This window comes from Flavobacterium sp. (genome assembly GCF_050696275.1).
In the GTDB taxonomy this organism is placed as follows: Bacteria; Bacteroidota; Bacteroidia; order Flavobacteriales; family Flavobacteriaceae; genus Flavobacterium.
Genome location: NZ_JBOGUT010000020.1, coordinates 1 through 57671 on the forward strand (window position 1 = coordinate 1; position 57671 = coordinate 57671).

Annotated in this window: 54 protein-coding genes (1 of these 54 running past the window's edge); 19 read left to right on the top strand and 35 right to left on the bottom strand. The window is 35.5% G+C overall.

The annotated features are described in order from the left end of the window. The first annotated feature begins 170 nt into the window (after nt 1-170). Complete coding sequence (locus ACRDEC_RS10990) at nt 171-668, top strand: M91 family zinc metallopeptidase (protein WP_431498390.1); 498 nt, start codon at nt 171-173, stop codon at nt 666-668. A 17-nt stretch (nt 669-685) separates the two neighbouring features. Beyond that, nucleotides 686-1180, top strand: coding sequence for a hypothetical protein (locus tag ACRDEC_RS10995; protein WP_431498391.1), 495 nt, complete (start codon nt 686-688; stop codon nt 1178-1180). Nucleotides 1181-1854: 674 nt separating this feature from the next. Here the strand turns inward: ACRDEC_RS10995 and ACRDEC_RS11000 are convergent. After that, nucleotides 1855-4245: a TonB-dependent receptor domain-containing protein gene (locus ACRDEC_RS11000; RefSeq protein ID WP_431498392.1), complete on the bottom strand. Its 2391-nt coding sequence runs from the start codon at nt 4243-4245 to the stop codon at nt 1855-1857. 152 nt (nt 4246-4397) lie between these two features. Next, complete coding sequence (locus ACRDEC_RS11005; protein WP_431498393.1) at nt 4398-5549, bottom strand: helix-turn-helix domain-containing protein; 1152 nt, start codon at nt 5547-5549, stop codon at nt 4398-4400. A gap of 110 nt (nt 5550-5659) precedes the next feature. Between ACRDEC_RS11005 and ACRDEC_RS11010 the strand changes: the two genes are divergently transcribed. Next, nucleotides 5660-6400, top strand: coding sequence for a class I SAM-dependent methyltransferase (locus ACRDEC_RS11010; RefSeq protein ID WP_431498394.1), 741 nt, complete (start codon nt 5660-5662; stop codon nt 6398-6400). A gap of 26 nt (nt 6401-6426) precedes the next feature. Here the strand turns inward: ACRDEC_RS11010 and nhaA are convergent, their stop codons facing one another. The 8 genes from nhaA to ACRDEC_RS11050 form a co-directional block, all read right to left on the bottom strand. Then, complete coding sequence (gene nhaA, locus ACRDEC_RS11015; protein ID WP_431498395.1) at nt 6427-7602, bottom strand: Na+/H+ antiporter NhaA; 1176 nt, start codon at nt 7600-7602, stop codon at nt 6427-6429. A gap of 57 nt (nt 7603-7659) precedes the next feature. Beyond that, complete coding sequence (locus ACRDEC_RS11020) at nt 7660-8955, bottom strand: DUF389 domain-containing protein (RefSeq protein WP_431498396.1); 1296 nt, start codon at nt 8953-8955, stop codon at nt 7660-7662. Nucleotides 8956-9114: 159 nt separating this feature from the next. Beyond that, a complete protein-coding gene (locus tag ACRDEC_RS11025) occupies nt 9115-10878 on the bottom strand; it encodes a flavin monoamine oxidase family protein (protein WP_431498397.1) in 1764 nt (587 codons plus the stop codon). Next, entirely contained in the window at nt 10871-12079 is a 1209-nt protein-coding gene (locus ACRDEC_RS11030) for an FAD-dependent oxidoreductase (protein ID WP_431498398.1), read from the bottom strand. Before ACRDEC_RS11030 ends, ACRDEC_RS11025 begins: the two co-directional genes overlap by 8 nt. Nucleotides 12080-12316: 237 nt before the next feature. After that, nucleotides 12317-12727, bottom strand: a complete 411-nt coding sequence (locus tag ACRDEC_RS11035) for a hypothetical protein (protein WP_431498399.1) — start codon at nt 12725-12727, stop codon at nt 12317-12319. A gap of 399 nt (nt 12728-13126) precedes the next feature. Next, nucleotides 13127-13573 carry a DinB family protein gene (locus ACRDEC_RS11040; RefSeq protein ID WP_431498400.1) on the bottom strand — a complete coding sequence of 149 codons (447 nt, stop codon included), beginning with the start codon at nt 13571-13573 and terminating at the stop codon, nt 13127-13129. Between the two features lie 11 nt (nt 13574-13584). Beyond that, on the bottom strand, nt 13585-13911 hold the full coding sequence (locus ACRDEC_RS11045; protein WP_431498401.1) for an ArsR/SmtB family transcription factor: 327 nt from the start codon (nt 13909-13911) through the stop codon (nt 13585-13587). Continuing rightward, a complete protein-coding gene (locus tag ACRDEC_RS11050) occupies nt 13911-14342 on the bottom strand; it encodes an SRPBCC family protein (RefSeq protein WP_431498402.1) in 432 nt (143 codons plus the stop codon). The genes ACRDEC_RS11045 and ACRDEC_RS11050 overlap by 1 nt, the downstream gene beginning before the upstream one ends. 299 nt (nt 14343-14641) lie before the next feature. On the opposite strand from ACRDEC_RS11050, the gene ruvX reads away from it, so the two are divergent. Together ruvX and ACRDEC_RS11060 are read left to right on the top strand one after the other, a co-directional pair. Beyond that, the gene (ruvX, locus tag ACRDEC_RS11055; RefSeq protein WP_431498468.1) at nt 14642-15058 is read left to right on the top strand and encodes a Holliday junction resolvase RuvX; all 417 of its coding nucleotides are present in this window, start codon (nt 14642-14644) and stop codon (nt 15056-15058) included. 105 nt (nt 15059-15163) lie between these two features. Further along, complete coding sequence (locus ACRDEC_RS11060) at nt 15164-16672, top strand: malate:quinone oxidoreductase (protein ID WP_431498403.1); 1509 nt, start codon at nt 15164-15166, stop codon at nt 16670-16672. Between the two features lie 46 nt (nt 16673-16718). Here the strand turns inward: ACRDEC_RS11060 and ACRDEC_RS11065 are convergent, their stop codons facing one another. After that, nucleotides 16719-18935, bottom strand: a complete 2217-nt coding sequence (locus tag ACRDEC_RS11065) for an FUSC family membrane protein (protein ID WP_431498404.1) — start codon at nt 18933-18935, stop codon at nt 16719-16721. 178 nt (nt 18936-19113) lie between these two features. Here ACRDEC_RS11065 and def point away from each other — a divergent pair, with 178 nt between their 5' ends. From def to ACRDEC_RS11090, 5 genes are all read left to right on the top strand, one after another. After that, nucleotides 19114-19698 (top strand): peptide deformylase, encoded by a 585-nt coding sequence (def, locus tag ACRDEC_RS11070; RefSeq protein ID WP_431498405.1) that lies wholly within the window; start codon nt 19114-19116, stop codon nt 19696-19698. A gap of 59 nt (nt 19699-19757) precedes the next feature. Further along, nucleotides 19758-20297, top strand: coding sequence for a DUF5606 family protein (locus ACRDEC_RS11075; protein ID WP_431498406.1), 540 nt, complete (start codon nt 19758-19760; stop codon nt 20295-20297). A gap of 114 nt (nt 20298-20411) precedes the next feature. Next, nucleotides 20412-21185 (top strand): nucleoside triphosphate pyrophosphohydrolase, encoded by a 774-nt coding sequence (gene mazG, locus ACRDEC_RS11080; protein ID WP_431498407.1) that lies wholly within the window; start codon nt 20412-20414, stop codon nt 21183-21185. 184 nt (nt 21186-21369) lie between these two features. After that, entirely contained in the window at nt 21370-21675 is a 306-nt protein-coding gene (locus tag ACRDEC_RS11085; protein ID WP_431498408.1) for an antibiotic biosynthesis monooxygenase family protein, read from the top strand. Between the two features lie 31 nt (nt 21676-21706). Further along, nucleotides 21707-22351 (top strand): hypothetical protein, encoded by a 645-nt coding sequence (locus ACRDEC_RS11090; RefSeq protein ID WP_431498409.1) that lies wholly within the window; start codon nt 21707-21709, stop codon nt 22349-22351. Between the two features lie 31 nt (nt 22352-22382). Here ACRDEC_RS11090 and ACRDEC_RS11095 read toward each other — a convergent pair whose 3' ends face one another. The 8 genes from ACRDEC_RS11095 to ACRDEC_RS11130 all read right to left on the bottom strand — a co-directional run bounded on the left by ACRDEC_RS11095 (nt 22383) and on the right by ACRDEC_RS11130 (nt 33576). Continuing rightward, nucleotides 22383-24251, bottom strand: a complete 1869-nt coding sequence (locus ACRDEC_RS11095) for a DUF349 domain-containing protein (RefSeq protein WP_431498410.1) — start codon at nt 24249-24251, stop codon at nt 22383-22385. Nucleotides 24252-24522: 271 nt separating this feature from the next. Further along, nucleotides 24523-25260, bottom strand: coding sequence for a shikimate dehydrogenase family protein (locus ACRDEC_RS11100; RefSeq protein WP_431498411.1), 738 nt, complete (start codon nt 25258-25260; stop codon nt 24523-24525). Nucleotides 25261-25266: 6 nt separating this feature from the next. Beyond that, a complete protein-coding gene (locus tag ACRDEC_RS11105; protein ID WP_431498412.1) occupies nt 25267-26661 on the bottom strand; it encodes a tetratricopeptide repeat protein in 1395 nt (464 codons plus the stop codon). 283 nt (nt 26662-26944) lie between these two features. Further along, nucleotides 26945-28132 (bottom strand): aspartate aminotransferase family protein, encoded by a 1188-nt coding sequence (locus ACRDEC_RS11110; RefSeq protein WP_431498413.1) that lies wholly within the window; start codon nt 28130-28132, stop codon nt 26945-26947. Between the two features lie 45 nt (nt 28133-28177). Then, nucleotides 28178-29836, bottom strand: a complete 1659-nt coding sequence (locus tag ACRDEC_RS11115; RefSeq protein ID WP_431498414.1) for an OstA-like protein — start codon at nt 29834-29836, stop codon at nt 28178-28180. Nucleotides 29837-29915: 79 nt separating this feature from the next. Then, nucleotides 29916-31736, bottom strand: a complete 1821-nt coding sequence (locus tag ACRDEC_RS11120) for a chloride channel protein (protein ID WP_431498415.1) — start codon at nt 31734-31736, stop codon at nt 29916-29918. Nucleotides 31737-31821: 85 nt separating this feature from the next. Then, nucleotides 31822-33093: an adenylosuccinate synthase gene (locus ACRDEC_RS11125; protein ID WP_431498416.1), complete on the bottom strand. Its 1272-nt coding sequence runs from the start codon at nt 33091-33093 to the stop codon at nt 31822-31824. A gap of 30 nt (nt 33094-33123) precedes the next feature. Next, nucleotides 33124-33576, bottom strand: coding sequence for a Fur family transcriptional regulator (locus ACRDEC_RS11130; RefSeq protein WP_431498417.1), 453 nt, complete (start codon nt 33574-33576; stop codon nt 33124-33126). Nucleotides 33577-34254: 678 nt separating this feature from the next. Between ACRDEC_RS11130 and ACRDEC_RS11135 the strand changes: the two genes are divergently transcribed. Continuing rightward, a complete protein-coding gene (locus ACRDEC_RS11135) occupies nt 34255-34932 on the top strand; it encodes a hypothetical protein (protein WP_431498418.1) in 678 nt (225 codons plus the stop codon). Between the two features lie 74 nt (nt 34933-35006). Here the strand turns inward: ACRDEC_RS11135 and ACRDEC_RS11140 are convergent, their stop codons facing one another. The 7 genes from ACRDEC_RS11140 to ACRDEC_RS11170 all read right to left on the bottom strand — a co-directional run bounded on the left by ACRDEC_RS11140 (nt 35007) and on the right by ACRDEC_RS11170 (nt 43501). Then, nucleotides 35007-37226, bottom strand: coding sequence for a RelA/SpoT family protein (locus ACRDEC_RS11140; RefSeq protein WP_431498419.1), 2220 nt, complete (start codon nt 37224-37226; stop codon nt 35007-35009). Between the two features lie 73 nt (nt 37227-37299). Continuing rightward, nucleotides 37300-38088, bottom strand: coding sequence for a TrmH family RNA methyltransferase (locus ACRDEC_RS11145; RefSeq protein WP_431498420.1), 789 nt, complete (start codon nt 38086-38088; stop codon nt 37300-37302). 32 nt (nt 38089-38120) lie between these two features. Beyond that, nucleotides 38121-39452: a DUF58 domain-containing protein gene (locus tag ACRDEC_RS11150; protein ID WP_431498421.1), complete on the bottom strand. Its 1332-nt coding sequence runs from the start codon at nt 39450-39452 to the stop codon at nt 38121-38123. A gap of 19 nt (nt 39453-39471) precedes the next feature. Continuing rightward, complete coding sequence (locus ACRDEC_RS11155) at nt 39472-40479, bottom strand: AAA family ATPase (protein WP_431498422.1); 1008 nt, start codon at nt 40477-40479, stop codon at nt 39472-39474. Between the two features lie 40 nt (nt 40480-40519). Next, on the bottom strand, nt 40520-41725 hold the full coding sequence (locus ACRDEC_RS11160) for a DUF4350 domain-containing protein (protein WP_431498423.1): 1206 nt from the start codon (nt 41723-41725) through the stop codon (nt 40520-40522). Then, entirely contained in the window at nt 41725-42537 is an 813-nt protein-coding gene (locus tag ACRDEC_RS11165; RefSeq protein WP_431498424.1) for a DUF4129 domain-containing protein, read from the bottom strand. The genes ACRDEC_RS11160 and ACRDEC_RS11165 overlap by 1 nt, the downstream gene beginning before the upstream one ends. A gap of 1 nt (nt 42538) precedes the next feature. After that, nucleotides 42539-43501, bottom strand: coding sequence for a stage II sporulation protein M (locus tag ACRDEC_RS11170; protein ID WP_431498425.1), 963 nt, complete (start codon nt 43499-43501; stop codon nt 42539-42541). A 20-nt stretch (nt 43502-43521) separates the two neighbouring features. Here ACRDEC_RS11170 and ACRDEC_RS11175 point away from each other — a divergent pair, with 20 nt between their 5' ends. Both ACRDEC_RS11175 and ACRDEC_RS11180 read left to right on the top strand, forming a co-directional pair. Beyond that, on the top strand, nt 43522-44265 hold the full coding sequence (locus ACRDEC_RS11175; RefSeq protein WP_431498426.1) for an RDD family protein: 744 nt from the start codon (nt 43522-43524) through the stop codon (nt 44263-44265). A 41-nt stretch (nt 44266-44306) separates the two neighbouring features. Then, nucleotides 44307-44909 carry a trimeric intracellular cation channel family protein gene (locus ACRDEC_RS11180; protein WP_431498427.1) on the top strand — a complete coding sequence of 201 codons (603 nt, stop codon included), beginning with the start codon at nt 44307-44309 and terminating at the stop codon, nt 44907-44909. 1 nt (nt 44910) lies between these two features. Here ACRDEC_RS11180 and ACRDEC_RS11185 read toward each other — a convergent pair whose 3' ends face one another. Then, a complete protein-coding gene (locus ACRDEC_RS11185; protein ID WP_431498428.1) occupies nt 44911-46701 on the bottom strand; it encodes a gliding motility-associated C-terminal domain-containing protein in 1791 nt (596 codons plus the stop codon). 10 nt (nt 46702-46711) lie between these two features. On the opposite strand from ACRDEC_RS11185, the gene ACRDEC_RS11190 reads away from it, so the two are divergent. The 3 genes from ACRDEC_RS11190 to ACRDEC_RS11200 are packed head-to-tail and all read left to right on the top strand — an operon-like array spanning nt 46712 to nt 50157. Beyond that, a complete protein-coding gene (locus ACRDEC_RS11190; protein WP_431498429.1) occupies nt 46712-47788 on the top strand; it encodes a GNAT family N-acetyltransferase in 1077 nt (358 codons plus the stop codon). Continuing rightward, on the top strand, nt 47785-48882 hold the full coding sequence (locus ACRDEC_RS11195) for a DegT/DnrJ/EryC1/StrS family aminotransferase (protein WP_431498430.1): 1098 nt from the start codon (nt 47785-47787) through the stop codon (nt 48880-48882). The genes ACRDEC_RS11190 and ACRDEC_RS11195 overlap by 4 nt, the downstream gene beginning before the upstream one ends. Then, nucleotides 48883-50157, top strand: coding sequence for an O-antigen translocase (locus tag ACRDEC_RS11200; protein ID WP_431498431.1), 1275 nt, complete (start codon nt 48883-48885; stop codon nt 50155-50157). Nucleotides 50158-50201: 44 nt separating this feature from the next. On the opposite strand, the gene ACRDEC_RS11205 is transcribed toward ACRDEC_RS11200, so the two are convergent. Then, the gene (locus ACRDEC_RS11205; protein WP_431498432.1) at nt 50202-51341 is read right to left on the bottom strand and encodes a glycosyltransferase family protein; all 1140 of its coding nucleotides are present in this window, start codon (nt 51339-51341) and stop codon (nt 50202-50204) included. Nucleotides 51342-51375: 34 nt separating this feature from the next. On the opposite strand from ACRDEC_RS11205, the gene ACRDEC_RS11210 reads away from it, so the two are divergent. Together ACRDEC_RS11210 and ACRDEC_RS11215 are read left to right on the top strand one after the other, a co-directional pair. Then, the gene (locus ACRDEC_RS11210) at nt 51376-52482 is read left to right on the top strand and encodes a glycosyltransferase (protein ID WP_431498433.1); all 1107 of its coding nucleotides are present in this window, start codon (nt 51376-51378) and stop codon (nt 52480-52482) included. A 4-nt stretch (nt 52483-52486) separates the two neighbouring features. Beyond that, nucleotides 52487-52879, top strand: coding sequence for a sugar 3,4-ketoisomerase (locus tag ACRDEC_RS11215; protein WP_431498434.1), 393 nt, complete (start codon nt 52487-52489; stop codon nt 52877-52879). Here the strand turns inward: ACRDEC_RS11215 and ACRDEC_RS11220 are convergent. The 6 genes from ACRDEC_RS11220 to ACRDEC_RS11245 form a co-directional block, all read right to left on the bottom strand. Then, nucleotides 52876-53820: a glycosyltransferase family 2 protein gene (locus ACRDEC_RS11220; protein ID WP_431498435.1), complete on the bottom strand. Its 945-nt coding sequence runs from the start codon at nt 53818-53820 to the stop codon at nt 52876-52878. The two genes, ACRDEC_RS11215 and ACRDEC_RS11220, sit on opposite strands and share 4 nt — an antisense overlap. Next, nucleotides 53821-54711, bottom strand: coding sequence for a glycosyltransferase family 2 protein (locus ACRDEC_RS11225; protein WP_431498436.1), 891 nt, complete (start codon nt 54709-54711; stop codon nt 53821-53823). 32 nt (nt 54712-54743) lie between these two features. Beyond that, on the bottom strand, nt 54744-55217 hold the full coding sequence (gene rlmH / locus ACRDEC_RS11230) for a 23S rRNA (pseudouridine(1915)-N(3))-methyltransferase RlmH (protein WP_431498437.1): 474 nt from the start codon (nt 55215-55217) through the stop codon (nt 54744-54746). Between the two features lie 65 nt (nt 55218-55282). Further along, on the bottom strand, nt 55283-55645 hold the full coding sequence (locus ACRDEC_RS11235) for a DUF4180 domain-containing protein (protein WP_431498438.1): 363 nt from the start codon (nt 55643-55645) through the stop codon (nt 55283-55285). Between the two features lie 2 nt (nt 55646-55647). Further along, complete coding sequence (locus ACRDEC_RS11240) at nt 55648-56154, bottom strand: GNAT family N-acetyltransferase (RefSeq protein ID WP_431498439.1); 507 nt, start codon at nt 56152-56154, stop codon at nt 55648-55650. Nucleotides 56155-56237: 83 nt separating this feature from the next. After that, on the bottom strand, nt 56238-56522 hold the full coding sequence (locus ACRDEC_RS11245) for a hypothetical protein (RefSeq protein ID WP_431498440.1): 285 nt from the start codon (nt 56520-56522) through the stop codon (nt 56238-56240). 128 nt (nt 56523-56650) lie between these two features. On the opposite strand from ACRDEC_RS11245, the gene ACRDEC_RS11250 reads away from it, so the two are divergent. Beyond that, on the top strand, nt 56651-57409 hold the full coding sequence (locus ACRDEC_RS11250) for an oxygenase MpaB family protein (RefSeq protein WP_431498441.1): 759 nt from the start codon (nt 56651-56653) through the stop codon (nt 57407-57409). A 49-nt stretch (nt 57410-57458) separates the two neighbouring features. Here ACRDEC_RS11250 and ACRDEC_RS11255 read toward each other — a convergent pair whose 3' ends face one another. After that, nucleotides 57459-57671, bottom strand: partial view of a nuclear transport factor 2 family protein gene (locus ACRDEC_RS11255; protein ID WP_431498442.1) — the 3' portion only. It continues 282 nt past the right edge of the window; only the last 213 of its 495 coding nucleotides appear in the window; its start codon lies beyond the right edge, outside the window — the gene reads right to left on this strand; its stop codon occupies nt 57459-57461.

Consider the following 57671-nt stretch of genomic DNA (forward strand, 5'->3'; position numbering starts at 1 on the left):
ACCTCTGCTTTCCTTTGAAAAAGGTAACCATTTTTTATCAAAGACAAAGTAAAGGCGGATTTGCAATCCGTGCCCACAAAGAAAAGTAACAAGCTACAACCGTAAAAAGTTGTAGTTTTGTTTTTTATAGGAAGCACATTAAAAGTTATAAGATTAGTAGTATAGTTGGAATGTGCACGGATTCCAAATCCGCGCTAACGGGTGGGAAAGCTAATGAAGGTAAAAAACTTACTGAAGGGACAAAATTGGTAGGTGATTTAATAAAATCTGACAAAAGAGTTACCATTGAGGCTGTAGATGGTCATGAAAACATTACCCATAAAACAAAAGACGGTAACAGTAAAGTTATTGTAGACCTATCAAATCCAGCTGACGGTTCAAAAGGAAATTCAGTCCAAAATGCTGATGGAAGTTACGGAAGACCTGCTGAAATTGGACTTGGACATGAATTAATCCATGCTGATATGAATGCAACAGGAAATACAGATAGCACCCCTGTTAAAGTAATAAAACCAGACATTCCAAACTCAGTTGCCTTTCCGAATGCAATTCCTCAAGGAGCTGTTGGAACTACAACTCAAGAAGAAATAAATGTTAGGGACAGGGAAAATAAAATTAGAAAAGAGCAAGGTGTAGAACCTAGAGCTGAACTTAAAAAAGCTAATTAATTTTTGAAAATATAAATATGAAAAATAAAATTGCATCTATAATATTTGGGCTTTTTCTTTTGTCTTGTACAGGACAAAAAAAAGCGGTCAATAACGCAATGGGTGATGAAAAGCTAGCCATCATAAGTAATCCTGAATACACAAAATATATTCTCGGTAAAACTTATGAAATGTGGAAACCTGAAGAATCAGATTTAAAAAAAGTAAATGAAATTTTATCTAAGGCAATAAGTGATAACCAATTTTATTTCTTAAAAACAAAAGAGATTTCAGAAATCAAGAAGAACTACAGACAATATTTATGTTACATAAACGAAAAAGGAGAAAAGATAATTTATGTAAATTCAATGTGTGAGTTGTTTACGGATTACGATAAAAATAACAAACCAGTAATATTTGATTGGAAACATGAAATGACCAAAACTGCCGATGGTGGAAGCTGTTATTGGAATATTAAAATAAATATAACTACTAATACATATTATGATTTAATGATTAATGGGATTTCATAATAATTTCAGATTCCCAGATTCGGTTTGTGCTCCCGATAGCTATCGGGAGTGAGGCACACCACCCCGACAGCGCGGATTTGCAATCCGTGCCCACAAAGAAAAGTAACAAGCTACAACCGTAAAAAGTTGTAGTTTTGTTTTTTATAGGAAGCACATTAAAAGTTATAAGATTAGTAGTATAGTTGGAATGTGCACGGATTCCAAATCCGCCATCGGGATAAATTATTTCGGCAATAGCCAAAAGTGAAAAGCAGGCTTTAATTTAACAGATATCAGGTTTATTGTTGAAGAACTGAAGAAAGAAGTCAAAGTTGCATAGAAATCGTATAAATTATTTCCAGCACTACGTCAGAAAAAAATTTCGCGTTTGTGGTATTTTTTTCAATTCTATTTTTTTACCACAGAAGTTGTGGTATTTTTTTTAAAACAAAAATTTTACCACAACTTCTGTGGTAAAATTTTCTGTTTATTTTTTTTAACACAGATTTCCCCTAGTTGTGCAGTCTCCCGACTTTGAGTTATAATTAAAAGCTACAACAATCACATTGTGGCTTTTGTTTTATATAGTCTGATAGGCGGATTTACTTCGTCTATTCACTATGCCCAAGCATAAATCCTCACTATCTCGATTACTAAAGGCTTGAACGAGTTTGTCATTTTTTCGGTGCCTTCCCTTAGGATTTTCCCGCTCTCTTTTTCTCCTCTTCATTTCCAAGTTCGCGTTGTTTTACATTAATCTTATTATTTCCAAAAGTGTATGTTACGGCTACCCTAAAAAACCGGCTGCTTTCGTTTTCACTGTAAACCTGCCTGATGCCGTGAACAACCGAAGTATAATCTTTTAGGAATGCCGTATTGAAAACATCATTGATAAGCAAGGTCATCTGCAGGCTTTTCTTGAACAGCTGCTGTTTTACCGCTATATCCAGCCCGGATACATAACCAACAGAATACAAACCGCTTTTGTTGGGAGAATTGTACGTATAATCCAGTTGCAGCTTTGTTCCTTCCCCTAAAGAAAAAGTGTTGCTTGTGGAAAAATAAAACTGAAACCCATTAACAGGTACTGCATCAATATCGGTTGTGAAATTGGTTTTGGATCCTAAAAGATATACCGAATTCTCGCTTTCCCACCAATTGGTGATTTCAGCCGCATAATTTTCACCTATCCCATATGAATATCCGTTGTAATAATTTCCCCGGCTGATAATTTGTGTATTTGTGGCCGGATTGGAAGTAAATAATACGCCGTAACCGTCAGTAGTGGCATTGAAGAAAATATTGGATCTTAGTTTTTTCTTATAGGTGTACGTAAAATTAAAGTTGTCATGAAAGGAAGGTTTCAGAAAAGGATTGCCTTCCGAATAACTGTTACTGTTGATATACGAACGGAACGGATTCAGCATGCCAAAACCAGGCTTGTTTATTCTTTTTCCGTAACTGAAATTAAAATTATGATTTTCGTTTTCTTGATAAGAAACATACACGGTAGGAAATAGTTTTAAGTAGTTGTTTTTCGTTTGCTGGCTTAACGTCTGGGAATACCCGCTGGTTTGTGTGTTTTCCAATCGCAGTCCTAATTGCATCTCCCATTTCTCCTTCCATTTTTTATTTCCGTTGATATAAACGGCCTGATTGTTTTCCCTGTAAGCAAACTCATTCGACTGGTTTGGGTCTAATTCAGGAGTCCCGGTAATGGTGTTGAAATAACGCACCGCGCTTTTACTGTTTGTAAAGCTGGCCTTAAAACCATAAGACAGCTCAAAAAAAGGCAAAGGATGTTCCATATCAGCTTTTATACTTGTATTTTTTATGTTTTGGCCGGATAGATTTCTGGCAGATTGGGTTATATTCTGGAATGTCCCATCCGAAGCGTATGCCGTTGCGACAAAACCTTTATCAAACCCGGAATCAAAGGCAAGATGATCGATGTCTATTGCTATTTTTTTGCCTGAATCCAATTGGGATAACACATGGGCATTATATGTCTGGCTGTTGGTATGCTTGTCGTTGAGTCCTTTATTGACTATTATTCTATCAATAGTATTTGTCGTATTATGAATAGCAATAGCTGTGTTAGATTGGCTATCGGGATTTCCATTGTCATTCAAATATTGCAAACCGACAGTGGTTTTATCTGAAATAGTATAATCGAATGTAACACGGCCGGAGAGATTGTCTTTTCTTATTTTTGAATCGTCTTTTAATTCCCAAAGCCCGTTCGGATAATAAATATTAAGTGTCTCGGTTTCTCTGCTGCTTCCCAAGCGTCCGTTTTCGGTCCATGAAAACCGGATTTTGTTTTTACTGTAATTAAAACTGTTTCTCAGGGTATAAAAGGCATGAGTGTTTTGGTCATAAGATACTGTTGTTGTGTTTTTCCAGGCATCCCGAAGGCCTTTTTTCAAGATAATATTGATTAACCCTCCACTACCTCCAGCATCATATTTTGCCGGTGGATTGGTGATGACTTCAATATTTTTGATATCGCTTGCTGCCAAAGATCTTAAAAAATTATGGAGTTCTTCTCCTGATAATTCAATCAAACGACCATCTATCATGACACGGGTGATGCCTTTTCCCAATAGGCTGATGGCATTGTTTTGTACCATTACCCCCGGAGCAGTTGCCAAAGCACTTAAAGCATCGCCTCCGGCATTGGTAAGATTGTTTTCTACATGATAGATAAGACGGTCTGTTTTCTGTTCTATTATTTTTTTAGACGTGATAATGGTAACTTCACCAAGGTTTGTAATGGGTTCGCTTAAGAGTATCAGGCCTATGTCAGTATCTTTTTCCATCAGGATGTTTTTTTCCCAAACCGCAAAACCTGTAGCGCTAATCTTGATTTTGTAAGTATTGCCCGGAATGAGCATGGCAAAGGTTCCGTCTGTTGCAGTTACTGTTGTTCCAGCTGCTATTCCTTGTTGGGTTAAGAGTTCTATGCTGGCTTCGGCTAAAAGCCCTGAATTGGAAATTACTTTTCCTTTTAACTGAAAAGTGGTCGATTGTGAAAAACACCATAACGGCAGTAGTAAAAAAATAAACAAGGTTGCTTTATTCATGATTTCTAAATATTTGGATTGCTTTTATTAATTCGAAGCAAAGGTGCTTTAGGAAATCTGAAAGGGCGACCGACAAAAAAAAGTCGAACTCATTTAGGCTGGTAGAATGAGTCCGACTTTTTTAGGCTACCGTTCGATTTTTTGCAAAATACTCATAATGAGCTGTTTCTAAATTCTGTTGGCGTGAGTGTGGTGTATTTTTTAAAAGAAGTATTGAAAGAAGATTTAGAGTTAAAACCTACTTCGTATAAGATTTCGAGAATAGTCAGATGACTTTTGGTCTTGTCTTTTAATATTTTCATTGCTTTTTGGATGCGGAATTCATTTACAAAATCAAAGAAATGCTGGTTCATATGATGATTGATCAAAACAGACAAATCACGAACCGGCATATCAATCCGGTTGGCCAGTTCCTGTATGGTCAGTGAAGGGTCAAGATAGGGCTGCTGCTCTGCCATATAGGCTTTAAGTGCTGCGATTTGAGAAACGGTAACTTCATCCGGAAGGCTTTGAGTCTTGTCAGTAGTGGCTTCTGCTTGCGGCTTATGAATATCTTTGGCTAATTCGAGTTTGGAATCAATTCCCCTGAAAAGCTCTGGGTTATTTAAAGCCTTCAGTACAAACCAGCAAGTAATAATCAGGACGGCGATTCCTATCCCGATATTAATCCAGAAGAACAGGTTATTGTAATCCGTAAATCGCAGCAAATCCCTGAGAATGACAATAGAATGGGCTATCAGGAAAACCGTTGTCATCTGGAACAGCCATTGGTAAGAGGATCTGTTCGGATTGGTATAATTCTCAAGATAGAGCACTTTGTATTTTTTCAGGAGGATAAAAACGCTAATAATATAAAACGCATATTGTGTTTCCCCAAGAATATGAGAAAAATACATTTCGGGCGTATGCTGCAGGTGTTCAAAAAAGTGCTGTTTTCCAATAGTACTGGCAAGATAGAGTCTTGGAGTTAATACTACATTCAATAAAAGAAAAGGAACAGCATGAAGCAGGTGAATTGCTTTCAGTCGGAAATCGGTATAGCAGACGGCCAGTACATAAAGATAAAAAATCGGCATGGCTAACAAGAACAATGACATTCTGAAGGTTTCCAAATTCAGGGAATTGTCAAGGAAGCTGTTACTAAAGAATCCCATGACATCAATGGCATTCAGGATAAGAAAACAGGCAAATAAGCGGTTGGCTAATTTGTTTGTTGTTTTCACCGTCAGCAAAAAGAGGGCAAGGAGCAAGGAGATAGAAACAGCTATTGAAGCGATAGTATTAAAAAAAGGAATCTCATCCATTTGCTATTAGTATTTCCGCAAATATAATATTATAAATTTGGATAAAAAGCTTGATTTTTGAAGCTTTTGTATTTTGGCGGAATATTGTAAATTAGAAAAAAAATCAAGTTATGAAAGATTACTTTTCAGCCAATTCTTCCGAATATTCCAAATTCCGTCCCAGTTACCCAAACGATATGATTCAGGAGATTGTCGCCTTGGTAAATACTAAAGATAAGGCATTAGATGTGGCTACAGGAAACGGTCAGGTGGCCGCTGTACTTGCTGATTTTTTTCAAACGGTTTATGCGACGGATATCAGTGAAAATCAATTACTGCAGGCACCACAGATTCAAAATGTCATATATAAAAAAATGCAGGCGGAATATACTGATTTTGATGCCAATCAATTTGATCTGATCACGGTGGCACAGGCTATTCATTGGTTTGATTTTGAAGATTTTTACAAAGAAACCTATCGTATTTTAAAGCCTGATGGCATTTTTGCGGTTTTAGGCTACGGCTTTTTTTCTGCTAACGGGGATTCCGATGGAATACTTTGGCACTTGTACGAAGATATCCTTGGAACGTATTGGTATCCGGAACGGCAATACCTGACAGACAGGTATCAGGGAATTCCATTTCCATTTAATGAAATTGCCAATAAGAGTTTTACACAATCCTACACTTGGACCTTTGAACAGTTAATCGGCTATCTCGAAACGTGGTCAGCTACTGCAAATTACAAAGCACAGAATAAGGAAAATCCTATTGCTTTGGTCTATGATGATTTGAAAATCTCCTGGGAGAAAGGGGGTAAAACAGTCACCTTCCCAATGTTTCTGAGAGCCGGAAAGCTGAAAAGAGAATAGGAGAGAGCTGTTATAAGTATCAGGATTTAATTTTCCGCTTTTTTAGCATTCATCATTAAAAGAAGATAACCCAAAAGCCCTGATAATAAAGAGGCGATTAGGATGGAAAATTTAGCTTCTGAAATAAGTGAAGCATCGGAAAAAGAGAGTAACGATATAAATATAGACATTGTAAATCCAATTCCTCCCAACAGGCCAACACCCAGAATATGAGTCCAAGTGGCATTCTTTGGCAGTTTACAGATTTTTAATTTGACACTCAGCCAGGAAACCACAACAATGCCTATTGGTTTTCCAAGAAGAAGGCCAAGCAATATTCCCAAACCCAGACTTGAAAACAAACCTTGTAACATTGAGGATTCTATAGTGATGTTTGTGTTCGCTAATGCAAAAAGAGGTATGATAATAAAGTTGACAGGTTTTACCAGTAAATGCTCCAGTTTTTCTAACGGAGATTCTTCAGCACCTTCTGTCGTTGGTAAAGCAAACGCAGTTAGCACTCCGGCAATGGTAGCATGAATGCCTGAATTATGAATGAAATACCAAATAAAAACACCTGGGATTACATAAAAAAAGAGGTTTTTGATTCTCATACGGTTAAATACAAGTAACAAAGCAAATACTGCCGCCGCATACATTAGATAAGTATAATCGAGTTTGGAAGAATAGAATAAAGCAATCACCAATATGGCCATCAAGTCATCTACAATCGCTAATGCCGCTAAGAAGATTTTTAAAGAGGCAGGAACCCTTTTTCCTAACATTGTAATTACAGCCAATGCAAAGGCAATATCGGTAGCCATGGGAATTCCCCAGCCTGATGCCGTTGGTTTGTCGTAATTTAATACATAATAAATTACGGCAGGGATAAGCGCTCCGCCAACAGCGCAAAGTATCGGTAATAATGCATTTTTAAGGGAAGAAAGTTCTCCTTCTACAAGCTCTCTTTTAATCTCCAACCCAACTAAAAGAAAGAAAATGGCCATCAGTCCGTCATTTATCCATAAAGAGATAGGATAATTAAGATGTAAGGACTCAGAATGAAGTCCTATTTCAGTTGACAATAAATGATTAAAAGAGGCTGCCAGTGGCGAATTTGCAATAAGTAACGAAACGATAAGACAAAGAAAAAGAATTATTCCCCCTAGTGTGCCTGATTCAGAAAATTCCTTCCAAATAGTTGTATTAATTAATTTGACCATAGGAACAAAGATACTATTTCTGTCTATTATTTATCTTAAATATTTGCCCAAATTCCATTATTTTTCCATGTATACTTCGACTTTTTTCTTTGAAAACCGTTGTGCTAAAAATCGTTCTAACTTATCTTTATGTTCTGCAGACAATTCCTTTTTGGCGTTATAAATCAATACGGGTATTGTTTTGATGCTGTCTGTATTTTCATTAAATGTGTGATTACTTATGGCTATATTCTCCACACTTGGGAATATGATTTTAATTTCTGATAAAATAGATTTATTATCATATTTGGATTGAGATAGCTCCTCCTTCAATTTTAAAATCACTCTTTCCTTCTCATTTACAATACTTCTGTTAGCATTTATTTCGTTAAGTATGTCCTTCTTAATATCTGTAGTATCCTGACGGATGAGCAGTACTGTATTTTCAAGGCCGTACAATTTTAATTTTCGATTCAGGCTGCTGATTTCCGGATCACTGAACTTTTTATTGAGAAATACCAGTTCGATTTTTTTAGGGTTGCTATTGAATTTTGTCTTCTGATACAGAATCGTGTACCCATTCTGAATGAATTCACTTTCTACAAACAATTCTGATTTTTCTTTGTATTTTTTCTCCTGAAACAAATGATAGGCAAAATACACACTCGGAATCAGCAGGATAAAAATTAAGACCGATATGATCCATTTTACCTTCTTCTGGTGTCTGGCATCTATTTGTTTTACGATCGGATACTCTAAATATTTAACGATCAGGAAAGTGGCAATACAAATAAAAACACAGTTGATAGTATAGAGATACAGTGCTCCTAAGAAAAATTTATAATTGCCTATTGCTAATCCGTAACCTGCCGTACATAAAGGAGGCATGAGCGCTGTAGCAATAGCCACTCCCGGAATCGGATTGCCTTTTTCTACCCTTGTTATGGCAATTACACCTACTAATCCACCAAAAAAAGCAATTAAGATGTCGTAAATATTCGGGGATGTTCTGGCTAATAATTCTGTTTGTGTCTCTTTAAAAGGACTTAAAAAGAAATAAACGGTAGATACTAACAAACTGACAATGGTTGCTATGGCAAGGTTTTTCAGAGATCTTTTAAGCAAAGCGAAGTCAAAAATACCCAACCCGAAACCGGCACCTATTATAGGGCCCATTAATGGTGAAATAAGCATTGCTCCAATAATAACTGCCGTCGAATTGACATTCAATCCTACGGAAGCAATCACAATAGCACAGGCCAAAATCCAGATAGCCGAACCTCTGAAGGAGGTATTGGATTTTATGTTTTCTAAAACTTTGTCTTTGTCCTCTTCTCCTGAAGTTAGGTTGATGAAATTTAATAGCCTGTTCATAGGTGTCTGATTTGTAGCTAAAATACTAAATTTTATTGGATTGTGAGGCAAAATAGACATGCTAATCGAATACCGTAGACCAAAAAAAGAGGCAACGGTTACGCTGCCTCTTTGACTTCAGGGAATCACATGCTGGTTTAGTTTAGTGTTTGTTTATTTTTACCATCCCAGGTAATAATCAGGACTCAGCCAGATAGGACGGTGCAGGCCAAAATACTCCTGAAGCATTTTTTCTGCCTCGCAAAAAGCACCTTCTACCCAGCCTTGCTGGTCGGAATAAGCTTCTCCGCAAATATGTATTTGCTCGTTAGTCACTGGTTTTCTCATGTAAGGCATAACGTGTTTAACTGAGAATCCTGCTTTCCAAGCGTGGTATCCTGCACCAAACGGAGCATCGGTCCAGTCTTTAAAATAAGTAACGTAAGGTTCCGGTATTTCCACATCTTTGCCATGCAGCTCACGAAGCTGGTTCATTAATTCTCCCACCATCATCTTGGTCGCCTGTACATCATTCAATTCGTGCAATTCTTTGAGCGAAGCTGATTTGGCTGCTTTAACCTCAAACAGCACCTTGTCATCTGATAAGGCTTTCCAGAAGGTTTCGGTCGACATATCTCCGTAACTGCCTAATAACATCGAATTGTCATTTTGAGAGTCTGTACCGAAATAATAGCATTGTCTCATCGGCAGATCCGTAATGGAGTGCCCGGAATCAATACCTAATTCTTTCCACCACGGATATTCAAAGCCCATCAGGATTTTGAAAGCAGGCTCCATAATTACCGAACGGATATTCTCGTTTAATACACTGTTCTCATTGATGTTGAAAAAGAAATTATTCTGATCCAGCAATTCCAGCGATTTTCTCGGCATGGCTAGTACCAGGGTATTGGCATACACTTTCCATTCCTTATTGGTTTTGAGGTTCAGGAAAGTCAGTTCGTATTTGTATGTGGCTTTGTTAACGTGGTCTTTGTTGAAAGTAAGCAGTTTGTTTTCGGACCAAATCGTTGCGCCGTCATAATCCGTATAGGCATTGGCCAGTGCATAAGCAATACTGTCATAACCTTCTTCAATTGTTTTGTAAATGGTGCCTGCAGAAAAATCTCCAACCATATAAGGAAATGCTTCGGCTGAATTCCAGTTAATCGTATTGGAATAATAACCTCCGGCATTGGCCAAAAAATCATAACCTTCCTGTGAAACCTGGTCTTTGATTAAGTTCCAGAAGCCCAGATCGTTTACTTTTCGTTTATTGTATGGAGAATGCTCAAAATTATACACTAATTTCGGCTTTATATCATCCCAGTCTCTGCTGGTCAGCTCAAAGGAATAATCATAGTCGGATGGCCCTTTTTTAATTTTTGAAGCATAGTTTTGAACTACCCAAGGATCAGCCATCAATACATCATAAATGATTTTATTAAAGAGCTGGTCAGAACTGAAACCGAAATCGTTCTCATCCAGATAATAGCGGGTAAGCAGTTTTTCCCCTTTATCTTGGGCAACATTCCATGCGTCTTGTTTGAAACGTTCTTTACGCAGGTACATTAATAATTTTGTAGGGTCACCCATAGGAAAGGGAACGGGAGTCATTTTATCCTTAAGAACGGGTATCCGTTTGTTGGGATCTGTTTCAGTAATAGGGTAACCTTCAATCAGTGTCGTTACAATTTGCTGTGAAGTTAGGTAGCGCATACCACCTAATTCGCCCCAGAAATTCATTCCCGGCATAATAACTGATTCAAGTCGGCCTCCCAGTTTACTGTTCATGTCAAAAATCTGTACCTGATCAGCGGTATATTTTCGGTCTGTCAGCAAACGATAGGCGGTATACAATCCGGAAGTTCCTGCGCCTATGATGGCAACTTCTGTTTTTAAATCAGGATGCATTCCTGCGTTTAAGGGGGTGTTTTTATTCATGACTGCTGTGTATTGGTTGTAGTGCTTTAAAAAATTGTGGTCCTAATCGGAATGGAGTAATATCGAAATCCGTATGCCCGTCCAAAGCAAGATCAGCCATGATCTTACCTAAGAAAGGAGTGAATTTTGCCGCCCATCCGGTAGCATAAACCACAATATTTTCATGGTTTGGTACATATCTTGGGGCAAAATCAATCAGTAGTTCCTTATTTGGTATTTTACTTAGAGCGATAAGACAGGTTGAGGTATAGGTAGGGTTGGTATCCAGTCCTTCCATATGATCTTTTACCCATTCTGCGGTATAAGCCAGTTCCTGCTCGTTTGGAATCAAAGTGCGGTCTCCCGGTTCTTCCAATGGAGTAATGACAAAGTCAGGAGCCACCCTGATATATTCCGGATGATCCCAATCTACAGCAGGGAAACCATAAAACTGATTGCCGTTTTCTCCTATGGCGTTTTGGAACACAAACCAGGTTGGATACTGTATTTTCGGGTCGGTTTTTTTGAAGTAAGCGGAAGACATATTCCAATAAGTAGCTTCCACTGTAAAATGCAGTAAATTAATAACACTATTGATATACGGCCCGGGAACAATCGCTAATTTTTTAGCAATATAAGTGCCTTTTGGTGTGGTAATTTCAAAGAGGTTATCCACTTGGTTGATTTTTATCACAGGGGAATCTTCTTCTAAATGAACAGAAGGATCTTTTTGGCATTGCTCTAAAAGCGTTTCAATGGTGGCCTTAAAATTAATACTGGCACCGTCTGGCTGAAACAAACCGGTATACGTTTCAGGCAGGTCTCTGAAGTGGTATTGCTCTTCTATTTGTTTTGACGTTAGAGAAGTGTAAGGCACATTCAAGGCTTTTAAAGCTTCTTCGGCTTCTTTGATATTCCCTTCGGTCGATTGTACATCCGGATCCCCAAACCAGAGTGTACCTACTTTGTCCAGTAGTTTTCTGTCGGTCTTTGTTTGTAATTCATCCCAATAAGGTTCAGCATCAAGTGCCATCTGAACCATGTATTCATCAGGATATGGGATTCGAAATTGACGCGATACACCAGCGGAGCTTCCCAATTGATTTACAAAGGTAAATTGCTCCAGCACGAGTGTCTTTGCTTTTCGTTTGCCTAAATGGTACGCAGTAGCTAAGCCTATAGCACCACCACCTATGACGATGACATCGTAATTTTTGTCCATGTTGTTTATTTTAGTTGTTTTGTAAGTATTATCTTTCTATTAAGTTGTCTTTTGACCAAAAATAAAATTATTATAAAGTTGTTTTTAGCGTATAATTACCTGTTTTTCTTTTATGATTTGGAAACAGTAGCCACACTCTGCAAAGCCCCCAACTTTGCAGAGTTTCCTGATTTTTGGGGCAATCTCTTTTTTTTGATTGCTTAGGAAGTGGCCCTCAAACACCGTAATGCCGGTTTATTAGTCTCTGCTCACCATATAAAAAGTGGCGGTAACACCTGCTTTTGAAGTTCCGTGATCTACTACCCGGATAACGGAACCTACAACAGTTAGAAGCTGATTGATTCCATTAGGCCAATCTGGCACAACAATGCCCTGATAATCGTAAATCCATCCTTTAGTTGGTGAGGTATCTACGCCTATGGCTCTCATTTTAAAGCCTGTAGTATTCCCGTCTTCATAGATTGTACCTTCTAATGTCATGAGGTAGTTGTCTCCCATGTCAAAATTTCCTGTAAAATCGCCGTCTCCTTTTTGCGTAAGGGTCATTAATCCTTCTCCAAATTTCAATTTCAGAAAGTCCTCCCCAATAAAGGTGCTGTTGAGTAAGCTTCTGTAGACAAAATTGCCGTTAATGTTAGGTAAGCTCATGTTGTTTTGTTTTAGTAAGTATTATTTGTAAGAATAGTATTGCTAATTTAAAGTATTATATTTTAAAATAAAACTTTTATTAGGTTAAGTTTTGCGTATATTATGCTGTTTTTTTTATTTGACTGATACAACTTTTAAAATGTACCGCATTGTATTTCAGTAGTTAAGTCTTAGGATTTAACCGAATGGTAATGCGTTAGCAACGGCTTGAGTGACAAAATGAAGAAAGACTGCATAAAAAAAACTGCAAGCGCCAAAACGTGCAGTTTGATTTTATTTTGAGGGTAATTTAGGCTGGTTTTGAACCTGACGGATGAGATAAATGGCCAGTATTGTTCTTAATTATATTTTCAAGCTAAGTTAGCCATTCGTTTTTCGTCCCTGTAGCGGACAGATTCCCTAAACTACTTTTCCTTTCAGAATAGCTGAAGAGATTTGTCCGCAATGGTGTGCCGTATGGAAAAGAGTGATTGAAAACAGTTTTATTCTTGAAATTTTCCCAAACCAATGAGTTTCAACTGCAGCTAACCATTCTTCTTCACTAGTTTCATTCACGATTTTTTCAAGTGTTGCATAGCCTTGTTCAAAAAGGTTTCTGCTTGTTTCCAGGTCATATTCCTTTCCCGAATCGGATTGTCCCATTGTCGACCCTTCAACATCGGTCGGATACCCGAATGATTGGGCGAGTAAATGGATGGTTTCACCAATATGTCGGTAGATAAAGCCAACTGAGGCTGTTGCTGCCGTTAATCGAAAAGAAGCATTTTCAGTATTGATTTTGTTCAAAAACGTGTCGCTGTCTTTTTTGCTCTGTTCCAATAATTGGAGTAGTATTTCTTTCTGCATTACTGATTGCTTTAGTTTATATCTTTTTTGCTTTTTAAAATGGTTTCCAGATTTTGAAGTTTGTTACTCCAAAACTCGTCAAAGAAGGTGATCCATTTCTGGATTTCAGTAAACCCTTTTTGATTTAAAACACAATAACGTTCTCTGCCCATCTCCTGAATAGTAACAAAACCTGCGGTCTCTAAAATTTTAATGTGTTTTGAAACCGCAGGCCGGCTCATTTCAAAATTGTCCGAAAGACTGTTTATGTTGTAACTGTCTTTGGTGAGCAGTTGTAAAATCTGCCGTCTGCTTGGGTCAGCAATGACCTGGAAAACATCAAGGTTAGGTATGGCCATTAGTGCTTTAAATTTAATTGATCGGCTAATTTTAGGCTAATTTTTTCCCAACCATCCGTCATTCCGTTGAATAGGGCCAGGTTCGCTTCTTTGAAACCTGTATGTTGTAAGGATAACAGCGTTCCCTTTCCATGAGGTTCTAATTTCCATTCAACAACTGTATCAAGCGAAAACAGGCCATCACCCGAACCGGCTTTCCAGCTGTATACCAGCTTTTTAAAAGGCTCGATTTCCATCACCTTACAATGCATAATGCCATCTAAATCAAGGCTTGGCATCGGATTTGTCTTGAAGTGGAATTCGTGTCCTAATGCTAACTTAAAATCGTTCGGCATAAGCCATAAAGCGATTAACTCTGCTTGTGTGAGATACTCCCAGACTTCGTTAGGAGCTTGCTCATAAATCCATTCTTTTTTGATTGTTGTTTTCATATTTATGTAACTTTGAAGTTACGAATATAAGCGTAACTTTTAAGTTACACAAGTTTTTGTCCATTTATTTTATCAAAAGGATTTTTTTGGGAGTATGAGTTAGCACAGTGTCATCTTATTCGTTCTTATTTGGTATCAACATTTTTATTACTCCATAGTAGGACGGGACAAAGCCATGGTAAAGCCATAGATACAGCATGTACAAGTTTACTGTCATTCTCTTTTAAACTGATTCCTATTCAATGCTAACTTTCCTTTCTTTAAACCAAGAAATAATGGTATTTTTACCAAAAAATACCATGCCTAGAATTCTTGCTATAGACTACGGACAAAAACGCACAGGAATTGCTGTTACCGATGAATTGCAGATTATAGCCTCCGGTTTAACGACCATTCCTTCTGAAACGGCTTTTACTTTTTTGAAAGACTATTTCCAAAAAGAAGATGTACTGAAAGTACTTATCGGGGAACCAAAACAAATGAATGGTGAGCCTTCTCAAAGCGCCCCGATGATTGAAGTTTTTGTAACCAAATTTAAAACGGCCTTTCCTGACATGGAGGTGGTTAGAGTCGACGAACGCTTTACTTCTAAAATGGCCTTCCAAACAATGATTGACAGTGGTTTAAAAAAGAAACAACGTCAGAATAAAGCGCTAATAGATGAAATTTCTGCAACAATTATGCTCAGAGATTATCTTTCCCGAAAAATGTTTTAAGTTTTATTTCCAATTCTGTAAAAATGGTTTTTATGCTCCAAACCGCTGAAAATTAAGATAATTTTTGCACTTTTTGATAGTATCTTTGTGGAACAACTATAAGAAATGGCAACAACAACAGAAAAAACAGAATCTGATGTGGTTTTAATTGGGGCAGGAATTATGAGTGCCACATTAGGACTGCTTCTCAAAGAATTACAACCCGACTTAAAAATTACAATATTCGAGCGTCTCGACATCGCGGCTGCAGAAAGTTCCGATGCATGGAACAATGCGGGAACAGGTCACGCTGCGTTTTGCGAACTCAATTATACTCCTGAACTGGAAGACGGCTCAATTGAGACTAAAAAGGCGGTTAAAATATCGGAATCTTTCGAAATCTCACGCCAGTTTTGGGCTTATCTGGTAGAAAAAGGATTGCTTCAGAACCCGGAGAACTTCATCAAAAGTGTCCCTCACATGAGTTTTGTCTGGGGTGATGAGAATGTGGCTTACCTCAAAAAAAGATACGACGCCTTACAAAAATACCATTTGTTTGAGGCTATGGAATATTCTGAAGATGTAAATCAAATAAAAGAATGGGCTCCGCTGGTTATGGAAAACCGTAAAAGCAAAGACAAGATTGCTGCGACTTCCATGAAATATGGTACCGATGTCAATTTTGGTGCTTTAACCAGAAGTATGTTCAAATACCTGGAATCCCTAGAAGGGGTAACCATGCATTTTAATCATGAAGTGAAAAACCTGCGTCGTTATGAAGACGGCACTTGGAGAGTTAGGGTCAAAGACCTGACTTCAGGTGACAAAAAAAGAGTAAAAACGCCTTTTGTCTTTATTGGTGCCGGTGGTGGTTCTTTGTTATTGCTGGAAAAAGCTAAGATTCCGGAAGGGGAAGGTTTTGGCGGTTTCCCGGTAAGCGGTCAATGGCTGAAGTGTACCAATCCGGACGTGATTAAAAAACACGCTGCCAAAGTGTATGGTAAGGCTTCTGTAGGAGCGCCTCCTATGTCAGTTCCGCATATCGATACCCGAATGATTGATGGTGAAAAAGCATTGCTTTTTGGTCCTTACGCAGGGTTTTCTACTAAATTCTTAAAGAATGGGTCTTATTTCGATTTAATCAAATCTATCGAATTAGATAATATCAAACCAATGATTTCTGCCGGAGTGCATAATATTCCGCTGACAAAATATTTAATCGAACAGGTATTCCAGTCTTCAAACGATAGGATGAAAGCCTTAAGAGAATATGTCCCTTCTGCCAAGAAAGAGGATTGGGTTCTTGAAAACGCAGGTCAGCGTGTTCAGGTTATCAAAAAGGACAAAGACGGACACGGTGTTCTCGAATTCGGTACCGAAGTGGTTACTGCCAAAGACGGTTCTTTAGCGGTACTGCTTGGTGCTTCTCCTGGAGCATCTACTGCAGCGTCTATTATGGTTGATCTGATTAACAGGTGTTTTTCCAAACAAATGAAATCGGAAGCATGGGAAGTCAAAATGAAAGAAATGATTCCGTCCTACGGACAGTCACTAAATGATAATGTTGCTTTGTGCGATGAGATAAGAACAAGGACATCAAGAACCTTAAAACTGACTACACAAACCACTGCTTAAGTGGTTGTCTAAAAGTAAAAAACGCACTCGGGCAGTGCGTTTTTTTTTATTCTTCCTGATTCAATCGGGTGGTGGCTTTCAATATGCTTTCGGATAAATTAATCAGCCATATAAGCTGGTCTATCACAAGCTGTGCTTCTTCCATTTTCAATTGGAAATTGGCATCATCAATGGTGTTATTTTTTAACTCTTTGGCCCGTATATTTTTCAGTTCGGAAAAGCTCAGGTCAAGTCTTTCTTTTTCATCATGGGTCAGGGAAATCGCATTTCGCTTTCCGTTTAATGTTGCGATGGCTAAATCCAGATTCCGAATAACGGTGTTGGCAACAACATTAAAAGCTGCTGAGGCTTCGGTGGTTTTGTGTGATTGCACATAGGTCCCTAAAGATGCCGCAGAGGAAAGCAAAGTATGATTGTGAACCACTAGCTTGTAGACTTTTGTCATTTGCTTCTGTTTCGATTTAGGCTCCTGTTTCATCCTCTGAAAGGAAGCCATCAGATTTCCCAGTTCAATAAAGGCATGTTTTCTGGATAGCTTATAAGGCGTAGTAACCTCTCCTTTCTGATTGTAAAAAACAGCAATTTCTTTCAGGTAATTCCTATTGGCTTCAATAGATTTAATCAGGTAATTGTTAAGATTCAGTATTTCCCATGAAGGCCAAAGGAAATAGTTTCCTAAAAAGGCCAGTCCTGCACCAAAAAGCGTATCCAGAATGCGGTACTGAATCACTTCGGTTACATTCGGCGTCAGCATTCCATAAATAAAAACAACATAAATGGTAACGAACGTGGCACCTATCTTATAGTCTTTCACCGAATAAGCATAGCCTAAAAGCATGGCAATAACAGATAATCCTCCCAGAATGTAATTGTTATGCACAAAGTACAGCACTGCAAAAGCAATAAACCCGCCCAGTATGGTTCCGAAAATCCGCTGGAAGGAACGCTGCTTTGTCAGGCCGTAACCCGGGCGCATAATCACGACAATGGTCAGCAAAATCCAATATACATTCTGAAACGGAAGCAGTTTACCTATAATAAAACCTGCCAGAATCGTTAGCGACAGGCGGAGGGAATGCCTGAAAACCGTTGAAGAGAAACTCATGTTCTCCATCAGTGTTCCAAAACGATAGTTTTGAGGCGTGAGGAACTTCTCTATTTCCTTGTGCTTTTTGTTAAACTCTTCTGTATTCATGGAACCGGTTAGTGCCCGCTCTATGATTTTGACTTTCTCAACTTGCTTTTCGGCATAATGCTTCATGTTTTTGAGCATCAGAACATTCTGTGAAGCTACTGTTTTGCCTACTTCCTCCTGATAGTTTTCTATCGTTTTTTCCAGATTTTCTAAATCGCGCAGCAGAGAATTGTTGTGAGAGTAGGAGATATTGGTTTCCAGGCTTTGGGAAAGCTTTTCAAGTGTGGAAGCAATGTTATAGGCCAGCTCCTGATAGGTTTTCAGCATTTTGGGATGGTCTTCAAATTTCTGCTGTAACTCGTGATGATTGAATGAAAAGGAAAGGGCTATTTCAAGTATTTCCATCAGATTAGTAAAAACAAGGAGCATTTTTCTGTTCTTATCCGAATTACTGGAATGCAATGCGCTTCGGATTAATGACTCCCGGATGTTTTCGTGAATAGCATTCAGTTCCACTTGAATTTCAAGCTGGTTTTCGGTTATTTTGATTCTGTCGGCATCTAAATTCCATAAATCACCACGCAGTTTCAGGTATTTGGAAGTTAATTTCAAACAATCTGAAATCTGTAATTCAACATAACGATGTGGTCTTAAAAAGTAAAACAACATCGAAACAAAGAAATAGAATAACCCGCCTAAAAGTAAGTAACCGCAATGTTCAATAAGGGCTTTTCCGGTATAATTGTGGCTGAAGGCAAGCGTAACCGTAATGAGGCACACAAATGAAACCATGCTGGCCCGATAGCCATAAACGGAAATCATAGAGAAAAAGAATAACAAAATAAGCAATACAGGATAAAGCAAGGCCGGATAATTTTGCATATAACCGAGCAACAAAGTAGTGGTGGCAATTAGAAAAACAGCCGTAAGAATGCCTTTTACTTTATGATTCAGGCTTCCTGCAACATCGCTTGGAAAAGTCAGCAAGGCTCCTATGGCTAAGGCAAATCCTTCGGTAAAATGATCAAATTGCGATAAAACAATCACTGGGAGTACACACGAAATTGTCGCTTTTGCCGCATTGGCAAAATTGGTGTTATCGGTAGTTTTTTTAAATAGCTGAAACATAATAATTAAGAGTCTGCGAAATAATTAGGAGTATGCTGAGGTTCTGATGTAAGAAAAACTAGTATAAATTTAAGGAGGATTTTACATAATATGTCTAAAAAATTGCCAAAACCATAGAAAGGGTATTTAAATCTCTGTTTTTTGATTATTTTTGCTGCCTATATTTAATCTTAGAAGAATGATTTTACCAATTGTAGGTTATGGAGATCCGGTTTTGCGCAAAGTAGGAATCGATGTAACTAAAGATTATCCTAATTTAAACGAAACGATTGACAATATGTACAATACAATGTACAATGCTTGTGGTGTAGGTCTTGCTGCTCCTCAGGTTGGCTTGGCTATTCGTTTATTTATCGTAGACACAGAACCGTTTAGCGACAGTGATGATATTTCAAAAGAAGAAGCAGAACAATTAAAAGGCTTCAAAAGAACATTCATTAATGCTAAAATGCTAAAGGAAGAAGGAGAAGAATGGGGTTTTAATGAAGGATGTTTAAGTATTCCTGATGTTCGTGAGGATGTGTACCGGAACGAAAAGATTACTATTGAATATTTCGATGAAGACTTCAATAAAAAAACAGAGGTATTTGATGGTTTGATTGCAAGGGTTATCCAGCACGAATACGATCACATTGAAGGAATTTTATTTACAGATAAGATTTCATCTCTTAAAAAACAGCTAATCAAAAAGAAACTGCAAAATATCATGGAAGGTAAAGCCCGTCCTGATTACAGAATGAAATTTATCGCAAAAAAAAGATAGATAATTTTTACGTTTCAAAACAAACAATATTATATTTGCTCTTCTTAAAAGAATAAAAAATGAATTTAGATAAAATATTAGCCATTTCAGGTAAACCGGGATTATACGCTTTAAAATTACAAACGAGAACAGGTTTCGTAGCAGAATCATTAGTTGATGGAAAGAAAATCACTGTTGGTTTACGCAGTAACGTAAGTTTGCTTTCGGAAATCTCTATGTATACGTACAGTGAAGAAAAACCGTTAACCGAAGTGATGAGAAACATTGCTAAAAAAGAAAATAACGGAGCAACGCCTGCTTTTAAAGATGATAAAGTACAATTAGCGGCTTACTTCCTTGAAATCTTACCGGATTACGATCAGGAAAGAGTATATGCTTCTGATATTAAAAAAGTAATTAACTGGTATAATATTTTACAATCTAAAGGATTGGTTTCTTCTGAAGCACCTGTTGCTGCTGAAGCTAAAACTGAAAAAGTCGCTGCTGCCAGCGAAGCTAAACCGGCAAAAGCACCTAAAACGGTTGCTCCTAAAGCAGCTGGAGCTGCATCAGCTAAAAAAGCACCGGCACCTAAAGCGACAAAGTCAACAAAGAAATAATTGATTTTAACATAAATATAAGTCCTGCATTTGTTGTTCAAGTGCAGGATTTGTTATTTTTACACACACGAGACCTTTAGGTCGAACTGTACGAAGTAAAATCAATTTCAAAAAATGAATTCACGCCAGCAACAACTTGACGCTTTTAACCGTTTGCTCGACATCATGGATGAACTTCGTGAGAAGTGCCCATGGGACAAAAAGCAAACCCTTCAGACCCTTCGTCATTTAACCATCGAAGAAACGTATGAGTTAGGAGATGCCATTTTAGATAATAATCTGGAAGAAGTTAAAAAGGAATTGGGCGATTTGTTACTGCATATCGTTTTTTACGCTAAAATAGGGAGCGAAACGGCTAGTTTTGATATTGCTGATGTAGCGAATGATATTTGTGAAAAACTGATTCACCGCCATCCGCATATTTATGGAGATGTTGTTGTTGCTGATGAAGAAGAAGTCAAGCAAAATTGGGAAAAACTAAAATTGAAAGAAGGCAAGAAATCTGTTTTGGAAGGAGTGCCTAATAGCTTACCTGCTTTAGTCAAAGCCAGCCGAATACAGGATAAAGTAAAAGGAGTTGGATTTGATTGGGAAGAATCGCATCAGGTTTGGGACAAAGTACAGGAAGAATTAAACGAATTACAGGCTGAAGTTCAGAATAAAAACCAGGATAAAATTGAAGCCGAATTTGGAGACGTATTGTTCTCCATGATTAATTATGCCCGCTTTTTGAATGTGAATCCGGAAGATGCTTTGGAACGAACAAATAAAAAATTCACCAAACGCTTTCAATATCTGGAAAGTAAAGCAGGAGAATTAGGAAAACCACTTTCAGAAATGACATTGGCGGAAATGGATGTGTTCTGGGAAGAAGCCAAAAAAATATAATAGTATGAGAAACGTATTTTTAATCTTCTTGGTGATGCTAATAAGTTGTTTACTATTATTGCAAAGCAAAAGGATGTAATTACTTCAAAGTTTGTTTTTTTTGAAGATAAAAACCATGCGACAATTTTTCATAATGCTGTTTATAAGGCATTTGAAAGTTTTATAAATTAATTTGAAAGCAATTATGAAACCGCCTTATTATGCCGTAATATTTACTTCAGTTTCAACTGAAAACAATGAAGGATACAGCGAAATGGCTGAAATAATGGAATCACTTGCCCAACAGCAAGAAGGATACCTTGGAATTGAATCTGCCAGAAATGAAATAGGAATTACGGTTTCGTATTGGAAAGATCTGGATGCAATCCGAATGTGGAAACAAAACGTAGATCATCTTGATGCACAAAGAAACGGAAGATCGTCTTGGTATAAATCGTATACGGTGCGAATTGCACTGGTAGAGAGAGAATATAGTTTTGAGCTAAAATAAAATTGAAATAACTTTTGATAATAATCAAGACATGAACTTGAAGTGTTTACTATTTTTTTTAATCGGTTTTACAGCAAATGTTTTTGCTCAGGACAATTCGTCTATTCCTTCAACCTCCATACCTAAGACGGGAACTAATACTCCTTCTTCTGCTGGAACACCGCAATATTCGATTTCGAATCCTTTTAATCCTACAAGATTCAAAGCGCCTCAAAAGTTCGAACCCATTTCAATGGATAAACCGATGCAGATAAAACCACAAATAAGCGATTTGAATCCGGGTTTAAGTTATGAAAAGAAGCTCAATAAGCCACAAGGAGCCGAGACGACTAAACCATATAGAGGAAATCAGTTTTTAGGTGATTTTAAAACCAAATCCGGATCGGCTAAGATTGTTTACAGAGATCATGAGTATGTAGACGGTGACATGATAAGAGTGTGGGTAAATGGTCAATTGATGGTAGACCACATCGAGTTGGACGCTGATTTTAAGAAATTGGATTTAGGTCTCACTGAAGGATTTAACAAAGTTGAATTTGAAGCTCTTAATCAAGGGACATCAGGTCCTAATACTGCAGAATTTAGAGTGTATGACGATAACGGGACTTTAATTTCAGCTAACCAATGGAATTTAGCTACGGGGTTTAAAGCATCTATAGTTATTATTAAAGAATAAAAAAAAAGCCATCGTTAGATGGCTTTTTATTTTACATACTTCTTATTTGTTTCAGCTTTTCTTTCCAAACAGCTAACTCTTCTTTGTGTCGCTCAATACTTTTCTTTACTTCAAGTACCATTGGATTGTCTTTTTTAGCATTAGCAAAAAACTGAATGTTGTTTTCTAACTGGAAAATTTCGTTTTGAACTTCTTCTACTTTTCTAATCAGGAAGATTTTCTCATTGTCAATTTTTCTTGAATCATTTGCTTCAGATAATTGATCCATTCTGTTGCTAAAACGCATCATGTCGGTCTCTTTTTTGCTTAGGCTTAATTTCTCGAAAAGTGTATCCAGTATTTTATTGAATTTTCCTTCGATATGACGTCTGGCAAAAGGAACTTTTCCAATATTTTTCCAAGCCTCAATATGTGCTTTTATTGCTTCTAAATCTGTTTTATGGCTTCCGGTCAATTCAAATGATTTCAAGGACTCTAAATAGGCTTTTTTCTTTTCAAAAGCTTCAATTTCAACCTCTTCGTGCTCATTTTTGACTGCATGCAGCCTGTCGAAATAGATATTACATGCTTTTTTAAACTCAGCCCAAATCGTATCTGAGAATTTTCTTGGGACGTGTCCAATTTGTTTCCATTCCTCCTGAATTTTTTTCATGATTGGAGTAGTGACTGCAAAATCTTCGCTATCCTGTAATTCTTTGGCACGAGCTACTAAAGCATTTTTCTTATCAAGATTGGCTTGCTGCTCTTTTTTAATGTCTTTGTAAAATGAATTTTTATGCACATTAAAATTACGTACAGCGGTTTTAAATTCACTCCAGGTTTGTTCATTTATTTCAGCAGGGACTTTTCCGGCACTGAAAAAAGCAGCACGCAAAGCTTCTACTTTTTCAACCTGAGTTTGCCATCCTGAATGCGCTTCTACCTTTTCTGTTGCAATAACTTCAATAGCAGCAATTATTTCTTTCTTCTTGGCTAAGTTTTCGAGTTCTGTTCCGCGTTGCATTTCAAATAATGCTTCACGTTTCTCATGCATTTGTTTCGTTAAATCACTGAAAATTGCCCAGATTTCTTCTCTTTTTTCTTTAGAAACAGGACCGATATCTTCCTTCCAGATTTTATGCAACGATTGTAATTCTCTAAACGCTTTCATCACATCGGCTTCCTTAACAAGCGCTTCTGCCCGGGTAATGATTTTTAATTTAGCATCCAGATTGTGTTTGAAATCAATATCACGTGCTTCACGATCTAAGTGCAGGTAATCATAAAAATTCTCTACATGAAAATGGTAATTGTTCCAAACATGGTTGTATTTGTCTTTCGGAATTGGCCCAGCCGTTTTCCAGCGTTCTCTTAAATCATTAAATTGCTTAAGATTATCTTTTATATTTTCCCCAGGATTTATTAAAGTTTTCAGTTCTTCAATTATAGCCAAACGAGTTTGTAAGTTTGATTTTAAATTGGTTTCTAAACTTTTAAAATGACTGTTTTTCTTGCTTTTAAAATTGTTATAGAAAGAATCAAACTTTGATTTTAGGGGTAAATGATATTCAAATTCTTCTTGAGATTCCGGGTTTTCATGAAGAAATTCTTCTTTTTTCTCCTCAATGAAATGGTTGTATTTTGACAAGAAAGCTGTTTTGATTTCTTCAACATGGTCTTTTACAGCCATTATTCTGTCAGTTTCTACCAGTTTTTCCAGCTCGATCACAAGTGTTTCCATATCCATTGCTTCATAATTCTGCATTGGAATATCATGGCTTTCTTGTATTGAAACATCTTCGCTGACTTCAGCATTTAGGATTTCTATAGTTTCAATTGCTTCATTTGTAGTGTCTTGCACTTGGTTTCCATCTGTTTCGTCTATTTGACTTGACAGGTTATCGTGTTGTTCTTCTTGCATGATGCAGGATAATTTACTGTTATTTTCACGCCGAAGTTACTAAAAACACATGAAAATCAAAAGCAAAACAATAGATTAAATTGCTTTTAATTTTTTTATTTGACATTTTTATTGCTTCAATCGTAAGTTAAAAGCTTAAAATTAATGATAGTTGAAGTGCTTGGTTTTCTATTTGTTAGCGTTTGCTATAAAACCCAGTCAATCATTGATTTTCCTGTCAGGCATTAGAAATGGAAAAGATTAATGATATAAGTAAAGACAAAAATAACGTTTAGTTATTCCAGATTTTCCAAGCTTTTTCTGCCTGAAATACTAACATTTCATATCCGTTTTTTATAACTGCTCCTTTATTTTCTGCTTTTTTGAGAAATTCTGTTTTTTCGGGATTGTAAATCAAATCAAAAGCAATATGGTTTTGAGTAAGAAAGTGATAGGGGATATCAGGGAATAATTCGATTTTAGGGAATGTTCCCAAGGGAGTACAGTTAATGATTATTTGGCATTCTTGGAAAACTTCGTTTGTTAATTCGTCGTAAGTAATACAATTTTCGCCGGATTGCCTTGATACAAATTTTGAATCAATTCCAATTTCATTTAGCCCGTAAGCAACTGCTTTTGCAGCACCTCCGGTTCCAAGAAGCAAGGCTTTTGTATGGTGCTTTTTAAGTAACGGTTTTAAGGATTGTAAGAAGCCGAAATAGTCGGTATTATAACCAATTAATTTCCCTTCGGGTGTAATTTTTATAGTATTTACTGCTCCAATCTGTCTGGCATTTTCAGATAATTCATCCAAAAAAGGAATTACTGCCTCTTTGTACGGAATAGTGACATTTAATCCAACTAAGTCAGGGTTACTCTTGAAGATATCTGAAAACTTTTCAATGGAATCAATTTCGTAATTTTCATAAATGAAAATATTGGCTAATCCTTCATTTTTGAATTTATCTGAAAAATAATTTCGCGAAAAAGAATAGCCAATACTTTTGCCTAATAATCCCAGTTTTTTCATCAGGAATTACTTTTTATGTTTTAAAATATACTCTTGAACCATTGCTCGCTCCCATATAACAGGAAACAACTCTTGGATTAGCGTTCTTTTTTTATAGTTTTGACGAAGACCGTTGCTGAGATGGAAAATTCCTTTTTCAGTTTCATGGAGCATAAAGTATAATCCTGACAGGCGATATTCGATTTCGTGCTCTTCAGGGAAATATTCGCTGGCCTGCAATAACGTTTGCACTGCCGCTTCAAATTCACCCAGATATTGTAATATATCTGTCCAGAATAACCAGGTATCTAATTGATAATCACCATATTCTACTGCTTTTCTGTAGCCATATTCAGCTTCTTCAAAAAGATTCATTGCTTTGTTTATAGCTGCAAAACGTTTCCAGTATAATTTGTTTTCAGTGTCAATTGCAATGGCTTTATTCGCAAAATATAATGCTTTTGCATAGTTTTTTTTACGGAAATAAAAATCGGTTATGGCAATCCATCCTTTATCTAATAATGGGTCTTCATGAACAGTTTGATTGAAAAATTTTAATGCTTCAACTTCATTACCTAGTTTTTCATAACATTTTCCAATACGTAATAATGCATAGGAAGTAGGATCATCCAGGCGTATGGTTTCGGTGTAATTTTCGATAGCTTCTTCATAGCGTTTTAAGCGCTCCAAAGCTTTGGCTTTTTCCATAAAAGCACCCATAAAACTATCGTCAATCAAAGTGGCATAATCGAAAGCAGTAAGAGCTTCTTCATATCTTTTTAATCCGTAATTCAATCTTCCAAGCTGATGCCAGGCGATTTCACTGTATGGATTTTGATTGATATAATTGGTTAAGAAATCAATTGCTTCCTGATTCTGTTCTAAAAATTCGAAGCAATAAATTACATTGTATAAATTTGATTGCTCTTCCGGTTCTTCTTCAAGACATTTGATAAAATTCTCTTTTGCCAATTCCAAATCGTCCATGAAAAGATATTCCATGCCAATTAAATTGTAAACATCGGCATAATCATCAGTGTATTTCAGGGCAATTCTTAATAATTCAACCGCTTTTTCATGATTGTCTCTTTTGGAGTAAATGTTAGCCTTTTGAATGTAAACCTCTTCATTTGTCGGTTCAATTGCATAGAGTTCGTTAAGCATTTTTTCGGCAACATCTAATTTGTCATCAAAAACAAGCATTTCGACTTGGACGAGTTTTAATCCTGTTGATTTTGGATGTTGTTCGAGAGCTAATTTTAAAGCCTTCTTGGCTAGACTCGATTTACCAATATCCATGTAATGTAGTATGATATCCTCGAATTCTTCTGAATCAAAAAACAAAACTTTGTTCGTTTTTAACATCGATTCGAATTTTGATAAGGATAAATTATGATCTTCTTCTTCGTGGCTCAAATGCATACTCATTGTTTTTAAAATTATCCTTAATAAAGTTAGGAAACCTTTAATTTGTATTCGTGTTTTAAATCAATTGTTGTGAACAATTTAATTAACATTTTTTCAATGAAAATAGCCATGTTCAGTGGTAACTTTAAGAATTTAAACTTAAAACGATTACTGTATCCTGATAGCCCCGAAACATCGGGATGAATCCTTTCTCATTGTCAGAAATCTTCGTTGAGACGAAAATAGTCCAGAACAAAGAAGCAGGTGACGAATAACAGGAATAGTTTCGAATAAAAAATTAAATTCCGTCTATTACTTCATTCATAGCCTCAATAATGATGCCACAACCTTCGATAATTTCGTCTTTTGTAATCGTTAAAGGTGGAGTGATGCGAATGGCGTTGCCTTCAAAGAGCAGCCAGAACAATATAAGCCCTTTATCCTGACATTTGAAAATGACCTGATTAGTAATTTCAGGACTTTCTGTCATAGCGGCAAGCATCAAACCTTCACCACGGACATCTTTGATTAATGGATGAACTAACAAGTTACGAAATAATTGTTCTTTTTCCAATGTATCCTGCATGATATTGGTTTCAACCAATTCCTGTAAAGTTGCCAGACAGGCGGCAGCGATTACCGGATGGCCTCCAAAAGTTGTAATATGGCCCAATTTAGGATCATGACTTAATAAATCCATGTGAGATTCATTTGCAGTAAAAGCACCTACAGGCATTCCGCCACCCATACCTTTACCCATTACAACTACGTCTGGAATGATATCGTAGTTTTGGAAACCGAATAATTTTCCGGTACGGCCAAACCCAGGTTGGATTTCATCGAGAATCATCATCGCCCCAACTTCATCACAACGTTGGCGTACTTTTTTCAGGAAACCATTGTGTGGCTGTATAAACCCAGCACCACCTTGGATAGTTTCTAAAATAATCCCAGCAGTTTTAGTCGTTATTTTTTGTAAATCATCCTCATTGTTGAAAGTAATAAAATCAACATCTGGAATCAGCGGACGGAATATTTGCTTGCGTTCTTCAAATCCCATCACACTCATCGAACCCATTGTATTTCCGTGGTATGCGTTGTGGCAAGAAATCAATTGGCTTCTTCCCGTAACGCGTCGGGCAAGTTTTAAAGCACCTTCTGTTGCTTCGGTTCCGGAATTAACCAGATAGGTTTTGTTAAGTTTAGCCGGCATGTTTTCAGCCAATAATTTGCATAATGCTACTGATGGATCCTGTGCGTATTCTCCATAAACCATTACATGAGCGTATTTGTCCAACTGGTCAACAATGGCTTTTTTAACTCGGGGATGCTGGTGACCTAATGTACATGCTGATACTCCGGCTACAAAGTCCAAATATTTTTTTCCTTTAGTGTCGTATATATAGGAACCTATGGCATGTGAAACTTCCATGCCCAGTGGGTGAGGAGAAGTCTGTGCCTGGTATTTGTAGAAATCGTTTAGCATTGCTGATGCAGTTATTCGTTAAGGGTTATTAGAAGAAAGTAGCAACTATTTTCCTTTCTTTTTTATCGGAGTTTTTTTCACAGGAGCCGGTTTATCGTATTCTAATGTTTCTTTTGAAGCTTCCATAGGAATATTAGGTTTAAGTTCTTCAGCCTTGATTTCTTTTTGAATTTTTTCGTCAATTTCGAGTTCTTCCTTTGGAAAAATGTCTTCTTTGGAGAGAATTTTTTCATCTCCACGCCAAATAAAACCTCTCAGCAAACGCGTATTTTCAGGCAATTCGGATTCTGTATAAATGGTTCCGTCCGGTTTAGTAAAGAAAGTGATGGTTTCAATATCATTTCCATCGAGAATCATATTAATTCTGCTGCTTACATTTTTATTGATTCCAATGAGTTCCTGCTTGTCATTTCGCATATAATACAAGACCTCGGTATTCTTAATGATATCAACTTCATGGAGTTTATTGTCTTTGAATTTTCCAAATAAATTTTGGCCTTTTACCTGATTGTATCCGGTCCCAACAGTGTCTTTAGAAATAATAAAGGCATTGTTCAGTACTTTTAAAGAATCCATTTTCTCCGTTTTACTATCAGAAATTAAGTGCATTACATCTCCTGTCATCTGATTATCTCCATTCCAGAAAATCGGTTTTCCAATCATTTGGGTCAATCCTGTTTTCTGATTGTAATGAATGGAATCGCACTTTCCACTCATGTCTTTTTTATAAAAACGGGCATTATTTGAACCTCGGATAATTCGGTTTTCAGGTTTTCCGGTAACCAGTAATTTTTTAGCATGGAAAAACACTGAATCTTTTTCAAACAAAGTAATTGCTACAGCCTTTTTAGTAATAAACATAGAATCTTTCTGCTTATATACTTCGGCATAATGTCCCTTTACCACAAAATTATTGATGGTGTCTGTTATTTTTACATTGTTTTTGGCTCTGGCAAAATCGAGTTTTCTGTCATAATAAATATCATTTCCTTCAATCAGACGATCCTTGTATTTTATTCTGGAACCCTTTAATAATCTGCCTTCGTCTTTTTTTGTGTCGTAAAATCCCTTTTCGGTATAAATTGTATTGGTACTTGATGTTATTGTTGATGGTCCAAAAACATAGGCATGGCCGGAATTGGTATAATAATCCAAATGGTTGGTTTTTATCGTTTGTCTCGGATTAGTTACCGTAACAGCAGTTTGAAATTGAAATTTCTTCTGATTTAAATAATAATGCCCTGATTTACTGGTTAATGTGTTTTCCGGATCACGAATAGTTCCACTCGTGTTGTAATAAGCTTCTTGCGAATTTCTGTCGAAATTAATCGTGTCGGTTGCCAATGTCATTTTTGGATCCCGCATGATTACATCTCCTGTTGCAATAGCAAATTTGGTGTTACCATTGTATTCGGCATATTTACTATTCATAAAAAGCGTGTCACCTTGTATCATTTGAACATTTCCAAATGCTTTTACAAAATTAGAATTTCTGAAATGATATGCTTTATTACAAGTCATTCGAACGCCTTCATGTACAATGCGGACATTGCCAGTAAAAACAATGGCTCCCGGAACTTCTTTTTCAGTAATGTCAAGAAAATCGGATCCTTCAATAATTATTTTTTTTGTGTCTTGCGCCCAAAGAGTGACCTGACTAAAGAATAATAAGAAGCAAACAAGACGAAAATATAGTGTATTCAATGGAATTTATTTTTTTCAAAATTAACTAAAATAAGAAAACTAACCTTTTTATTAAGAATAATTTATAAAGTTAATCCTTTTATTCTATGACAAGTTCTTTCAGTTTTTTACGGTATTCTTCAAGGATGTCTATTTTTGAAACAAAGCCAAAGAATTTCCCATACTTGTTTACAGGCAAAACGGTTTCATTGGCATTTTCAAATTTCTCCATGATAATTTCCATACCGTCATCAAACTCAATACAGTTTTTCGGTTGAAACATTACCTCGTTAATAGAAGTGTATTTTACTTTAAAAGGACTGAAAATAAGTGGTCTGATCGTTTCAAAATCAACTATGCCAAGCAGTTTGTTTTTGTCGTCTAAAACCGGAAATTGGTGTTGGTTGGTAGTGGCTAAATTTTCAATCAGATTTTCCAGAGAATTATTTAAAGAAATGGTTTTAACATCCGTTTGAACCAAATTCAGAAAATCAATACTTTGCAATACGTTTTTATCCTTATTACTGGTGAAAACGTCTCCTTTGTCTGCTAATGTTTTGACATCCATTGAATGTTTTTCAAATCTTTTTGAAACCGCGTAACTTATTGAAGATACAATCATTAAGGGAACCATTAAATCATAACCACCGGTAATTTCACCAATCAGGAAAATAGCCGTTAATGGAGCATGAAATAATCCACTCAAGATTCCTGCCATTCCAACTATAGTAAAATTTGCAACAGGCAAAGCATTGGAAATACCCAAAAGGTGCATAGATTTTGCTACAAAAAAACCTAAATAGGAGCCTACAAAAAGCGAAGGAGCAAAGTTTCCGCCATTTCCGCCGCTACCTAAAGTTAATCCGGTTGCAAACGATTTCAGCAGCGCTGTGACTCCTATGAAAATCAATAAAATCCACTCGTTGCTTTTGTAATTTTCAAGTAAAGTATTGTCTAATAAAGTTTCAGGATGGGTATCGGATAATGTTTTAATGCTTTCATAACCTTCACCGAAAAGTGTTGGAAAAAAGAAAATCAAAATAGCCAAAAGAGAGGCTCCGAATAGTGCTTTTTTATAAACATTTTTCTTAAATCCGCCAAAGAAATGTTCCACTCTTCCAAAATTACGGGCATGATATACCGAAACGAAACCGGCTAATATCCCAAGTAAAATATAATAAGGTGTATTGTAAAAGTTAAAAGTAAGTTCTTGCTTGAAACTCAAAAGTATATCCTGACTTAAAACAATCTGTGATACCAATGCTCCGGTCGCAGCTGAAATCATGATAGGAATAAAGGCCGAAATACTGACATCGGTTAAAATTACTTCAATAGCAAATAAAACTCCGGCAATAGGCGCATTAAAAGCGGCTCCGATACCTGCCGAAACGCCACAGGCCAAAAGAAGGATTCTGTCTTTTTGCGACAGCTTGTATTTCTGAGCAAAATTAGAACCAAAAGCCGCTCCGGTAATTACAATTGGGCTTTCAAGTCCCGCGGAACCTCCTAATCCTACGGTTAGTGAACTCGTTATTATTTGGGCATACATTTGTTTTCTAGGTACAATTCCGCCTTTTTTGGCTACAGCATAAAGAATTTTAGAACTCCCTTTTTCTAATGAATTGTCAAGAAACTTTTTGATTACCAATACGGTAAGCAGTATTCCTACAATAGGCAAAATACTGTTTATAAACGGAAGTTTTAAGTAGCTGTTAATGTAATTTGCGAACAAAAAGACATTGTGAGCAAAACTTTTTAAAACGATTACAGCAAACGAACATGAAATAGCAATGACGACACAGGAGAGATAAATGAAATTTCGCTCTGATAATAATTCTTTAGCTAAAAAGAAAATGGTCTCAAAACGGCGTATTATTTTTCTAAAAAATAACTGTATTGTTGCAGAATTTCGGGTTGTCATTTTTGGATTTTTAGTGGAAAGCAAATATACTTTAAAGAATTCAATGGAAAAAAAACGCCTTGATAAATCAAAGCGTTTTTTACTATTATTTCATAATGGTTTGTTTTCTGTCCGGTCCTACCGAAACAATGGTAATCGGAACTTCAACTTCTTTTTCTATGAAAGCGATATACTCTTTTAATTCTTTTGGCAATTGATCATAGCTGCTCATTCCGGTTAAATCAGCATTCCAGCCTTTAAATTCGGTATAAACAGGAGTAATGTTTTCCGGTTCGATGTTGTAAGGCAAATGTGTGATGTTTTGACCTTTGTAGTTGTATGACGTGCAAACTTTTAAGGTTTTAAAACCCGAAAGAACATCACCTTTCATCATCATTAATTGTGTAACACCATTTACCTGAACAGCATATTTAAGCGCAACTATATCCAACCAGCCACAACGTCTCTGACGCCCCGTAACCGATCCAAATTCGTTACCTACTTTAGCCATTACAGTTCCGGCATCTTCAAAATCTTCTGTTGGGAACGGTCCGCTGCCTACACGAGTTGTATATGCTTTAAAAATACCGTAAACTTCTTTGATTTTATTTGGAGCAATCCCTAAACCAGTACAAGCTCCAGCTGCTGTTGTGTTTGATGATGTTACAAATGGATATGTTCCGAAATCTACATCCAGTAAAGAACCCTGAGCACCTTCGCAAAGGATTGATTTTCCTGCTTTTTGAGCCTGATGTAAATATTCTTCAGAATCAATGAAAGTTAATTTTTTTAATTCTTCAATAGCTTCAAAGAACTCTTTCTCCAGTTCAGAAAGATTGTATTGGATCGACACATCGTAGAATTTGATCATTTCTTCATGCTTGTTAGCCAATATGCGGTATTTTTCCTTGAAATCTTCTAATTCAATATCTCCTACACGAATTCCGTTTCTACCCGTTTTATCCATGTAAGTTGGGCCAATTCCTTTTAGAGTAGAGCCAATTTTAGCTTTTCCTTTCGAAGCCTCAGAAGCAGCATCAAGCAATCTGTGCGTCGGAAGTATTAAATGCGCTTTTCTCGAAATGATTAATTTCGATTTCAGATCCAGGTTGAATTTAGCCAATCCGTCAATCTCTGATTTGAAGACTACAGGATCAATTACAACTCCATTTCCAATTATATTGATATTGTTTTTATGAAAAATCCCGGAAGGAATAGTTCTTAAAACGTGTTTTATTCCGTCAAATTCTAGTGTATGTCCGGCATTTGGTCCTCCTTGAAAACGTGCAATAATGTCGTATTTTGAGGTCAATACATCGACAATTTTTCCTTTGCCTTCATCTCCCCATTGTAATCCTAGTAGTAAATCTACGGTCATTGTGTTGTGTGTTTATTTATTATTGTGCAGTTATTTTTTTCTGTTTGCGTAAAAGTACAAGGAGTGATTTTGAATATCGATGTTAAAGATTTCTTCCATCGTTTTTTTGATGGTTTGAATTCTCGGATCGCAAAATTCGATGACTTCACCATTATCCAGCATGATGATATGATCGTGCTGCTTATCGAAGTATGATTTTTCGTAATGTGCCTGATTCTGACCAAACTGATGCTTACGTACCAAAGCACAATCTAAAAGAAGTTCAATGGTATTGTACAAAGTGGCACGGCTCACACGATAGTTTTTGTTTTTCATTTTGATATACAAGTTTTCTATATCGAAATGCTCCTCGCTATCGTATATTTCCTGAAGAATAGCATAGCGTTCAGGCGTTTTTCGGTGGCCTTTGTTTTCAAGATACATTGTAAAAACGTTTTTTACAATCTCCTGATTGTTAGTATTGTCTGTAGCTATAAGTGTCATATCCTGCAAAGATAATGAAATTGTATTAAAGACAAAAGTGTAATCAGCTATGAATTATAAGTTTTAGTTAGCAGTATCATTTTGCTTCTGTAACCGAATATTTCCTTCTGTGATTGTCTATTGCACTTCTGTGAAAGTTCATTTCGCTTCTGTAACCGAATATTTCCTTCTGTAATTTCCTATTTCGCTTCTGTGACTGTTCATTTCACTTCTGCAACCGAATATTTACTTCTGTAATTGTCTATTTCACTTCTGTGAAAATACATTTCGCTTCTGTAACCGAATATTTCCTCCTGTAATTGTCTATTTCACTTCTGTGAAAATTCATTTTGCTTCTGTAATCGAATATTTCCTTCTGTGATTGTCTATCTCACTTCTGTGAAAGTAAATTTCGCTTCTGTAATCAAATATTTCCTTCTGTGATTGTCTATTTCACTTCTGTTAAAATTCATTTCGCTTCTGTAACCGAATTTTTTCTTCTGTAATTGCCTATTGCACTTCTGTGAAAGTTCATTTTGCTTCTGTTATTGCATATTTCATTCTGTAGCACTCTATTGTACTTCTGTGACTGATTTTACATTTACATCGAAAGGAAAATTGTAAGAAATAACTTAAAATTTATGATGTTTTTTCTTATAAAAACTTTATTTTTGAAACTCAACCTTAAAATAAATCAGAATGGCTCAAGGAGTTAAATTAAGAATAGAAGAGTATGTGCCTATGGGTACATTTTTGAAGGCAAGTTTTGTCAGGGACAGAACAGAACTGGCAACACGTTTTAGCGAATTTACCGCAGAATATGAAGAAGAGTTTACGACACAGTTGGAGAAAGTAGATCAACTGGAACAGTCGCTAAAATTGACCAATGAACAAAAGAAAGTGACACAAAGTTTGTACGAGCAGGCTGATGCTTTAAATAATGAGTTGAATTTTTTATCTTTTTATTTTAAGCGGGCAGCGCTTGATACCAGTAATTTGTCTCAGCTAAAAAAAGACCTGAGGGTAAAAAATATTGAAGGTGCCTGTTATAAAATGGAAGGTTTTGTACAATATGTTTCTGAAAACGAGGAGGTCCTTGTAGAGAAAGGAATGAAGACAGGGTTTGCGGACACGCTTAGGATAGTAAAACAGGATCTTGCTGCAAAAAATGCTTCCCAGAATGAAATTATGGATATTAAAAAGCAGTTGTATGAGGACAATACCAGAGAGTACAGAAAACTATATACTTATATTACAACTATCGTCAGTGCGGGTAAGATTATGTATGCTAGTGTAAATAAACTGGACGAATATACTTTGACCAGGCTTATTTCCAGAATGCGGGTGCTGAAAGGGGAAGAAGCCGTTACTGTTTAAACTGTTTTATGAAAAAGCCCGCTGTGATGCGGGCCTTTTTTGTTAGTGAGAGATGTTTGTTTTATAGTTAATTGCTAACTATTATAAACCCTCGTTACTTTATCTACACCGTCAATCTTTTTGATGTTATCAATCAATTTCTTCAATACCGTGTTGTTAGGTACAATTACAGCCACAGTTCCGTTGAAAATACCAGCTTCACCGCTCAATGAAATACTTTGAATGTTTACATGCATATTGTTTGAAATTACACGGGTCAGTTCATTGGTAAGCCCTAAACTGTCCATTCCTGTTATTTCGAGAATCGCTTTAAAATCCTGTTGAGAAGAATCAATCCATTTGGCCTGCATAATTCTGTAAGCATAATTGGACTGCATACTGATCGCATTGGGGCAATCCCGTTTGTGTACTTTGATTCCCTCATTTATCGTGACAAAACCAAAAACAGGATCTCCGGGAATAGGGTTGCAGCAAGTAGATAATTTATAATCCAGTTTGTCCTGCTCAACACCAAAAACAAGCATGTCATAACTGCTTGAAAGTTCATTTTTCTGAACCAGCTCCGGATTTGCAGACGGACCTCTTTTTATTTTATTTTTAAAGAAATTGATGAAAGAATTGCTTTTTTGAGCTGCAAAATCTTTTAATTGCTGATTATCGATAGACCCGATTCCAACCCTGTAAAATAAATCCAAGCTGGTTTTAAGTTTCAGGAAGGCAACAAGTTCATTGATGGTCTGCTCATTTAAAGTGATTTTTAAATGCTTTAATTTGCGGCTTAATGTTTCCCTTCCGTCTTCAGCAATTTTCTTTGTGTTTTCGTTGAGAACGTTTCGGATTTTATTTTTAGCTCTGGAAGTAGTTACATAATCAAGCCAGTTTATAGTAGGTTTCTGATGTTGAGAAGTAATAATTTCGATCTGATCACCGCTTTTTAATTCGTGGTTTAGCGGAACTAAACGGCCGTTAACACGGGTTCCACGGGTTTTTATACCAATTTCTGAGTGAATACTAAAGGCAAAATCGAGAGAGGTAGCTCCTTTAGGCAATGATTTGATTTCTCCTTTTGGCGTAAAAACATAGATTTCTTTGGCGTACAGATTCATTTTGAAATCTTCTACAAAATCTACGGCATTGGTTTCTGCATTTTCAAGTGCTTCTTTCAGTAAATTCAGCCAAACGTCTAAACCGCTTTCTTCATTAGCGCCTTGTTTGTATTTGTAATGGGCTGCATATCCTTTTTCAGCAATTTCATCCATTCGTTCGCTGCGCACCTGAATTTCTACCCAGCGTCCCAAAGGTCCCATAACGGTAATGTGCAATGCTTCGTAACCGGTTGATTTTGGTGAAGAGATCCAATCCCGTAATCTGCTCGGACTTGGACGATAATGATCTGTTACGACTGAATAAATTTTCCAGGCTAAGAATTTTTCGTCGTGCGGATTGGACTTGTAAACAATTCGTAAAGCAAATTTGTCATATACTTCATCGAAAGTCACATTTTGTGCCGCCATTTTTCTGCGGATAGAATAAATGGATTTTGGACGCCCTTTAATGATATATTCTACCCCTTCGTCGTCGAGTGATTTCTTCAAAATATCGGAAATACTTTTAATGTAAGCATCCTGTTCTTCTTTGGTTTCTTTTATTTTACTTACAATATCGTTATAAATTACAGGTTCAGTATATTTTAGACCTAAATCCTCCAGTTGGGTTTTAATATTGTACAAGCCCAATCGATGGGCGAGCGGTGCATAAATATAGAGTGTTTCCGAAGCGATTTTAACTTGCTTGTAATCGACCATGGAATCCATGGTTTGCATATTGTGAAGTCTGTCAGCCAGTTTTATGATAATTACACGAACGTCATCGTTGAGCGTTAACAACATTTTTCGGAAGTTTTCGGCCTGCATCGAAATGTTCATGTCTTTTTTGACCTGAGAAATTTTGGTCAGCCCTTCAACTAACTGGGCGACTTTCGGATTAAATAATTTCTCAATATCCTGAACGGTGATATCAGTATCTTCAACTACATCATGCATTAATGCGGCAGCTATAGCAGTGGCACCAAGGCCAATTTCGCCAGCTACGATTTTTGCCACAGCAATAGGATGGAAGATATAAGCTTCTCCCGATTTACGGCGTTGATCCTGATGCGCTTCAACAGCAACATCAAAAGCTTTTCGTATTAGTTTTTTATCTTCAGGGGAAAGGGTCTGATAACTTATTCGAAGTAACTCTTTGTATTCTTGGGCAATCGCTTTGTTTTCTTTTTCTATATCAATTTCAACCATGGCATACATCTTCTATTCTCTAAAATTACAAATAACTACTGAAATACGCAAGATGTTTAATTTTTGACAGTTACTAAAAACCTCGTTGCCTTTTTGCTTCAAAAATAAGTATGGCAGCGGCAACTGAAACATTCATGGAATCGATTTCTCCCTGCATCGGAATTATAATGTTTTGAGTAGCATTGTCTCTCCATTCGTCAGAAAGCCCTGTAGCTTCTGTTCCTACAACAAGTGCTGTGGGTTTGGTATAATCCTGCGTGTGATAAGAAGTCGAATTTTGCAATGTAGCCGCGTAAATATTGATTTTTTTTGCTTTCAGAAAATCAATAATTTCTTGTGTTGTCCCTGAAGCAATCTGGTTTGTAAACAAGCAACCTACGCTTGAACGAACAATATTTGGATTAAATAAATCACCTTTAGGATTGGCGATAATGACTGCATCAATATTCGCAGCATCAGCGGTACGGAGCATGGCGCCGATATTTCCCGGTTTTTCAGGAGCCTCAGCAACAAGAATCAATGGTTTTTCAGATAATTTAAGGTCAGATAATGCCAAAGATTTGGTTTTGGCTACAGCCAAAATACCTTCGGTTGTGTCCCTGTAAGCTAATTTTTGATAAACATCTTTTGATATTTCGATTAACTCGACTGTCCGACCGGCTAATTTAGTAATCTGATTTTCAGAAATTAAATCGGATAAAAATAAAATGGTTTCAATTTCATAACCGCCTTTTGTGGCCAATTCTATTTCACGCTGTCCTTCAATTAAAAAAGCTCCCGACTGTTTTCGGGCTTTGGATTTTTCCTGTAGTAAAACCAATGATTTTATAAATGGATTTTGGGCTGAAGTAATTTGTTTCATTTTAAAGCGTCAAAAGTGGCACGGGTACAAAGTTACAAAATTCCTCGGGCCTTTATTTCCAAGTACTTATTAATTGTGTCCAAAGTAAGATTTTCAGGTTGTGTAAGTACAGAATAAATACCGTATTTTTTTAATTCGTTTACGATTAATCTTTTTTCGAAAGCAAATTTTTCGGCAATAATTTTGTCATAAACCTCCTGAACATTGTCCGATTTTTTATCTATAAGCTGGTTTAGTTCCGTATTGTTAAAAAAGACTACTACTAGCAAATGACTTTTCGCAATCCCTTTTAAATAAGGTAATTGACGATGCAATCCATCTAAAGTTTCGAAATTGGTATATAAAATGATCAAACTTCTGTGGTTGATATTTTTTTTAATGTCAACATATAAACGACTGAAATCGCTTTCAAAAAAATCTGATTTGATATTGTATAAAGACTCAAGAAATTTTGACATTTGTGAAGAACGCTTTTCAGCAAAAACCCGGTTTTCCACTTTTTTGGAAAAGGCAAACATTCCGGCTTTGTCTTGTTTTTTCAGAATTACATTCGACATTACCAAAGTAGCATTAATAGCATAATCGAGTAAACTCAGGCCATTAAAAGGCATTTTCATGACACGGCCTTTGTCAATAACCATATACACAGACTGTGATTTTTCATCCTGAAACTGATTGACCATCAGCGAATTTTTTTTGGCTGTGGCCTTCCAGTTTAACGTTCTGATATCATCGCCAGGAACATATTCTTTGATTTGTTCAAATTCCATGGTGTGGCCAATTCTGCGTATTTTTTTTATTCCGTATTGAAATAAATTATTTGAAAAAGCGAGCAAATCGTATTTTCTTAATTGGATATAAGAAGGATAGGTAGGAACCATCTGGTTTTTATCAAACGTAAATCGTCGGGAAACAATTTGTAAAGGTGAGGATACATAAACGTTTAAATCTCCAAAAGAATATTCACCGCGTTCTGTTGGTCTCAAAAAATAATTGATTTCATCTTGCGAAGAAGCTTTTATTTTTCGTCTGATTTCGAAATCTCTAATTTGGAATTGAAAAGGAATTTCGTCAATGATTTTAATAGAAATTGAAAAAGTATAGAAATTTTTTACATTGATATTTATTGGGTTTTCATCTCCGTTTGATAATTTTTCGGGAGTGATTCTGTTGGCTTCGATTCCGTTTTTGGCAAAAAACAAAATCAGGATATCCAAAGCCAAAAAAGTCAGTAAAATCAATAAAATATACCACGTCATATTGTACAGTGCAGGGAAAATAAAAGCACATGCAAATAGGGTAATAACTCCGCATAAAGCGTAGAAAAAGAGATTATTGAGGTATAGTTTTTTAAAGAAATTCAATTTGTTTTTTGTTTAAAGTTTATCTTGGAATTTCAACGGTTTCAACGATTTGTTTGATAATTTCGATACTTGTAATACCTTCCATTTCTCTCTCAGGTGTAACAATAACGCGGTGCTGTAAAACCGGAATTGCTGCATCTTTAATGTCTTCCGGAGTTACAAAATCGCGTCCGCGAATGGCTGCGAAACCTTTAGAAGCATTTAGAATAGCAATTGAAGCACGCGGTGAAGCTCCTAAATATAAAAAGGCATTTTCACGGGTATTCACGGCAATTTTAGCAATATATTCCACTAAATCATGCTCTACAACAATCTGTTTTACCAATGACTGGTAATTTTTGATGTCTGAAGCAGTAAGTACTGTTTTTATATTTTCTAATTTTCCGTGGTTTTGCAATAAGTGTTCACGCTGAATAATTACAATTTCTTCCTCCAGTTTAGGGTAATCGATAGCTATTTTAAATAGAAAACGGTCCAATTGTGCTTCAGGCAAACGATACGTTCCTTCCTGTTCGATTGGGTTTTGAGTGGCAATTACTAAAAATGGAGTGTCTAAAATAAAGGCATTGCCATCAATGGTGATTTGTCTTTCTTCCATTACTTCGAAAAGGGCAGCCTGTGTTTTAGCAGGAGCTCGGTTAATCTCATCAATAAGGATTAAATTGGAAAAAATGGGTCCTTTTTTGAATTCAAATTCCGATTTTTTTAAATCAAAAACAGACGTTCCTAAGATGTCTGAAGGCATCAAATCTGGTGTAAACTGAATTCTGCTGAAACCAATTTGCATTGTTTTGGCCAATAATTTAGCCGTGATTGTTTTGGCAACACCCGGAACACCTTCCAGTAAAACGTGACCATTTGAAAGTATGGCTACTAATAATTGGTCTATCATTTTCTCCTGACCAACAATTACAGTTCCAAGTTCTTTTTTTATCGTAGTAATACTGTCTAAAAGAGGTGTTAAGTTTATTCTTGATTCGAAATTTACGTTTTCGGTTTGCATTTCCGTATTGGTTATATCTTCCATAATTTTATTTTTCTGATTTTATTTTTCAAAAACTTTTGAGTTAGTGATTTGTTATTTTTTCAATTGCATTATTGATCTGGATTAAATCTGCTTCAATACTGTCGTTTGGACTTCTTCGATGTACGTTGATTAAAAACACTACTTTTTGAATATCAGTAATGCTTTTTCCTGATTTATGATGTAATCTTTTTACAAAATCATCATCAAGTTGTGAGGTATCTATTAAGTATTCGTTTCTGATTTTCTCCAGGAAATAAATAATTTTTTTATCGATTATATTATCATGATCTCCTTCCTGATAGTATAAATTCCCGATAGTTCTGATAAAATCTACCGTAGTGTTAGTCAATGGTTTTTTTATTGGAACAATCCGTTGTTTTCGTTTGGCATTAAAAATTATAAAAACAGCAATTCCTATTAGTGAGATCCACCACGCCCATTTAAGTGCTTGCTGGCTCAAAATGTAACGCATAGGAGAGTCTGAAATAACTTCTCCGTTTTGACCTTTTGTGTACCAGTAAATAGTTTCTTTTGGAATATAAGAAAGCACTTTTTCAGCATATTCGTGATGATCGGCTTTCAGTAAATGGAAATTCGTAAATGCGGCAGGCTGGGTGTGAAGCAGGAATGCACCATCATAATATTTTACTTTTATGAAGTTTGCTCTGGTCGAGTCACCACTTTGATACCCTAAAACAGTGGTGTTTAAAGTGTCAATTTTAGAAAAATAGGCATTGCCTATTCCTTCGGTTATTTTGTATTTTTTTGTTCCTAGTTTTTTGTTGGCAACCCAATTGTAAATACTGTCTTTATATTTGTACTCGAGGTTTGTTTTTATTTTTAAAGAATCCAGTAAAAAAGCCGGTAATTCTTTAGAACTCAAAAACACAGTGTTGCCATAACTGACATAACTGCATAATTCTTCGGCAGATTGCTCGTCTAAATCTGAGAATTCAGAAATATTCAGAACTGTTCCTTTTACGGTATAGTTGTTTGAAATAGTATCTTCATAATCGAATTTGTCATTTAGGAATTCGTAAGGTGTCACATTTACTTTTTCAATTTTCTGATTTTTAAAAAAAGAATTTGCTTCCTTGTCAAAAACATATAACCCAAAAGGAGTTTTGTCTTTTAAAGAATAAGTAGGTGTCCAATTTATAGGTTTTGGAGAATTTATATCGATAATTACAATGCCAATCATGAGTAAGACCAGAAACGCAATGTATATTTTAACTGCTTTACTCATTATCGGATAGTTTTTAAAGTGTTATCGAAAGTGTTTTTTGCCTTTTCGAAAGTCATATCGTCCAAATCAAATTCGCCGTACCAAATATAATTGTAGAGGTAAGAAGAATAAGAGAAATCATCTTTAAGTTTTGGGTTTTTTATTTCATATAAATAATCAGAGTTGGTTTTTTCAATATCCCAAATGATAATTTCTTTTGCTGCCATTTTTTGGAGCAGCCAAAGATAATAGTAACGAATTACCAGCCTTTTTTCATCTGATTCAAGGGCTTGCTTAATTAGTTTTTCAAAATCTGCATTTTTGATGTTTTTTTCTACATCTTCGTAATGAATTATTTTCTTATCGGAATTTCTTCCAAAAACCCACTGTCCTTCTTTGTTTAAAACTGATTTTGCAATAAGATAAATTACATAAACAACAATAAGTACAGCAATAATTTTTAGCAGAAGTTCAACAAAATTCATCGAAGCTTCATTGTCTGTGAAACTAAAAAGACGTTTGAAAATACCGGATAACCATTCTTTGAATCGGTCCCAGGCATTTTTTTCTTTCGATTTGAATTCGTAAACAAAAACTTCATCGTTATATTTCGACTTGAATTTTTTATCAAAAGCCCGTGCTTCAATTTTAGCAGTATCAATTAAAATGTTGGATACTGTATAAATAACTTTTTCAGGTTTTGTTATTTCAATAGCATTTGATTTGGCTGTTGCCAAAGAATCTCCTGCACCATAACTGATGAAAGGCAAAAACAGGAAAAGACAAATAAGTTTATTCGTCTTTTTTATGCAAGCTGTTAAAAATTGTAACATATTATGCTTTTTGCTTTTTGTGGATGATAAATGGATAAACCAAATAATAAAAACTGATGACAGCCAAAGTAAAAAGGATAATAAAACAGCTTAACCAAATAGGCATATCAATAGAATATCGGGTAATAAAACCTTCAAGAAAGCCTGCGGCAATGGTAAAAGGAATGGTGCTTAAAAATATTTTGAAACTGTTTTTAAAACCTATTTTAAATGAATTCATTCTCGAAAATGTTCTTGGGAATAATATGGAAGCACCTAGAATAAATCCGGCAGCAGTTTCGATTACAATAGCAAAAATTTCCATAGAACCGTGAATCCAGATTCCTCTTACGCTTTCCCAGAAAACACCTTGCTGGTAAAAAAAATATTGAAAAGACCCTAGCATTATTGCATTTTGTAAAGAAATATAAAAAGTACCCAGTCCTATAAAAATTCCAAACATGTAGCAATAAGCGCCAACCTTTAAGTTGTTTACTGTTATGCCTATAAAACTTCCCCAATCACTTCCGGATTTGTATATGGCTACGGGATTTCCGTTTTTAATGTTTTCCAGCGTTTCATTTACATAACCATCACCAAGAATCAAACGAACAAAATTTTCGTCGTATTTTGCCGAAATCACTCCTAGAGTAACCATAGCAAAAAAGAGAACAAAGGCATAAATCAGATACCTTTTGTATTCATAAAGTATAAGCGGTACTTCGGTTTTGAAGAAATAAACCAGTTGATTAGTCTGTGTCCGTTTTGTCTTGTAAATTTTTTGGTATATTTGAGAAGCTAAATAATTTAAATAAACAACTGTCTTACTTTTCGGATAATAAGTTTGGGCATAAGACAAATCATTAACTAATTGAACATATAAATTAGCGATTTCATCAGGATTTTTTTTAGTTTTGCCAAAAATTACCTGTTCAAAATCAAGCCATTTTTGTTTGTTTTGTTTTATAAATGCAATTTCTCTCATTGTCGGCTAAAATATAAAATATGTCAGAATTATCAATAAATACGACACAAAATGTTAATATAAATTTTACTGCTGCTTCAGTAGGAGAACGAATATTGGCCAGTTTTTTAGATCTTTTGATAAAAGCGGCTTATGGTATTGTTGTTTTCTACATTTTCTTTTACTGGATTGGTTTAAGCGATAAAATGGCCGAGATGGATTATTGGTCTGCCGTGGCTATAACGATCATTATTTATTTTCCTGTTCTTATTTACTCAATTACACTTGAAAGTATCTTTGAAGGTCAGACTTTTGGAAAAAAAATAGTCAAAATTAAAGTAGTCAAAATTGACGGTTATCAAGCTGGTTTTGGGGATTATCTGATTCGCTGGATATTTAGAGTTATCGAAAAAAACTCCATTTTTATTTTAATTGGAATCATTGCCATGGCTGTAAATAAAAAAGTCCAGAGAATTGGAGACATGGCTGCAGGAACCGCTGTAATCACTTTAAAAAACAGTATTACAATAAATCATACGATTCTTGAAGAATTAGGTTCGGAATATGTGCCAACTTATCCCGCTGTGATTAAATTGTCCGATAATGACATCAGAATTATTAAAGATACTTTTGATGTAGCCAGAACAAACGGCGATTTTGAAACCATAAGTAAGCTTTGCAGAAAAATAGAAGCTGTGACAGGGATAAAAAGCCAATCCAAAATCGAATCAGATTTTATTAGAATTATAATTAAAGATTACAATTTCTATACACGGAATATGTAATTCGTTTTTTAATACGTAGCCAACTTTCATACAAAATTTTAATGTTTTACCTTTTAGATATCATAGGAACCATGGCATTTGCCATGTCTGGTGCATTGACTGCAATGAATAAAAAAATGGACCCTTTTGGCGTTTTCATCATTGCATTTGTGACTTCTGTTGGAGGAGGAACCTTAAGAGACGTCATGATTGGAAGAACTCCGGTAGGATGGATGCGCGATTTAAATTATGTGTATGCAATATTGATAGGTTTTTTTCTGGCACTGGTTTTTAGAAAAAAATTGGACAGATTTAGAACCTCATTGTTTTTGTTTGACACCATCGGGCTTGGTGTTTTTACTTTGATAGGACTTCAAAAAGGAATTGACATTCATCTTAATCCAGTAATTTGTATTGCTTTAGGAACCATGACGGCTTGTTTTGGAGGTGTTATCAGAGATATTTTATGTAATGATATTCCGGTAATTTTCAGAAAGGAAATTTATGCCACCATTTGTATTATTGGCGGAATCGTCTTTTTTAGCCTGAAAGAACTGAATCTGGAAAACGATATTCTGTATTTAATAACGTCATTAGTAATTATTGTTATCCGATTAATGGCTGTGAAATTCAGATGGACATTAAAACCTGTCGAAAAAGAATAACCTATCGATTCATAAAAACCCAGCCGGTGAGCGATTCGGGAAAACCGGATTCATTTAGATTTAGAATATAATAATAGGTGCCTTCGGGTAAATTCCCAGCGGAAACTACATTGGATTGATTCGATTTTCCATCCCAATCAGTTGTGTTGTTGTTCCCTTCCCAAACTAAAGTTCCCCAGCGATTATAAATTGAAAGTTTGAAATTTAAAAAGATATCTCTTAATCCATCCACAAAAAAAGAATCGTTATAACCATCACCATTTGGTGTGAAATGATTGAAAACTATTGGTGGACAAGGAATAGCTATAAGGTCAAACTGGGATATTGTAAAGCAGTGTTCGTTTTCTATTCTGACATAAATTGTTTTTGGTGTTGTTTGTGTGAAATAATTTGATGTGTTTGCAATTGGATTCTGGTTTAATGCTGCTTCCGAACTGCTTTCAAAGAAATCCACCACATCATCAGGATTTTTCTTTACCAATGCTGCCTGACCTGAAAAATTGAAAGTTCCTCTTCCGTTACCTTCATTACAAGCTGTCACGTTTTCGAGTATATTAATTTCCGGTGAAAGCCATAACGCTATCTCTTCCGTAAAAATATTATTGTTTTCGTTCGTTTCGGTAACATTAGCAACACCATTGTTGTCATCTACAATAAATTTCAATTCAAAAACAGATGGGACAGAGGCAGGAATAATAATAGTAGTTTGGTAATTCCGTATTTCACCTATAGGAATATCTTCGGAGGTCTGAACAACGCCAACAGCAACTCCATCAGCATAAATAGTAGTAAAAGTTCCAGCGGGGAGAAAATCGGTAGCATTTAGATTTTTAACCGAATAATCGATTACCAATCTTCTTGTGTTGCATTCCTGACTCATACTTTCAATAGTCACAGTCGCATCCGGAAGTTGACTGTTTAACTTCGTTACAATAGCGTTTATCATTACGAAATCACGGTCTGAAGTCAGTTGAATAGTAGCAGAGTCATCTCCAATCTGGATATTGTTCTGAATATTGTAAACATCCAAATCCATATTGTATAAAGTGGCAGAACCTGTAAAACTGTTTGTTCCGTTAAACGCGTTATCTGATGGATTTAAAGGAGGATTGCTGATCAGATTTCCATTAATTCTCAAGGATTCGTTTTCAGCAATGCTTCTATCACCTTCCCAAGCGACAAACCCTATTTTTGCATCCTGATTATCAATTACATTCAAACTGTTTAATGTAATATTGATAGCATCTGGCACAAATTGTAGTCCGTCGTAAATATTCAGCTGATTTAACGGTAAATCGGTGTTTTTGTAGACTATAATAATGGCCCAGCCTCCAAAATTTGTTCCATTCGGGCAATATTGGCTAATGATACTGGTCAAATCCAGTTCGGAAAGTGTATATGTCCCATTTCCTGTGGTTTGAATTTGTGACGTGATATCAGCAAAAGCACTGAAAAACGGCCTTTGTGAAGCGGGTTGAATGATGGAAAACTGCCTCGTTGCTGAAATAGACACATCATTGAGTTTAATATCAAAATCACCCGTTCCTGAACCGGCCCAATATAAATAAGCCGCTTCAACAGCATCTGAAGCATTAAGATTTAAAAGAGCTGATGAGGATGTAGTTATCGAACAAGGAGCTCCGGTACCATTTTCATCCGTATTTAATGTGTTTCCAATAAATACAAAATCATAGCGACCATTAAACTGGTTGAACAAAGAAACGTTTTGACCCATTACGGAAGCAATGCCAAAGAAGAAAAAAACAAGCTTATACAGTATTTTTTTACTCATTTTTGAATGAATGTCTAAGAATAAAGATACAATTTTTAATATTCCAGCTCATAAAAGTACTCAATGTTTTATAAAAAATGTGTACTTTTCGAGTGTTAAAATAAGCCATGTGAAAGAGTTTTCGATAAGACAATATGAAACAAAAGATTACACTGTTTGGAACGCTTTTATAAAGGAAGCTAAAAATGCTACATTCTTATTTCATCGTGATTTTATGGAGTACCACAGCGATAGATTTACAGATTATTCGCTATTGATTTTTAAAGGAAGCAAACTAGTGGGATTGCTTCCCGCAAATAGGGTTGAAAATGAGATTTATTCTCATCAGGGTTTAACGTATGGCGGATTGGTTTATAAAGAAAACCTCAAACTAGCTTCCGTTATTGCCGTTTTTTCCGAAGTTTTACGTTTTTTAAATGAAAATAATTTTTCGAAAATCCATTGTAAGACCCTTCCAAGTATTTACCATCAAAAACCTGCTGAAGAATTATTGTACGTTTTGTTTTTGGCGGAAGCCAGATTAACCCGACGTGATTCACTTGCTGTTATTAGCTTAAAGAAAGGATTTTTAATTTCTAAAGGCAGAATCGAAGGAATAAATAAAGGAGCTAAAAATAATTTGAAAGTTGTTGAAAAAGCTGATTTTGAAGACTTTTGGCAACATATTTTAATTCCGAATTTAGAAACAAAGCACAAAGCAAAACCAGTTCATTCTATTGATGAAATAAAATACCTGCATTCAAAATTTCCTAAAAATATCCGACAGTTTAATGTGTATTCTGAGGATAAAATTGTAGCGGGTTGTACTGTTTTTGAAAGCGATCAGGTAGTTCATATTCAATATATTTCGGCAAATGAAAGCAAAAATGAATTAGGAAGTCTTGATTTTCTGTTTCATCATTTATTGACGCGTGTTTTTAAAGAAAAAACCTTTTTTGACTTTGGTATTTCAAATGAGAATCAAGGGAAAAATCTCAATAACGGCCTGTCTTTTTGGAAGGAAAGTTTTGGAGCCGGAACCATAGTTCAGGATTTTTACGAAGTAGCAACCTCAAATTTCCATTTGCTGGAAAACACAATTATATGATTCCATTTTTAGATTTACATAAGATAAATAAACCGTATGAAGAGGCTTTTCAGCAAAAATTGAAAGGAATACTTGACAGCGGTTGGTATATTTTGGGGAATGAAGTCAAGACATTTGAAAATAATTTTGCTGCTTATTGTGAAACCAAATATTGCATTGGAGTAGGGAATGGGCTTGATGCTTTGGTTTTGATTTTTAAGGCTTATATGGAATTGGGCAAGCTGCAAAAAGGCGATGAAGTAATTGTTCCTGCAAATACCTATATAGCCAGTATTTTAGCTATTCTGCAGGCTGATCTGATTCCTGTTTTAGTAGAGCCCAAACTGGAAACTTTTACTATAAATCCGAGTTTAATTCAAGAGAAAATTACTTCGAAAACAAAAGCCATTCTGGTAGTTCATTTGTACGGACAATTAGCCGAAATGGAGGAAATTATTGAGACAGCAAAAAGAAACGATTTACTGATCATTGAAGATGCGGCACAAACGCACGGAGCAATTTTAAATGGTAAAAAAGCCGGAAATTTAGGTCATGCTGCCGGTTTTAGTTTCTATCCCGGGAAAAATTTAGGTGCTTTAGGCGATGCAGGTGCAGTGACTACAAGTGATCAGGAATTGGCAAAAACAGTGAATTCGATTCGTAATTATGGCTCGGAGGCAAAATATTATAATGATTTTATTGGTGTAAATTCAAGATTAGATGAGCTTCAAGCTGCTTTTTTGAATGTAAAATTGCCAGATTTAAATTCCGATAATGAAAAAAGAAGAGCTATTGCAAAAAGATATTTATTAGAAATTAAAAACAGTAAAATAGTTTTACCGGATTGGGATCTTTCTTCCAGTCATGTTTTTCATTTGTTTGTAATCAGGGCAGAAAACAGGGATGAATTACAAAATTATTTACTTGAAAACGGAATCCAAACCATGATTCATTACCCCGTTGCCCCACACAAGCAAAAAGCATTAAAGCAATGGAATGATTTATCGTTTCCAATCACCGAGAAAATCCACAATGAAGTTTTAAGCTTGCCAATAAGTCCGGTTATAAGTGACGACGAGGTGAGTCACGTGATCTCTATTTTAAATAAATATTAATTGAAAATTTTAAATAAAATACAGTCCTCTCAATTGTTTAAAATTACTTCTTTAAACGGTTTAAGTATTTTAATCAAAATTGGAATTGGGTTAATTACGTCCAAAGTCCTAGCGGTTCTTATCGGACCAGGAGGAATGGCACTGGTGGGCAATTTGAGAAATTTTATGACTTCAGTAGAGAGCATTTCATCATTGGGATTTCAAAATGGCATTGTAAAATATGTAGCTGAAAACGAGGAAAATAAGCTGGAATTAAAAAAAATTATTTCCACAATATTTATCAGCGTGATAGGTGTTACACTGTTTGTAGGGAGTGGTCTTTTCTTTTTTGCGCCGTATTGGAGTCAGAAAGTTTTTGGCAGCGGTACCGATTATTCTTATGTATTCAGGATTTTGGCATTTACACTGCCCTTTTACATTATTTCCTTGTATTTAGTTGCAATCATCAATGGATTAGGGAAATTCAAAAAAGTAATTTATCTCAATATCATCGGGAATACCATCGGATTATTGGTTACGGTTTTTTTTGTTTGGAAGTTTATTGTGTTCGGAGCTTTGGTATCTATCATAGTTACACCATCGCTGTTATTTTTTGTGAGCCTTTATTTTATTTCTAGTGAAATTCCAATTTATCACTTCGTGAATCTTAAAATTTTCGATACCAAAATTTTTAAAAATCTGTCCCATTATCTTTTAATGGCAATGGTTTCAGGAATTTTAGGACCTTTGGTTCTTTTAGTTATCCGAAACCATGTTATTGAAGATGTGGGATTAAAAGAAGCCGGTTTTTGGGAAGCAATTTCAAGAATATCAACTTATTATCTGTTGTTTATAAATACATTGTTAACAGTATACTATTATCCTAAATTAGTTGTGTCAAAAAAAGCTAAAGAGACTAAATCAGTAATTTGGAGTTTTTACAAAAATGTATTACCATTGTTTGCAGTCGGATTGTTTACTATTTATTTTTTAAGAAACTGGATTGTAACTATTCTTTTTAGCTCTGATTTTGAACCGGTAACCAATTTGTTTTTTTGGCAGCTGGCCGGTGATTTTCTAAAGTCCGTTTCCTGGATACTGGCGTTGCAGTTTTTTGCTAAAAAAATGACCCGTGCATTTATCATAACCGAAATTTTGTCATTAACAGTGCTGTTGACTTCAAGCTTTTATTTTGTTGGTATTTTTGGTATTAAAGGAGTAGTAATGGCACATACTCTTACTTATTTTGTTTATTTAACCGTACTTGGGATTTATTTTAGGAAAAGCTTGTTTTAAACGAAATTCCTTCAGTTGTATAAATAAGCCTAAATGTCTCTGAATTAATTGTTTTGCCATACGGCGATATATTTCTCCGCTATTCGGATATAGTCATGCTCTTTTTCTATAAATATCCTGGCACGTTTACTAATGGCTGAAATTTCATCAGGATTTTCTATAAGATAAGAGAGTTCCTTTACAAGATATGCTACATCAGGTTCGGCATTTATGACGGCTTTTTCGTTTAACTGATAGTATTCTGTAAAATCTTTTCCAGCTCCGGTAAAAACCACTTTTCCTTTTGCCATAGCCTCAAGAGCGTTGTAACCTTGATCAAGGGCATAAACCTGATCAAGTAATATATGTGACTTATTGTATAAGTTAATATAATCATCATAAGGAATATTTTCTGCTGTAATAATCTCTACTTTTTCAGGGTATTTTTCTTTTATGGTTTCTAATGCGTCCTCAAAATAGCAAATACCTTTCTGATTATAATTCCCTCGGTTAATTCCTAGAAATATGACGATTTTGTCTCCTGCTGTCAATTTATCGCAGCTTAAATTTTTAATATTTACCGGATTTGGGATTAGTCCCAAAAATTTAGGGTTTCCTTTTAAGGGAATTACATAATCAAAATCGGTTGCAATGATTCCGTTACAGTTTTGGTAAACAAAATCATGGTTTTTTCGATGTGTTTCGGATAAATAGTTGAAGATATACTCAAATTTTGGCTTGAGGGTTTCGTTTTCAAAAAAAGGAGTCAGGACTGATTTTTGGGATTTTTTTTTCATCCAGAATGAAACGTTCAAGTAGTCGACACCACTGGATAAAAGAAATAATTTCGAATTCAGCTGGGCAAGTTTTTTCAATAAATACAGTTCTAAAGCCGGATTAGTTTTTATAGGAGTTTCATTGATTAACTGAACCACATCAAATCCTTTGAATTTCGGAAGTAAAAAATAAAAACGGATACCACGCTCCAATTTGGCAAAATCATAACCACTGATTTTGTAAATAAGTTGTCTCAGAATATTTAAAATCAGTTTTTTAGACCATTTAGCTTCGATAGAATAGTCTACATTATAGTTTTTAAATCCGTCCCCATCACCCACAATACTTACTTCATGCTGCAACGAAACCAGTCCTTCTTTTAAGGAATTGTGCAATCTACTGTATTCGCCAACCAGTAATATTCTCATTAATGTTTATATTTGATTTAAAAATAGTACTTCTGTGGCGATAGCACAAAAAAAATATAAAATTTGTTTGGTTAGCGAATGTTTGTCAACGGGTGGAGCGGAACGTGTAGCGGCTTTATTATCCAATTTTTTTGATGGCAAAGGAATTGAAGTTCATCATGTAATTGTTTTAGACAGTGTAGTTTATGACTACTCGGGAGAGTTACTGAATTTGGGCAAACTGAAAAATAAATCGAATTCTGTCTTCAATAAATGGAACAGGTTTTTTGTTTTTAAAAATTATATCCAACAGCATCATTTCGATTATATTATAGATTTCAGGGTAAAAAATAATTTTTATCAGGAATGGATTATTTCCAAATGGGTTTATAATGTCCCTAAAATTTATACTGTTAGAAGTTATATTCTTAAATTTTACTTCCCTAAAAATAAATGGCTGGCACAGAGTATTCACAGTAAGGCTTTCGGAATCATCACAAATACGGAAACCATAAAAGAGCATGTTCAGGAGACTTATAATTTTCAAAAAGTAACTACTATTTATAATCCGATTGATATTGATTTTGTCCAACAGCGATCAGCAGAACACTTGGAAGTTGATTTTGAATATATTATCTGCGCCGGAAGAATGAATGATAATGTCAAGCAGTTTGATAAACTAATTGAAGCGTACGCGAAATCAATTTTGCCATTTAATAAGATAAAACTAATTATTTTAGGGGATGGAAAACAGAGAAAATCATTAGAAGACTTTGCTTTAAGTTTTAATTTGACTGAAATGATTTTGTTTAAAGGACATGTTAAGAATCCTTTCAAATATTATAAAAGAGCAAGTTTTTTTGTGCTGTCCAGTCAATTTGAAGGAATGCCAAACGTCATTTTAGAATCTCTTGCCAGCGGTACACCTGTTGTGTCATTTGATTGTCTTTCTGGACCAAAGGAAATGATTTGTAATAAAGAAAATGGAATTCTCGTTGAAAATCAAAATGTTGAGAAACTTACTGAAGCTATGAATCTTTTTATTGAAGATGAAAAATTATATAGTCATTGCAAACAAAATGCCCTGCAAAGTGTCCAGAAATTTTCGTTGGAAAATATCGGAAATCAATGGTTGGATTATTTAAAAATAAATGTAAGTTAGCCGTATGAATATTGAGATTATTGAGATTCCAAAAATTGAAGATTACAGAGGAAACATTGCTGTTATAGAAAACGATGTGGTTCCTTTTGAGATAAAAAGAGTATATTACCTATTTGACGTTCCTAGTAATGCCAAACGCGGAGGGCATGCTCATAAAGAACTGTTTCAACTTCTGCTTCCGTTATCTGGTAGCTTTGATGTTGTGCTCCATGATGGTGAAAATCAACAAAAAATCACACTTAACAAGCCTGATAAAGGCTTACTGATTAAACCGAAAACCTGGCGTGAACTGGATAATTTTTCTTCAGGAGCCGTTTGTCTGGTTATTTCTTCAGATGTTTTTAAAGAAGAAGATTATATCAGGGATTTTAATGAGTTTTTGGAATATATTCGTTAGTCATAACTCGTTATTTTAATCCCTTTTTGAAGTAAAAACTGCTTTAATTGCTTTATTTTTTTTATCAGAAATAATGGTGACTGAAGTAAAATCCGTTGTTTTAACGTTAGGTCTCCAACTGCAATTTTACTTTTCAGGCTGGAGTATTTTGCTTTTTCACCGGCCATTTTATAAAGCACGGCCATTGTATATCGCTTAAAATCAAGGTATTTTTTTACTTCAGGTCTGGTTTCTTTATAATGCTCGTATTTATCAAAATCAGTAATTATCTTACCTGAAATAGTTGAGTTTGTAATTTGGTTTTCGGAAAAAACGGTATAAGAGGCACAAATCCTATTTGAATAGGCTAATAAATAGTTGAAATTAACCCGGATATTAAAATCGATATCTTCTCCAAAATTGATAATTTCATCAAAATAACCAACGGTATCAAAAACTTCTTTTTTAAAAGCAACTGAAGAAAAGCAATATATGGGCTGCTGGATATTGGCCGAATAGAAATCAGGAATTATTGCTGTTTGATTATTGGTAAGCTGAACAGCATTTTTTCTGATAGTTAGTTTTAAACCGCTTTGGTAAACTTCTTCATAATTTGTCCCATAAATTCCGGCTTCGGGAAATGTGGAAATCAGGTTGGAAATTTCGGTTAAGAAAAAAGGCTTCCAGACATCATCGGCATCCAAAAAAGTAACATAATTGGATTGGCTGGCTCTGATCCCGGTATTTCTCGCAGCAGAAAGACCTTTGTTTTGTGGATGCTGAACAAGCCTGATGGTATCACTTTTATAGGTTGAGGCAATTGAAAAACTGCTATCTGTAGAACAATCATCAACAATAATAATCTCATAATCTTCCAATTCCTGATCCAAAATACTCTGAATAGTGTGTCCGATATAATTTTCTTTATTGTAAAGAGGGATAATAACAGAAATAAATGCCATTTAACTTGGTTTAATAGAACAAATATAACCCAATCTGTACAAATCAAATGACAGTAAATTAGGGTTTCTGTTTAAGATTAATTTTTTTAAAACCGGCTCCGATAGTTTAAAAAGAGTTGCAATTAAACGATCCAGTTTTCTTTTTCTCAATATATTATAATGCTTCAAAAGCGAATTGATATCTTCAATGTTGGGCTTGTTTCCTAATAGTTTTATTCTTGAGTCAAGTGAGTCTAATGATTTCTTGAAAAAAACTTCGTTGTCTTCCAATCCTAAATGATATATTTCGTTATCTATATGAATTACAGGGACATTGTCCATATAAAGCTGATAAGCAAAATAAATATCAAGACCATAAAAATTACCCAGAGAAGAATAATTGTGAGCAATAAAAATCACTTTTCGGATTAAAATATTTCCCGAAAAGATAAAACTGTACGGATTTAACTTTCGAATATCAGCTTTGTTTTCTTCTCTTGATTTTCCGTATTTGTAGCGCAGTATTTTAGAATAATCGGCTTTTTTTTCTTCGTAAAGAATGCCTCCAATAACCACATCATATTCTTTTCCAATGGCAGCAATATATGTTTTTAAGTAGTCTTTTTTAACAGGAATAACATCAGAATCCAAGAACAGGCACCACTCATATTTTGAAATTTCAGCCAGTTTATTTCTGGTTTCAGCCCGGCCTAAGTTAGTTTCATTTCTTTCAAATCGGCAATGACTTAAGGTGTTTATTTTTGAATTTTCTTCAATTGAAATCCTATCTGAAGAACCATCATCCAACACAATAATTTCAAAATCAATTCCAGTTTCCAAAGCTTGTTTCCATAGTATTGAAACTAATGGCATTGCACAGTAATTATATGTCGGAATTAATATTGAAAGCATCAGGTGTTTTTTAAAATTCAAATATAACCATTCTATTGATGATGATACGGTTCATTTCTTAAAATTGTGAAACCACGGTACAATTGCTCTATAAAAAATAACCGGACCATTTGATGTGAAAAAGTCATCTGCGAAAGCGAAATCTTTCCGAAAGCTTTTTTATACACTTCGTCACTAAATCCGTAGGGACCGCCAATTACAAAAGCCAAAGTCTTAATTCCGGAATTCATTTTTTTCTGCAGCTCATCTGCAAAACCGACACTCGAAAAGGTTTTTCCATTTTCATCCAACAAAATCAATTGGTCGGTTGGGCTGAGTTTGGCTAGAATTAATTCGCCTTCTTTTTCTTTTTGCTGGCTTTCAGACAGATTTTTTACATTCTTAATATCGGGAATAATCTCCAGGTCAAATTTGATATAAAAAGACAATCGTTTAGTATAATCATCTATCAGCGTTTGAAGGCTTTTATTATCGGTTTTACCTATAGCGATTAGTTTTATGTTCATTTTTAGCAGTTATGAAGGACAAAGGTACAAAGCTTTTTCAGAAAATAAACGGGATGTTTTTTAGACTATATCATTGAAAGTCTTCGCAAAGCTTCGGGCAATGCATCTACAAAATTAATTTGTCTTAATTTGTTGCTTTCAAAAATAAAATCTTTGATGCTTTTGCTTTGGTATTGATCATAATCACCAACGATTACCAAACGAACACGGTAATTCGAGAACTTTTGAAGAATTTCACCGGCAATCCCGGTTTTCAAATCAAAAAAATGAGGTGTAATGTTTTTTTCGTAAAGTATTATGCTGTCGAAATCCTGATAATATAGGTTTCCTAACAAATCCAATCCATTCTCAACAGATTCGATTATAATGTTTTCAGCAATTATTTCAGCAATTTTTGTGTCGTTTATATTGTGTGTTTCGATTTTCATCTTTATGCAATTCCGTCTTTTAATTTAACCCAAATATAATCATCAATGATCGCATCATTTTTAATCACTGCTTTTTTGTGAATGCTTTCCAGAATATATTGGTTCTTTTCCAACGCTTTCATGGACGCTTTATTATGCTCAAAAACGCCTGCAATAATCCTAATGATATTAAAATTTGCAAAAGTATACTCGGTCATTAATCGTATGGCTTCGGTCGCAATACCTTTTCCCCAAAAGGGTTCTGCTATAAAATAGCCTAATTCAGCGTTTAATCTGTAGATATCTTCATTGAGCCAGATACCAATCTCTCCACACAATTGATTGTCTTGAAAAATTAAAAACCTTTCCGCAGGTGTTTTACCAATTTGCTTTTGAAACAATTCATTGGCATCTTCAATTTTATATGGGTTTGGCGTTCTGTCGAAACCGTTTTGTGAAATATTGGGATTGTTGCGGTATTTTGCAAACTCTTCGGCGTATGCCATTTGATATGGTCTCAATGTTGTCATTTATGAGAGATTGATTTGTAGTTCTGATGTAAACGAAGTTAAGAAAAAAGCACTACAAAACCCTTGCAGATTGGCTTTACTGTTTAAGATCCTGCGAAAGGTGTACCGAAGACCCCAACTGCAAGTTCAACCCAAACTAATAGGAGCAGCGTCAGCAGAATTGCACAAATAGCAATTCGGTGTTGGATTTTGCTTACTTTCCTTAAGACAAGTTCACACAGCAGACCAGTACCAAGCAATAGAACAGCTGCAATTATAAAATCGAACGGTGACCAGATTACTTCATTTGTAAACTGCATTGCTATTAATGGAATAAGTAATAGAAACGCTACTGTGAGCACGATGCCAATAAGCCTTTTGTTTTCCATGATGATATATATTTAATGTTATTATTTGTTTGTATTCTGTGAAATTGTTTTACAAATATAATTAACTTTGAAATGCAAAGTACTTTTAATTAAAAATATTTGTACTTTTATTGAAATAATTTGAACTTATGCAATTCTTCGTAGAAAAAAAATCAATTGTTAGAGAAATCTGGGGTAAGAGTGATACTGTATTATTCATTTTTGCAGGCGCCGCCGCCGAATTTGCTCTTAACAAAGCAGTAGATTGGCTTTATTTTACCGGTAAGTTGCCTTCTGACCCTTTGGGGAGGCTGTTCTCCACGGTCAGGTATGCAAGATGGATTGTTTTTTCGTCCATGGAGGAAGCTCACGGAGCAATTGACAACTTACGACAAATACACTCTGCTGTAGAGCAAAATCGAGGTGCTGTAATACCCGATTGGGCTTATCGAGATGTGTTGTTTATGCTGATACATTATTCTATTGCGTCGTATGAGCTGCTCGAAAAAAAGCTGAGTAATGAAGAAAAGGAAGAAGTATACAATGTTTTTTATCAGGTGGGTTCACGGATGGGATTAACGGAATTACCGCTCACTTATGCAGAATGGCTGCCTGTAAGAGAATCACATTTAATGGAAAACCTGCAGGAAAGCAAATATACTGCGGATCTTTTTAAACAATATAAAAAACACCTTGGCACTATCCGGTTTACCATACTGTTAGAGGGTCAGAAATTAGTTGTTCCCAACAGAGTCAAAGAGTTGTTGCGTTTTAATCGGTTTTCTTTGCTCACACCAGTGGTTCCGTTATATAAAATGAGCAGGCTGGTGAAGATGGACGGACTGGTTAAAAGCATATTGCTTCCTTCGGAGTATAAAGAGCAGATAAACGAGCTGGATGTGCATTAAGAGGTAGAAGGAAGTAAGGACAAAATGGAACGGCTGCCAGCAACAACTTTTAATGTAAACTGATCACTTTTATAATTTTCCAGTCGTTGTTTATTTTTTTCCAGATTATTGTAAATCGGGCAACGGAAGGAATACTGTTAGGTTCTTGGCTGTTGTGAAATTTATGCAGTCCGATTTCGATGGCTCCGAAGTTTTTTATCGGGTAAACTTCGATGCTTCCTTTGACAAGCTCTCGGGTTACTTTTCCGCAGATATTTTTTTT

Bases quoted from the DNA above. Each gene is read 5' to 3' on its own strand.
- ACRDEC_RS11020 (WP_431498396.1), bottom strand. From the start codon at position 8,955: ATGAACAGGCTATTAAATTTCATCAACCTAACTTCAGGAGAAGAGGAC.
- ACRDEC_RS11195 (WP_431498430.1), top strand. From the start codon at position 47,785: ATGATTCCATTTTTAGATTTACATAAGATAAATAAACCGTATGAAGAG.
- ACRDEC_RS11095 (WP_431498410.1), bottom strand. From the start codon at position 24,251: ATGCAAGAAGAACAACACGATAACCTGTCAAGTCAAATAGACGAAACA.
- ACRDEC_RS11030 (WP_431498398.1), bottom strand. From the start codon at position 12,079: ATGGACAAAAATTACGATGTCATCGTCATAGGTGGTGGTGCTATAGGC.
- ACRDEC_RS11085 (WP_431498408.1), top strand. From the start codon at position 21,370: ATGAAACCGCCTTATTATGCCGTAATATTTACTTCAGTTTCAACTGAA.
- ACRDEC_RS11250 (WP_431498441.1), top strand. From the start codon at position 56,651: ATGCAATTCTTCGTAGAAAAAAAATCAATTGTTAGAGAAATCTGGGGT.
- ACRDEC_RS11090 (WP_431498409.1), top strand. From the start codon at position 21,707: ATGAACTTGAAGTGTTTACTATTTTTTTTAATCGGTTTTACAGCAAAT.
- ACRDEC_RS11010 (WP_431498394.1), top strand. From the start codon at position 5,660: ATGAAAGATTACTTTTCAGCCAATTCTTCCGAATATTCCAAATTCCGT.
- ACRDEC_RS11215 (WP_431498434.1), top strand. From the start codon at position 52,487: ATGAATATTGAGATTATTGAGATTCCAAAAATTGAAGATTACAGAGGA.
- mazG (WP_431498407.1), top strand. From the start codon at position 20,412: ATGAATTCACGCCAGCAACAACTTGACGCTTTTAACCGTTTGCTCGAC.
- ACRDEC_RS11005 (WP_431498393.1), bottom strand. From the start codon at position 5,549: ATGGATGAGATTCCTTTTTTTAATACTATCGCTTCAATAGCTGTTTCT.
- ACRDEC_RS11105 (WP_431498412.1), bottom strand. From the start codon at position 26,661: ATGCATTTGAGCCACGAAGAAGAAGATCATAATTTATCCTTATCAAAA.
- ACRDEC_RS11140 (WP_431498419.1), bottom strand. From the start codon at position 37,226: ATGGTTGAAATTGATATAGAAAAAGAAAACAAAGCGATTGCCCAAGAA.
- nhaA (WP_431498395.1), bottom strand. From the start codon at position 7,602: ATGGTCAAATTAATTAATACAACTATTTGGAAGGAATTTTCTGAATCA.
- ACRDEC_RS11065 (WP_431498404.1), bottom strand. From the start codon at position 18,935: ATGTTTCAGCTATTTAAAAAAACTACCGATAACACCAATTTTGCCAAT.
- ACRDEC_RS11100 (WP_431498411.1), bottom strand. From the start codon at position 25,260: ATGAAAAAACTGGGATTATTAGGCAAAAGTATTGGCTATTCTTTTTCG.
- rlmH (WP_431498437.1), bottom strand. From the start codon at position 55,217: ATGAACATAAAACTAATCGCTATAGGTAAAACCGATAATAAAAGCCTT.
- ACRDEC_RS10990 (WP_431498390.1), top strand. From the start codon at position 171: ATGTGCACGGATTCCAAATCCGCGCTAACGGGTGGGAAAGCTAATGAA.
- ACRDEC_RS11000 (WP_431498392.1), bottom strand. From the start codon at position 4,245: ATGAATAAAGCAACCTTGTTTATTTTTTTACTACTGCCGTTATGGTGT.
- ACRDEC_RS11180 (WP_431498427.1), top strand. From the start codon at position 44,307: ATGTTTTACCTTTTAGATATCATAGGAACCATGGCATTTGCCATGTCT.
- ACRDEC_RS11235 (WP_431498438.1), bottom strand. From the start codon at position 55,645: ATGAAAATCGAAACACACAATATAAACGACACAAAAATTGCTGAAATA.
- ACRDEC_RS11240 (WP_431498439.1), bottom strand. From the start codon at position 56,154: ATGACAACATTGAGACCATATCAAATGGCATACGCCGAAGAGTTTGCA.
- ACRDEC_RS11245 (WP_431498440.1), bottom strand. From the start codon at position 56,522: ATGGAAAACAAAAGGCTTATTGGCATCGTGCTCACAGTAGCGTTTCTA.
- ACRDEC_RS11120 (WP_431498415.1), bottom strand. From the start codon at position 31,736: ATGACAACCCGAAATTCTGCAACAATACAGTTATTTTTTAGAAAAATA.
- ACRDEC_RS11110 (WP_431498413.1), bottom strand. From the start codon at position 28,132: ATGCTAAACGATTTCTACAAATACCAGGCACAGACTTCTCCTCACCCA.
- ACRDEC_RS11165 (WP_431498424.1), bottom strand. From the start codon at position 42,537: ATGTTACAATTTTTAACAGCTTGCATAAAAAAGACGAATAAACTTATT.
- def (WP_431498405.1), top strand. From the start codon at position 19,114: ATGATTTTACCAATTGTAGGTTATGGAGATCCGGTTTTGCGCAAAGTA.
- ACRDEC_RS11225 (WP_431498436.1), bottom strand. From the start codon at position 54,711: ATGCTTTCAATATTAATTCCGACATATAATTACTGTGCAATGCCATTA.
- ACRDEC_RS11130 (WP_431498417.1), bottom strand. From the start codon at position 33,576: ATGACACTTATAGCTACAGACAATACTAACAATCAGGAGATTGTAAAA.
- ACRDEC_RS10995 (WP_431498391.1), top strand. From the start codon at position 686: ATGAAAAATAAAATTGCATCTATAATATTTGGGCTTTTTCTTTTGTCT.
- ACRDEC_RS11170 (WP_431498425.1), bottom strand. From the start codon at position 43,501: ATGAGAGAAATTGCATTTATAAAACAAAACAAACAAAAATGGCTTGAT.
- ACRDEC_RS11160 (WP_431498423.1), bottom strand. From the start codon at position 41,725: ATGAGTAAAGCAGTTAAAATATACATTGCGTTTCTGGTCTTACTCATG.
- ACRDEC_RS11190 (WP_431498429.1), top strand. From the start codon at position 46,712: ATGTCTAAGAATAAAGATACAATTTTTAATATTCCAGCTCATAAAAGT.
- ACRDEC_RS11035 (WP_431498399.1), bottom strand. From the start codon at position 12,727: ATGAGCTTACCTAACATTAACGGCAATTTTGTCTACAGAAGCTTACTC.
- ACRDEC_RS11185 (WP_431498428.1), bottom strand. From the start codon at position 46,701: ATGAGTAAAAAAATACTGTATAAGCTTGTTTTTTTCTTCTTTGGCATT.
- ACRDEC_RS11145 (WP_431498420.1), bottom strand. From the start codon at position 38,088: ATGAAACAAATTACTTCAGCCCAAAATCCATTTATAAAATCATTGGTT.
- ACRDEC_RS11155 (WP_431498422.1), bottom strand. From the start codon at position 40,479: ATGGAAGATATAACCAATACGGAAATGCAAACCGAAAACGTAAATTTC.
- ACRDEC_RS11025 (WP_431498397.1), bottom strand. From the start codon at position 10,878: ATGAATAAAAACACCCCCTTAAACGCAGGAATGCATCCTGATTTAAAA.
- ACRDEC_RS11220 (WP_431498435.1), bottom strand. From the start codon at position 53,820: ATGGCATTTATTTCTGTTATTATCCCTCTTTACAATAAAGAAAATTAT.
- ACRDEC_RS11050 (WP_431498402.1), bottom strand. From the start codon at position 14,342: ATGAAAACAACAATCAAAAAAGAATGGATTTATGAGCAAGCTCCTAAC.
- ruvX (WP_431498468.1), top strand. From the start codon at position 14,642: ATGCCTAGAATTCTTGCTATAGACTACGGACAAAAACGCACAGGAATT.
- ACRDEC_RS11075 (WP_431498406.1), top strand. From the start codon at position 19,758: ATGAATTTAGATAAAATATTAGCCATTTCAGGTAAACCGGGATTATAC.
- ACRDEC_RS11205 (WP_431498432.1), bottom strand. From the start codon at position 51,341: ATGAGAATATTACTGGTTGGCGAATACAGTAGATTGCACAATTCCTTA.
- ACRDEC_RS11125 (WP_431498416.1), bottom strand. From the start codon at position 33,093: ATGACCGTAGATTTACTACTAGGATTACAATGGGGAGATGAAGGCAAA.
- ACRDEC_RS11060 (WP_431498403.1), top strand. From the start codon at position 15,164: ATGGCAACAACAACAGAAAAAACAGAATCTGATGTGGTTTTAATTGGG.
- ACRDEC_RS11045 (WP_431498401.1), bottom strand. From the start codon at position 13,911: ATGGCCATACCTAACCTTGATGTTTTCCAGGTCATTGCTGACCCAAGC.
- ACRDEC_RS11175 (WP_431498426.1), top strand. From the start codon at position 43,522: ATGTCAGAATTATCAATAAATACGACACAAAATGTTAATATAAATTTT.
- ACRDEC_RS11135 (WP_431498418.1), top strand. From the start codon at position 34,255: ATGGCTCAAGGAGTTAAATTAAGAATAGAAGAGTATGTGCCTATGGGT.
- ACRDEC_RS11040 (WP_431498400.1), bottom strand. From the start codon at position 13,573: ATGCAGAAAGAAATACTACTCCAATTATTGGAACAGAGCAAAAAAGAC.